General features: G+C 72.0%; 54 protein-coding genes (1 of these 54 cut by a window edge). 18 read left to right on the top strand and 36 right to left on the bottom strand.

Features of this window, described 5'->3' with window-relative positions; translation table 11 throughout:
* Positions 1–168 carry the beginning of a molybdopterin oxidoreductase family protein gene (locus Psi01_RS26270; protein ID WP_204066777.1) on the bottom strand. The gene continues 2,523 nt to the left of window position 1, outside the view, so the window shows 168 of its 2,691 coding nt (coding positions 1–168); its start codon is at positions 166–168; the stop codon falls past the left edge of the window.
* 112 nt (positions 169–280) lie between these two features.
* Between Psi01_RS26270 and Psi01_RS26265 the strand changes: the two genes are divergently transcribed.
* Positions 281–478: a DUF2795 domain-containing protein gene (locus tag Psi01_RS26265; protein ID WP_204066776.1), complete on the top strand. Its 198-nt coding sequence runs from the start codon at positions 281–283 to the stop codon at positions 476–478.
* Between the two features lie 191 nt (positions 479–669).
* Here Psi01_RS26265 and Psi01_RS26260 read toward each other — a convergent pair whose 3' ends face one another.
* Both Psi01_RS26260 and Psi01_RS26255 read right to left on the bottom strand, forming a co-directional pair.
* On the bottom strand, positions 670–1,776 hold the full coding sequence (locus Psi01_RS26260) for a winged helix DNA-binding domain-containing protein (RefSeq protein ID WP_204066775.1): 1,107 nt from the start codon (positions 1,774–1,776) through the stop codon (positions 670–672).
* Positions 1,777–1,874: 98 nt separating this feature from the next.
* Positions 1,875–2,489 carry a hypothetical protein gene (locus Psi01_RS26255; RefSeq protein WP_204066774.1) on the bottom strand — a complete coding sequence of 205 codons (615 nt, stop codon included), beginning with the start codon at positions 2,487–2,489 and terminating at the stop codon, positions 1,875–1,877.
* A 340-nt stretch (positions 2,490–2,829) separates the two neighbouring features.
* Between Psi01_RS26255 and Psi01_RS26250 the strand changes: the two genes are divergently transcribed.
* The 4 genes from Psi01_RS26250 to Psi01_RS26235 all read left to right on the top strand — a co-directional run bounded on the left by Psi01_RS26250 (position 2,830) and on the right by Psi01_RS26235 (position 5,326).
* Entirely contained in the window at positions 2,830–3,177 is a 348-nt protein-coding gene (locus Psi01_RS26250) for a DoxX family protein (RefSeq protein ID WP_204066773.1), read from the top strand.
* A 699-nt stretch (positions 3,178–3,876) separates the two neighbouring features.
* Positions 3,877–4,227: an ArsR/SmtB family transcription factor gene (locus Psi01_RS26245; protein WP_204066772.1), complete on the top strand. Its 351-nt coding sequence runs from the start codon at positions 3,877–3,879 to the stop codon at positions 4,225–4,227.
* On the top strand, positions 4,224–4,694 hold the full coding sequence (locus tag Psi01_RS26240; protein WP_204066771.1) for an SRPBCC family protein: 471 nt from the start codon (positions 4,224–4,226) through the stop codon (positions 4,692–4,694). The genes Psi01_RS26245 and Psi01_RS26240 overlap by 4 nt, the downstream gene beginning before the upstream one ends.
* A 2-nt stretch (positions 4,695–4,696) precedes the next feature.
* Entirely contained in the window at positions 4,697–5,326 is a 630-nt protein-coding gene (locus Psi01_RS26235; protein ID WP_204066770.1) for a TIGR03086 family metal-binding protein, read from the top strand.
* Between the two features lie 25 nt (positions 5,327–5,351).
* Here Psi01_RS26235 and Psi01_RS26230 read toward each other — a convergent pair whose 3' ends face one another.
* Complete coding sequence (locus Psi01_RS26230) at positions 5,352–7,934, bottom strand: ATP-binding protein (protein ID WP_204066769.1); 2,583 nt, start codon at positions 7,932–7,934, stop codon at positions 5,352–5,354.
* Positions 7,935–8,138: 204 nt separating this feature from the next.
* Between Psi01_RS26230 and Psi01_RS26225 the strand changes: the two genes are divergently transcribed.
* The 3 genes from Psi01_RS26225 to Psi01_RS26215 all read left to right on the top strand — a co-directional run bounded on the left by Psi01_RS26225 (position 8,139) and on the right by Psi01_RS26215 (position 11,290).
* Entirely contained in the window at positions 8,139–8,504 is a 366-nt protein-coding gene (locus tag Psi01_RS26225) for a DsrE family protein (protein WP_204066768.1), read from the top strand.
* Positions 8,505–8,620: 116 nt separating this feature from the next.
* The gene (locus Psi01_RS26220; RefSeq protein WP_204066767.1) at positions 8,621–10,591 is read left to right on the top strand and encodes an ATP-binding protein; all 1,971 of its coding nucleotides are present in this window, start codon (positions 8,621–8,623) and stop codon (positions 10,589–10,591) included.
* A gap of 168 nt (positions 10,592–10,759) precedes the next feature.
* On the top strand, positions 10,760–11,290 hold the full coding sequence (locus Psi01_RS26215; RefSeq protein ID WP_204066766.1) for a hypothetical protein: 531 nt from the start codon (positions 10,760–10,762) through the stop codon (positions 11,288–11,290).
* A gap of 69 nt (positions 11,291–11,359) precedes the next feature.
* Here Psi01_RS26215 and Psi01_RS26210 read toward each other — a convergent pair whose 3' ends face one another.
* Positions 11,360–12,190: a crotonase/enoyl-CoA hydratase family protein gene (locus Psi01_RS26210; RefSeq protein WP_239128030.1), complete on the bottom strand. Its 831-nt coding sequence runs from the start codon at positions 12,188–12,190 to the stop codon at positions 11,360–11,362.
* A 112-nt stretch (positions 12,191–12,302) separates the two neighbouring features.
* On the opposite strand from Psi01_RS26210, the gene Psi01_RS26205 reads away from it, so the two are divergent.
* Entirely contained in the window at positions 12,303–13,442 is a 1,140-nt protein-coding gene (locus tag Psi01_RS26205; protein ID WP_204066765.1) for an ADP-ribosylglycohydrolase family protein, read from the top strand.
* Between the two features lie 29 nt (positions 13,443–13,471).
* Here the strand turns inward: Psi01_RS26205 and Psi01_RS26200 are convergent, their stop codons facing one another.
* Complete coding sequence (locus Psi01_RS26200; protein WP_204066764.1) at positions 13,472–14,524, bottom strand: zinc-binding dehydrogenase; 1,053 nt, start codon at positions 14,522–14,524, stop codon at positions 13,472–13,474.
* Between the two features lie 253 nt (positions 14,525–14,777).
* On the opposite strand from Psi01_RS26200, the gene Psi01_RS26195 reads away from it, so the two are divergent.
* Complete coding sequence (locus Psi01_RS26195) at positions 14,778–15,029, top strand: hypothetical protein (protein WP_203874276.1); 252 nt, start codon at positions 14,778–14,780, stop codon at positions 15,027–15,029.
* 73 nt (positions 15,030–15,102) lie between these two features.
* Here the strand turns inward: Psi01_RS26195 and Psi01_RS26190 are convergent, their stop codons facing one another.
* Complete coding sequence (locus tag Psi01_RS26190) at positions 15,103–15,309, bottom strand: EF-hand domain-containing protein (protein WP_204066763.1); 207 nt, start codon at positions 15,307–15,309, stop codon at positions 15,103–15,105.
* Positions 15,310–15,498: 189 nt separating this feature from the next.
* Here Psi01_RS26190 and Psi01_RS26185 point away from each other — a divergent pair, with 189 nt between their 5' ends.
* Both Psi01_RS26185 and Psi01_RS26180 read left to right on the top strand, forming a co-directional pair.
* Positions 15,499–17,025, top strand: coding sequence for an N-acyl-D-amino-acid deacylase family protein (locus Psi01_RS26185; protein ID WP_204066762.1), 1,527 nt, complete (start codon positions 15,499–15,501; stop codon positions 17,023–17,025).
* Between the two features lie 110 nt (positions 17,026–17,135).
* On the top strand, positions 17,136–17,945 hold the full coding sequence (locus Psi01_RS26180; RefSeq protein ID WP_204066819.1) for an IclR family transcriptional regulator: 810 nt from the start codon (positions 17,136–17,138) through the stop codon (positions 17,943–17,945).
* A 107-nt stretch (positions 17,946–18,052) separates the two neighbouring features.
* Here the strand turns inward: Psi01_RS26180 and Psi01_RS26175 are convergent, their stop codons facing one another.
* The 5 genes from Psi01_RS26175 to gap all read right to left on the bottom strand — a co-directional run bounded on the left by Psi01_RS26175 (position 18,053) and on the right by gap (position 21,865).
* Positions 18,053–18,400 (bottom strand): RNA polymerase-binding protein RbpA, encoded by a 348-nt coding sequence (locus Psi01_RS26175; RefSeq protein WP_012892502.1) that lies wholly within the window; start codon positions 18,398–18,400, stop codon positions 18,053–18,055.
* Between the two features lie 80 nt (positions 18,401–18,480).
* On the bottom strand, positions 18,481–18,711 hold the full coding sequence (gene secG, locus Psi01_RS26170; RefSeq protein WP_068899030.1) for a preprotein translocase subunit SecG: 231 nt from the start codon (positions 18,709–18,711) through the stop codon (positions 18,481–18,483).
* 136 nt (positions 18,712–18,847) lie between these two features.
* Positions 18,848–19,633 carry a triose-phosphate isomerase gene (tpiA, locus tag Psi01_RS26165; RefSeq protein WP_204066761.1) on the bottom strand — a complete coding sequence of 262 codons (786 nt, stop codon included), beginning with the start codon at positions 19,631–19,633 and terminating at the stop codon, positions 18,848–18,850.
* A gap of 40 nt (positions 19,634–19,673) precedes the next feature.
* Positions 19,674–20,861 carry a phosphoglycerate kinase gene (locus Psi01_RS26160; RefSeq protein ID WP_204066760.1) on the bottom strand — a complete coding sequence of 396 codons (1,188 nt, stop codon included), beginning with the start codon at positions 20,859–20,861 and terminating at the stop codon, positions 19,674–19,676.
* The gene (gene gap, locus Psi01_RS26155; RefSeq protein WP_204066759.1) at positions 20,861–21,865 is read right to left on the bottom strand and encodes a type I glyceraldehyde-3-phosphate dehydrogenase; all 1,005 of its coding nucleotides are present in this window, start codon (positions 21,863–21,865) and stop codon (positions 20,861–20,863) included. The genes Psi01_RS26160 and gap overlap by 1 nt, the downstream gene beginning before the upstream one ends.
* 231 nt (positions 21,866–22,096) lie before the next feature.
* On the opposite strand from gap, the gene Psi01_RS26150 reads away from it, so the two are divergent.
* Positions 22,097–22,600, top strand: a complete 504-nt coding sequence (locus tag Psi01_RS26150) for a hypothetical protein (protein ID WP_204066758.1) — start codon at positions 22,097–22,099, stop codon at positions 22,598–22,600.
* 152 nt (positions 22,601–22,752) lie between these two features.
* Here the strand turns inward: Psi01_RS26150 and whiA are convergent, their stop codons facing one another.
* The 7 genes from whiA to uvrA form a co-directional block, all read right to left on the bottom strand.
* On the bottom strand, positions 22,753–23,733 hold the full coding sequence (gene whiA / locus Psi01_RS26145) for a DNA-binding protein WhiA (protein WP_203874268.1): 981 nt from the start codon (positions 23,731–23,733) through the stop codon (positions 22,753–22,755).
* A 93-nt stretch (positions 23,734–23,826) separates the two neighbouring features.
* Entirely contained in the window at positions 23,827–24,798 is a 972-nt protein-coding gene (locus Psi01_RS26140) for a gluconeogenesis factor YvcK family protein (RefSeq protein ID WP_204066818.1), read from the bottom strand.
* An 11-nt stretch (positions 24,799–24,809) separates the two neighbouring features.
* Positions 24,810–25,682: an RNase adapter RapZ gene (gene rapZ / locus Psi01_RS26135; protein ID WP_204066757.1), complete on the bottom strand. Its 873-nt coding sequence runs from the start codon at positions 25,680–25,682 to the stop codon at positions 24,810–24,812.
* Positions 25,683–25,807: 125 nt separating this feature from the next.
* Positions 25,808–27,871, bottom strand: a complete 2,064-nt coding sequence (gene uvrC / locus Psi01_RS26130) for an excinuclease ABC subunit UvrC (RefSeq protein ID WP_204066817.1) — start codon at positions 27,869–27,871, stop codon at positions 25,808–25,810.
* Positions 27,872–28,119: 248 nt separating this feature from the next.
* On the bottom strand, positions 28,120–28,593 hold the full coding sequence (locus Psi01_RS26125) for a Rieske (2Fe-2S) protein (protein ID WP_204066756.1): 474 nt from the start codon (positions 28,591–28,593) through the stop codon (positions 28,120–28,122).
* A gap of 148 nt (positions 28,594–28,741) precedes the next feature.
* Complete coding sequence (locus Psi01_RS26120) at positions 28,742–29,140, bottom strand: Rieske (2Fe-2S) protein (RefSeq protein WP_239128029.1); 399 nt, start codon at positions 29,138–29,140, stop codon at positions 28,742–28,744.
* A 106-nt stretch (positions 29,141–29,246) separates the two neighbouring features.
* Positions 29,247–32,087: an excinuclease ABC subunit UvrA gene (gene uvrA, locus Psi01_RS26115; RefSeq protein WP_204066754.1), complete on the bottom strand. Its 2,841-nt coding sequence runs from the start codon at positions 32,085–32,087 to the stop codon at positions 29,247–29,249.
* 290 nt (positions 32,088–32,377) lie between these two features.
* Between uvrA and Psi01_RS26110 the strand changes: the two genes are divergently transcribed.
* Together Psi01_RS26110 and Psi01_RS26105 are read left to right on the top strand one after the other, a co-directional pair.
* The gene (locus Psi01_RS26110; RefSeq protein WP_204066753.1) at positions 32,378–33,181 is read left to right on the top strand and encodes a maleylpyruvate isomerase family mycothiol-dependent enzyme; all 804 of its coding nucleotides are present in this window, start codon (positions 32,378–32,380) and stop codon (positions 33,179–33,181) included.
* Positions 33,178–33,819 carry an MBL fold metallo-hydrolase gene (locus tag Psi01_RS26105; protein WP_204066752.1) on the top strand — a complete coding sequence of 214 codons (642 nt, stop codon included), beginning with the start codon at positions 33,178–33,180 and terminating at the stop codon, positions 33,817–33,819. Before Psi01_RS26110 ends, Psi01_RS26105 begins: the two co-directional genes overlap by 4 nt.
* Before the next feature lie 113 nt (positions 33,820–33,932).
* Here the strand turns inward: Psi01_RS26105 and pssA are convergent, their stop codons facing one another.
* The 13 genes from pssA to Psi01_RS26040 all read right to left on the bottom strand — a co-directional run bounded on the left by pssA (position 33,933) and on the right by Psi01_RS26040 (position 48,549).
* Positions 33,933–34,760 carry a CDP-diacylglycerol--serine O-phosphatidyltransferase gene (gene pssA / locus Psi01_RS26100; RefSeq protein WP_204066751.1) on the bottom strand — a complete coding sequence of 276 codons (828 nt, stop codon included), beginning with the start codon at positions 34,758–34,760 and terminating at the stop codon, positions 33,933–33,935.
* Positions 34,747–35,394 carry a phosphatidylserine decarboxylase gene (locus tag Psi01_RS26095; RefSeq protein WP_204066750.1) on the bottom strand — a complete coding sequence of 216 codons (648 nt, stop codon included), beginning with the start codon at positions 35,392–35,394 and terminating at the stop codon, positions 34,747–34,749. The genes pssA and Psi01_RS26095 overlap by 14 nt, the downstream gene beginning before the upstream one ends.
* A gap of 128 nt (positions 35,395–35,522) precedes the next feature.
* Complete coding sequence (locus Psi01_RS26090; RefSeq protein ID WP_204066749.1) at positions 35,523–36,515, bottom strand: TerC family protein; 993 nt, start codon at positions 36,513–36,515, stop codon at positions 35,523–35,525.
* A 330-nt stretch (positions 36,516–36,845) separates the two neighbouring features.
* The gene (locus Psi01_RS26085) at positions 36,846–38,168 is read right to left on the bottom strand and encodes a glycosyltransferase family 4 protein (protein WP_444980723.1); all 1,323 of its coding nucleotides are present in this window, start codon (positions 38,166–38,168) and stop codon (positions 36,846–36,848) included.
* Positions 38,169–38,270: 102 nt separating this feature from the next.
* Entirely contained in the window at positions 38,271–40,013 is a 1,743-nt protein-coding gene (gene murJ, locus Psi01_RS26080) for a murein biosynthesis integral membrane protein MurJ (protein ID WP_204066748.1), read from the bottom strand.
* Entirely contained in the window at positions 40,013–40,876 is an 864-nt protein-coding gene (locus Psi01_RS26075) for a hypothetical protein (RefSeq protein WP_204066747.1), read from the bottom strand. The genes murJ and Psi01_RS26075 overlap by 1 nt, the downstream gene beginning before the upstream one ends.
* A gap of 5 nt (positions 40,877–40,881) precedes the next feature.
* A complete protein-coding gene (locus tag Psi01_RS26070; protein WP_204066746.1) occupies positions 40,882–41,895 on the bottom strand; it encodes a copper transporter in 1,014 nt (337 codons plus the stop codon).
* On the bottom strand, positions 41,892–43,094 hold the full coding sequence (gene steA, locus Psi01_RS26065) for a putative cytokinetic ring protein SteA (RefSeq protein WP_204066745.1): 1,203 nt from the start codon (positions 43,092–43,094) through the stop codon (positions 41,892–41,894). The genes Psi01_RS26070 and steA overlap by 4 nt, the downstream gene beginning before the upstream one ends.
* 115 nt (positions 43,095–43,209) lie before the next feature.
* On the bottom strand, positions 43,210–44,922 hold the full coding sequence (recN, locus tag Psi01_RS26060) for a DNA repair protein RecN (RefSeq protein WP_204066744.1): 1,713 nt from the start codon (positions 44,920–44,922) through the stop codon (positions 43,210–43,212).
* A gap of 88 nt (positions 44,923–45,010) precedes the next feature.
* Positions 45,011–45,916, bottom strand: a complete 906-nt coding sequence (locus Psi01_RS26055) for an NAD kinase (protein WP_204066743.1) — start codon at positions 45,914–45,916, stop codon at positions 45,011–45,013.
* Positions 45,917–45,941: 25 nt separating this feature from the next.
* A complete protein-coding gene (locus Psi01_RS26050) occupies positions 45,942–46,760 on the bottom strand; it encodes a TlyA family RNA methyltransferase (RefSeq protein ID WP_204066742.1) in 819 nt (272 codons plus the stop codon).
* Positions 46,757–46,930, bottom strand: coding sequence for a hypothetical protein (locus Psi01_RS26045; protein WP_204066741.1), 174 nt, complete (start codon positions 46,928–46,930; stop codon positions 46,757–46,759). The genes Psi01_RS26050 and Psi01_RS26045 overlap by 4 nt, the downstream gene beginning before the upstream one ends.
* On the bottom strand, positions 46,927–48,549 hold the full coding sequence (locus Psi01_RS26040) for a phasin family protein (protein ID WP_204066740.1): 1,623 nt from the start codon (positions 48,547–48,549) through the stop codon (positions 46,927–46,929). Before Psi01_RS26040 ends, Psi01_RS26045 begins: the two co-directional genes overlap by 4 nt.
* Before the next feature lie 131 nt (positions 48,550–48,680).
* On the opposite strand from Psi01_RS26040, the gene Psi01_RS26035 reads away from it, so the two are divergent.
* The gene (locus Psi01_RS26035) at positions 48,681–49,073 is read left to right on the top strand and encodes an SCP2 sterol-binding domain-containing protein (RefSeq protein ID WP_307819268.1); all 393 of its coding nucleotides are present in this window, start codon (positions 48,681–48,683) and stop codon (positions 49,071–49,073) included.
* A gap of 78 nt (positions 49,074–49,151) precedes the next feature.
* Here the strand turns inward: Psi01_RS26035 and Psi01_RS26030 are convergent, their stop codons facing one another.
* The gene (locus tag Psi01_RS26030; protein WP_204066739.1) at positions 49,152–50,171 is read right to left on the bottom strand and encodes an HAD-IIA family hydrolase; all 1,020 of its coding nucleotides are present in this window, start codon (positions 50,169–50,171) and stop codon (positions 49,152–49,154) included.
* Between the two features lie 269 nt (positions 50,172–50,440).
* On the bottom strand, positions 50,441–50,827 hold the full coding sequence (locus tag Psi01_RS26025; protein WP_239128028.1) for a tetratricopeptide repeat protein: 387 nt from the start codon (positions 50,825–50,827) through the stop codon (positions 50,441–50,443).
* A 201-nt stretch (positions 50,828–51,028) separates the two neighbouring features.
* On the opposite strand from Psi01_RS26025, the gene Psi01_RS26020 reads away from it, so the two are divergent.
* Positions 51,029–52,381, top strand: a complete 1,353-nt coding sequence (locus Psi01_RS26020) for a DUF1015 family protein (protein ID WP_204066737.1) — start codon at positions 51,029–51,031, stop codon at positions 52,379–52,381.
* On the opposite strand, the gene Psi01_RS26015 is transcribed toward Psi01_RS26020, so the two are convergent.
* Positions 52,359–53,387 (bottom strand): single-stranded DNA-binding protein, encoded by a 1,029-nt coding sequence (locus Psi01_RS26015; protein WP_204066736.1) that lies wholly within the window; start codon positions 53,385–53,387, stop codon positions 52,359–52,361. The two genes, Psi01_RS26020 and Psi01_RS26015, sit on opposite strands and share 23 nt — an antisense overlap.
* Before the next feature lie 111 nt (positions 53,388–53,498).
* Here Psi01_RS26015 and Psi01_RS26010 point away from each other — a divergent pair, with 111 nt between their 5' ends.
* Positions 53,499–54,425 carry an MBL fold metallo-hydrolase gene (locus Psi01_RS26010; protein ID WP_204066735.1) on the top strand — a complete coding sequence of 309 codons (927 nt, stop codon included), beginning with the start codon at positions 53,499–53,501 and terminating at the stop codon, positions 54,423–54,425.
* A gap of 42 nt (positions 54,426–54,467) precedes the next feature.
* Here the strand turns inward: Psi01_RS26010 and Psi01_RS26005 are convergent.
* Positions 54,468–55,741, bottom strand: a 1,274-nt coding sequence (locus tag Psi01_RS26005) for an FUSC family protein (protein WP_204066734.1), incomplete at its 5' end; no start/stop codon positions are given.

Here is a 55,741-nt window from a genome sequence, read left to right as displayed (position 1 = left end):
CTCCTCCAGGAACGTGTCCACCCGCACCGGCCATGGACTGCGGCGGCCGATGTCCCCCGGGAGCACGTCCTTCAGACGCCCCGGCAGGCTGGCGGCCAGGCGCTCCACGACGGCCGGCGGGCCGTACGGCGTGCGGCTCCCCCACGGGTAGGCGATGCGATCGGACATCCGGCTGCTCCCTCCCGGCGGGCACACGGCCTCGATGACCAGGCGGTCTACCCCGCCCGAAACCGGGTATGCGGTCCGGCGAAAGGGAAACGCACCACCAGGGGGAACAATCATGGCCAAGACACTCAACCCGATAGATCTGCAGAAGCACCTGTCCGGCGTCGACTACCCGGCCGGCCGCGACGACCTCGTGAACGCGGCCCGCGAACAGGGCGCCGACAACGAAATGATCAAGGCCCTCCAGAACATCCCCGACCGGGAGTACGACGGCCCCAACGCCGTCAGCAAAGCCGTCGCCGGCAACGGCTGACCCCACCCCCACCTGAGGCCGGGCCCACTGCCCGAGGGTGGCCTGCCGTCTGAGGCCGGTCCGTCATCCGAACCGGGCCCGCCGCTTGAGGCCGACCCGTCATCTGAACCGGGTCAGCCACCGCCGCGCGGAGTGTCAGGCCCGCGCGGCGCCGCCCCACAGGCCCTTGCGGAACTCCCGCCGGGGCGTGGTCAGGAGTCCTCCACGCGGACCTCGTAGGCGGTCGCGTCGGGTTCCAGGAAGCGCAGGAGTTCCTCGCCCTCGGTGGTCAGGGCGGCGATCGCGTCCTCGGGCAGCGGCTCGAACGCGGTCAGGATCAGGACGGCGGTCTTGCGTTTGGTCTCCGCCTGCCAGGTGCCGCGCACCAGGCCGTCCCACAGGAACGTGGCGCGCACCCGCAGGTTCTTGGTGGTGACGCGGGGGCGGTACTCCTCGGCCATCAGGCGGGTGCGGTCGGCGTGGGCCAGGACGAGGTTGTCGAAGTCGGGCAGGAAGCGCGCGGGGGCGGGCACGTCCTCCTCCGGCCGCGGGGCCTCGGGCAGGTCGAACAGCTCACGGCCCTTCTCGTCGCGGAAGGTGACCAGTTTCGGACGCAGGCCGTCCAGTACGGCGCGCAGCCCTTTGAGCCCCGACCAGGTCTGCGCGTCGGCGGCGGTGGCCGGGCCGAACGCCGCCAGATAGCGCAGCACCAGTTCCTCCGCCGGATCGCCCGATGCCCCCTTCCCGCCGTCCTTCTCCTCCAGCCAGGTCTCCGCCAAGGTGAAGTCCGCCGAGGGCGGGAAGGCCCAGCGGTCCTGCGTGGGGACCATGACCAGCGGCAGCCGGGTCCGTACGGCATAGCCCAGCGCGCGGTCGTTGGCCTCGGGGAACTCCTCCTGCAGCAGGGCGCGCAGCGCGGTGAAGTCTCGCGGCCCGTCGGCCAGGATCGTCCGGGCGACCGGCAGGAGCGCCTCCAGGTCCAGCCCGGCGGTCAGCTGCCCCCGCCCGTTCAGCGCCGCGGCGAGCACGGGATCCACCGCGGCGTGGAATCCGGCGTAGTCGGCCGCGCTCACCAAATGCAACGTGGCCCGCATCATCATGCCCCGCACGACGGACCGCTCATGCAACGCCCGGTGCAGGTCCTCCCGCCGGAACCCCTCGATCCGCGTCCACAACCCGGTGAACGGATGCCTCGCCTCCTGCGCCTGCATCCCGCCGAGCCGTTCCACCGCCGTCACGACGTCGGCCTTCTCCCGGGCGAGCAACATCTGCCGGGCCAGCGTCGCACGGTTGAGCCGCCGTGCCGTCAGAGTCTCCATGGGTCCAATCATGGTGGCCGTACCTGACAACCGCTGGCAGGTATGGCACACGGCATCAGCTTCTCACCCGCAAGGGCCGTCACAGGATTCCCAGGGGATCAACCGAGGTCGTGGATCGCCGGTTCTCCCCACGGCTCCCAGCGGAGGGAGACCCGTTCGGAACCGTAGTTCCGGGCCAGCCGGTGACGGAGCTCCTGATCGAAGCCGTTCGCGTCCAGGACGACCAGATTGCGCTCGGCGTCGATCCCGGCTCCGTGAATCCTGTCATCGCCGAACGGGCCCGGATCAGCGTCCATGACCGCCATGAGCCCGGCGTGGCTGTACCGTGCCGGCCGTACCTCCGGAACGATCGTGAACGGCGTCCGAAGTCCGTCGGGCCAGGCCACCCCGGTGAGCGGCGCGGCCGCCAGCTCATGCCCGCGCGGGCTGACGCAGGGGGCGACGACTCGCCACGGATGACGCAGCAGGTACGGCGGAGCGAGGTCCTCCGGATGCGCCTCGGCCCGCTCCGCGGCCCGGTCCAGCGCGTGGTTGAACGGTTCGATCCGCGAGTCGTAGGACTCGCCGGGAAGACGGCCCGGAAGTTCCATGAAGACCTCGACCGCCTCGGGGGTCGCGTGCTGCAGGATCACCCGGCCGGCCACGAGGAACACAGGAGCAGCCGTGATCACGTAGATGACGGACAACATGAGGACCACCCGGAGCACACGCACGGGGAGGGAGTCTAGGTTCCCCGGACGAATGTCCCGGCTGAATGTCTCCGACGTCCCGCAGTCGAACGGCCCCGCTCCGGGGATGTCCCTCAGTGCGCCTTCTGCGTGCTCTGGGCGGGACGGATGTTCTCCAGACAGTCAAGGACGACGTTCCCGGGCCGACCGGCGAGGACAGTGAGCTCATCCCGGAGCAGCCGGGCGTCGGATTCGGCGGCCCTTCGGCGTCGCCGTCCTCACCCTGGTGACCCGTTTCATACGAGGGCATGTCACGTTGCGGGCGGGCGGTCTCGTCCGTGAGGCGAAGCATCGGCCCATCACCCTCACGGACAGGGGAACCTCAGTGTTCACCACCTATCTCGTGGTCACCCTCCTGGCCTCAGCCGTCACCGGCCTTGCCGCCGTCGCCAACCTCATCGGCCATGAGTACCCCAAGAAACAGGCGGACAAGATTCGCGTGCCCCGATCCTGGACGCTTCCGCTCGGCGCGCTGCTGGCCGCGGGCTCGCTGGGCCTGCTGGCCGGGTTCGCCGTACCGGTGCTGGGCACACTCGCCGCCTCCGGCCTCGTGTTGTACTTCCTCGGCGCGTTCGCCGCCCACCTGCGCGCCCGCGCCTACGACTTCGGCGCCTGGGCCCTGTTCTTCTCCCTGGCGGTGGCCGCCCTGAGTGTGAACCTGGCGTACCACTGAGCTCACTCAGGCTCGGCTCTCGCCCTTCGGTGATTCTCACCTTCCAGCCGGGCGGCTCGAGAGGGCCGGCGTCCTGGTGTCACGGGCGGGCTCGTCAGCGATCCTCTCCGCCCGGCCCGCCGAACATGTCGTGCACGGTCCGGCCAGTCGCCACGGCGAGGGCCCAGGCTTCCAGCTGGGCGAGATCCGTACAGGCCGTGATCCTGGCTCTCACCTCGTCCGGCACCTCCCCGCGGGCTTCCAGCATCAGCAGGAGCAGCCGGACCGCCTCCTCGGCTCTGCCCTCCGCCTTCCCTTCCGCCTTTCCTTCAGTCTTCCCCTTCTCCAGGCCGCGGCCGTAGTGCGCACGGGCGAAAGGGCTGTAGACGGGCCAGTCCGTGGACGTCGTGATCTCCTCAGTTTGCGGTTGCGGTCGTGGACCATGCCGCCAGGGCCGACAGATCGGACTGGGCGGCGGTCCCAGGGCGAGGACCAGGGCGGCGGATCTCCACGGCCAGCGAAGGGTGGTCCCGGAAGAGTTGAATAAGACAGTCATGTTGGGGCGACGACACGTCACCGATTGTCACATCTCGAACACCAGTAGCGATCGGATTCCGATAAGTCGGTGCTCGACAAGGTCGCGTCCACAACGAAACCCCCGGCGGATGAAATTCAACCTTTTGGTTGCACTTCGAAGCGGCCAACCTTATCCTCAACCATATGGTTGAGGATAAGGAGGCGCTGGACGCGGTCTTCCATGCTCTGGCGCACGATGCGCGGCGCAGCATGTTGCGGCGGCTCGCCGGTGGGGAGCTCGCGGTCGGGGAACTGGCCGAGCCGCTGCGCATGTCCCTGGCTGCGGCGTCCAAACATGTGAAGGTCCTCGAACAGGCGGGGCTGGTGCAGCGCACCGTCACCGGGCGGCGGCACGTGTGCCGGCTGCGATCCGGTCCGCTGTCCGACGCGATGGCCTGGCTCCGCTTCTACGAGGGCTTCTGGGACTCCCGGCTCGACGCCCTGGAGCACGTCCTCGACTCACCGCATCCACCCGCCAGTGAGGAGACACCATGACGACCGACCTCGCCGCCTTTCCCGTCGTACGGCGTGAGCGTGTCCTGTCCGCGCCCGTGCACGCGGTCTACCGGGCCTGGCTGGACCCCGCGATCCTGCAGCGATGGCTGGCGCCGGGGGCCCCGGAGTGCGCACGCGTGGAGGTCGACGAGCGGGTGGGCGGCCGGTACCGTATCCGGCAGACCGACTCCGACCAGCCCGTCGGCGGTTTCGACGCCCGGCTGCTCGAACTCGTGCCGGACCGGCGCATCGTCTGGCGCTGGGGTTTCATCGGGCCCGACCGCGAGGCGGGTCCGGTCTTCGACTCCCTGCTGACCGTCACCCTCGACGGGACACCCGAGGGCGGGACCCGCCTGGTCCTCGTGCACGAACGGCTCGACGCCCTGGCCATCGCGCTGCCCCACGTCGCCGAGCAGGTCGGCGCGGGCTGGGACGGCGTCCTCAACCAGCTCACGGAGGCGATCTGACCATGACGACCGATCCGCGCCCCGCGACCGCCGTACTCGCCGATCTCATCGGGCGGGTCCGCGACGACCAGCTCACCGCGCCCACGCCCTGCGGCGGCATCAGCGTCGGCGAGCTGCTCGACCACATCGACAGCCTGTGCGGCGCGTTCACCGCGGCCGCCGCCAAGACGCCGATCGAGGGCGGCGGCACCGCCCCGGTGCCCGACGCGTCCCGGCTGGGCGAGGACTGGCGCCGGCGCATTCCGGCCCGCCTCGACGAACTCGCCCGGGCGTGGCGGGAGGCACCGGCGTGGGAGGGCACCACCGAGGTCGGCGGCCTCCGGCTCCCCGGCGCCGTCGCCGGAGCGGCCGCGCTCGACGAGGTCGTCGTGCACGGCTGGGACCTGGCCGTCGCGACCGGACAGTCCTATCCCGGCGCCGATCCGGCCCTGGCCGAGGTCCTCGGCACCGCCTACCGGTGGGTCGGCACCATCGCCGCCGAGCAGCCGGAGGGCAGCCCGGGGCTGTTCGGGCCGCCGGTGCCCGTGCCGGACGACGCGCCGCTGATGGACCGGCTGCTCGGGCTCACCGGCCGCGACCCCCACTGGTCCGCACCCGCGCGGGTCTCCCCCGGGCACTCGCCGGCGCCGTGACGTCCCCCGCACTCCGGCCGCGACTTCAGTCGTTCTGGAGGAGACCCGTTCCCAGGGGAGGGCCGGAGCCGTCCAGCTGCCGGGCCGGGGGCGTGCCGTATCCGGCGGCGAAGGCGGCCTCGAAGTCCGCCGGGCCGATCCGCTCGCGCAGTGCCGCGGGCAGCCGGGGGTCGGGGACGAGACCCTCCCAGGGCACGGGGTCGAGCCGTTCGGCGGCGCCGAGCAGGGCGGCGGCGCGCTCGAAGCGGCCGGTGGCGTGGTCGGCCCCGGCCAGCAGGCGCAGGCCGGTCGCGGTGATGCGCACGTCCCCGAGGCCGACGGCGATCCGGGTGCCCTCGGTGAAGTGCCGCCGGGCGGCTTCGTGCTCGCCGTCGAAGGCCGCGGTACGGCCCAGGCCGAGCAGGCAGCGGACCGCGCAGCGCAGGTCCCCGATCCGCCGGAACTCGGCGAGCAGACCGGCGAGGCGTGTCCTGGCGATCGCGTGGTCTCCCAGGTGCTGGTCGAGGGTGGCCCGGTAGAGCTCGGAGTGCAGCCGTTCGTGGTCGTTGCCCCCGGTCCGGGCCAGGCGTGCGGACTCGGCCAGCCAGGCGGGCACGTCGTCCAGCCGGATCCGGTTCTCGATCGCCCGGATGCCCATGTGGTTGAGGCAGTTGGCGCGCTTGACGTGGTCGCCGAGGCGGCCGAACAGCTCGGCCGCGTGGGCCAGCCGGGCCAGGGTGGCCTCGGGGTCGGAGGTGAGCGCGAGGGCGGAGTTCCCCAGGGCCAGGGCGTGGTGCCAGTCGTCGCCCAGCCGTTCGAAGATCTCGGCCGCCCTGTTCAGATGCTCCAGCGCCTCCGCGCGCTGCGGGCCGTACAGCATCGTCCAGCCGCGGACGAGCAGGGCCAGTGCCCTTCTGTGATCGGCTCGGTCGTCTGCCCGGCCGTAACCGGTTTCCCCCTCCACCATCCGGTACGCCCGCCCGGCGAACTCCCCGGCCCGGCCGGTGTCCTGGAAGGACAGCACGACGGCGCAGGTGATCGCGGCCCGGAAGCCCAGGTCGCTGTCCGGCAGGGGCCTCCGCAGCAGCCTGTCGAGCCAGTCGAATATCTCGCCGTTGCACCCGACGACCTCCCACGCCGTGCCGATGCCGGCGATGAACTCCCAGGCGGCCGTGGTGTCGTCCCGGTCGAGCACCCAGCGCAGCGCCGCCCGCAGGTCCGCCGAGCGGCGGTCGATCCACAGGAGCGCGGCGGCCTGGTTGCGGCCGCGCAGATCCGGCGCGCCGGCCGCGGCGTGGCGCAGATGGTGGCGGGCGTGCTGCTCGTGCGCCTCCTCGGCGGCGCTGCGGGCCTCTCCGGCGGCGCCGCGGGTGTCTTCGGCGGTGCCGCGGGCGAGCAGGCGGTGGTACGCGAACTGCCGGACGCTGTCCAGCAGCCGGTACTCGGTGGTCCCGTCCCGATGCCGGGAGGAGATCAGCGACCGGTCCAGCAGGCGCGAGAAGATCCGCAGCAACTCGGCCGGGTCCAGCGGGGGGTAGGCGAGCACGCCCGCCGCGGTGCCGTAGTCGAACGCGCCGGGGAACACCGAGCAGCGCTCCAGCAGCAGCCGCTCGTCCTCACCCAGCAGCTCGTAGCTCCAGGTGAGCGCCTCCTCCAGGGTACGGTGCCGGTTCGGTGAGCCCCGTGCCCCGTCGGTCAGCAGGGCGAAGCGGTCGTCCAGCCGGGCCAGCAGGTCGGCCGGGGCGAAGAACCGGACCCGGGCGGCGGCGAGTTCGATGGCCAGCGGCAGGCCGTCCAGCCGGCGGCAGATCAGCGCGACCTGCCGGGCGTTGTCCGCGGTGACCTCGAACCCGGGCGAGACGGCGGCGGCCCGGTCGGCGAACAGCCGGCCGGCGCCGGAGTCCAGTACGGCGGCCGGATCGTCGAGCGCGGGCAGCGGCAGCGGCGGGATCTCGTAGACGATCTCCCCCGTCAGGTGCAGCGCCTCGTGGCCGGTGGCCAGCACGTGCAGGTGGCCGGTGGTGGCCAGCAGGTCGGCGAGCAGGGCCGCCGCGGAGGCGGTCACGTGCTCGCAGTTGTCCACCACGAGCCAGTGCCGGCCCTCGGCGAGGGTCTCGCGGATCAGGGCGCGCAGCCGGTGCTCCTCCCCGGCGATGCTCAGAGCCTCGGCGAAGGTCCGCTCCACGGCGTCCCCGGGGGACAGCGGCGCGAGGTCGACCAGGACGGCCGGGGGCAGCGCGGTCGCCTCGTGGGCCAGGTGCAGCGCCAGGCGGGTCTTGCCGGTGCCGGCGGGTCCGGTCAGCGTCACCATCCGGTGCGCGCCGAGCAGCCGGCGCAGGTCGCCGATCTCCCTTTCCCGGCCCACGAACGACGACAGCGGCCTGGGCAGGACGCCGCGGGGCTCGCGACCGGCCCGCAGGCGGGTCGCGGCGTCGACCAGGGCCAGCCGGTTGCTCCCGCCGAGCTTGCGCAGCAGCGACGAGACGTGGCTCTCCACTGTCCGTTCCGACAGCCGCAGCCTGGCGGCGATCTCCTGGTTCTGCAGGCGTTCGCCCACGAGCCACAGGATCTCCCGCTCGCGCGGCGTCACTCCGGCCGCCCGCAGGTCGGGGAAGGCGTCCGAATCCATGAATCCGAGTATGTCGCCATCCGGGCGGGTGTCCATGTCCGGCGCGGAGCGGGTTCTCCGTGGCGGATTTCCGTACTGAGCACGGATGTCCGGCGCCCCGGGCGCGCGGTGCAATTGCCGCATCCGGCGATACCCCACGCCCCGGGACGCCCCGGGCGGGAGACGCGCTGGCACGTTCCATCACATCCGTCAAAGGAGAGCCGTATGGCAGGCAAGGCAGTAATCAGTTTGACCACCGGGCTGGAGGACCCCGAGCGGGTCACGGTGGCGTTCCTGGTCGCGGTCGGCGCGGCCGAGCAGGGCCGTCCGACGCTGATGTTCCTCACCAAGGAGGCCACCCGGCTGGCCCTGGAGGGCGTCGCCACCGGAGTCGCGTGCGAGGGGTGTCCGCCGCTGGCGGATCTGCTGGCGCGCTACGCCAAGGCGGGCGGGCGGTACATGGTCTGCCCCATCTGCTTCGACTCCCGCAGGCTCGACAAGAGCGGGCTGATCGAGGGAGCGGAGCTGGCCGGGACCGTCCCGATGTGGCAGTGGATCGGCGACGAGGGCGCCACGACCTTCAGTTACTGAGGCAGCTGCTGAGGCGCGTTAAGCGGCCGTCAAGTCACCGCCTACCGGGTCGTCGCATGGTTGGGCACCGCAGCCGGGTGAGAGATCGCCGAGCCGGCCCGGCCGGGGGGATGTCCATGAACGTCGTGTACCACCTGCGAGAAAGCTCACAGGCCCACGGTGACGTCGAGTCATCGCTCATGGCGGCCGAGCGCGCCCTGCACGCCGAGGGCGACCTGCAGACCGCCCGGTGGTGGTTCGACCTGGCCTACAGCGCGGCCGAGCGGCTGGGCGACGGCCCGGCGATGGCACGGGCCGCCGTCGGCCTGGGCGGGGTGTGGTTGCAGGAGCACCGCACCGCCGCCGAGGCGGCCACGACGCGGGCGCGCCAGCAGCGCGCCCTGGCGGCCGTCGACCCGCGGACCCCGCTGGGGATACGGCTGCGCGCCAGGCTGTGCGGCGAGGAGGACTACCGCCGCGGCGCGCACGACTCCATCCTGCGGGTGCTGGCCGAGGCCAGGGACAGCGGTGACGCGGTGGCGGAGGCGGAGACGCTGAGCATGGCCCACCTGTGCCTGATGGATCCCCGGTACCGGGAGCTCCGGCTGGAGCTGGCCCAGGAGCTGATCGCCGTGGCGGCCAGGACCGGCCGCCGCGGCGACGCGCTCATGGGGCTGATGTGGCGCAGCGTCGATCTGCTGCTGACCGCCGACGCGCACGCCGAACGGTCCCTGCAGGAGCTGCGCGACCTGCTGGCGGTGGAGGACCATCTGGCGGTCGGATTCGTGGTGGACACGATCGAGGTCATGCTCGCCATCCGCGCCGGACGCCTCACCCGGGCCGAGACGCTGGCTGCCTCCTGCGCCGAGCGGGGTCACGCCGCCGGTGACGACGACGCCGTCGGATGGCACGGCGCGCAGATCGCGGCGATCCGCTGGTACCAGGGCCGCATCGGCGAGCTCGTCCCGGTCCTGGAGAAGCTGGTGCGCAATCCCGCTCTGGGCTCGGCCGACTACGCCTACTTCGCGGTCCTGGCGGTGGCCGCCGCCGCTGCCGGAGACGAGAGCCTGGCCCGCGGCATGCTGGCCCGGCTGCGCGGAGCCGGGCTGACGGAGCTGCCCCAGAGCAGGAGCTGGCTGGCGGCGATGCACGGCGTGGTGGAGGCCGCCCATCTGCTCGACGACGGCGACACCGCCGCCCGGGCCTACGACCTGCTCGCGCCGTTCGCCCGGCTCCCGATGATCGCCAGCCTCGGCGTGGTGTGCTTCGGCTCCACCCATCTGGCCCTGGGTACGGCCTCGCTCACCGCCGGGCGGCTGGACCGGGCCGTGGAGCACTTCGGGCAGGCCGTCGAGGACAACCTGGCGCTCGGTCACCGGCCGGCCGTGGCCCTGTCCCGCTGGCGGCTGGGCCACGCGCTGCGGATGCGGCACGGGGTGCGGGACGAGGCGGCCCGGAGGGCGCTGACCCTGGCGGAGCAGGAGGCCGACCGGCTGGGCATGGTGCTGTCCGGCTGGGCGACACCGCACGCGGTACGACCGGGCGGCGCACCGGCCCCGGCGGTGTGCCGGCGCCGGGGCCGCAGGTGGCTGCTCGAACTGGCGGGCCGCAGCGTCCTGGCCGACGACAGCGTGGGCATGCGGCACCTGGCGATCCTGATCGCCAATCCGGGCCGGGAGATCCGGGCCGTCGACCTCGTCACGGGCCCGTGCCCGCCCGGCGAGGGCCCGGCCGTCCCCGACGGGGAGGCGCCCGGCGACGAGGCCGCATCGGCCCAGCCGCTCCTGGACGAGCAGGCCAGGCTCGCCTACCGGGAACGGCTGTCCCACCTCGAGGCGGAGATCGAGGAGTCGGAGTCGCTCGACGACGCCGGGCGCGCCGAGGCCCTGCGCGCCGAGCGTGACTGGCTGCTGGCCGAGCTGACCGCCGCCACCGGCCTGGGCGGGCGCGCGCGCCGGTTCACCGACGACCAGGAACGGGCCAGGATCGCCGTGGGCAAGGCCATCCGGCGCGCCCTGGCCCGCATCACCGCGTCCGACCCGATGATCGGCGAGGAGCTGCGGGCCACCGTCCACACCGGTCTGCGCTGCTCCTACCACCCCCGCTGACCGGCGGTCCGCACGGATGGAACGGGATGTCACGCCCTTCGGTCGAGGCGCCGTGATCAAAGGACACGGTGCCCGGACCACGGCGGACCCGGTGACCCGGGCCCGCTTTCCCGTTCCCGCCCGGCGGTCCCGTCCGCCGGGCCGGCCTTCCGCTTCAGGAGGAGCTCGATGCACCGCTCGATCCGTACCCTGCTCGCCGCGGCCGTGATCGCCGGCGCCGGCGGCGCCACCGTCCTCACCGTCGCCGCCGCCGTCACGCTCCCGGCCGCCAGTGCCTCCACGGGCACGGTCACCCTTGCGCCCACGCCCGACCCCACCGTCACCCACGACTACGACGACTATCCGTGGGGGCCGTACTTCGCCAGGCACCAGCTGGCCAAGGCCCGGGGCACCATCCGCATCGAGGGGAGCCTCGCAGGCGAGTCGAACAAGGTCACTGTGAAGGGGGAACTGCGGGACCTGGACCACCGTCCCCACAAGTGCGCCTATGTCGAGTTCAAGGTCCAGCGCCTCGGCGCCCCCCACGGGAAGTGGTATGAGGCCCCTTCCTACAAGTGGTGCCACTACGGTGAGCACGCCAAGGAGTTCGTCTTCCGCAAGCACGACGTGAGCGCCGTCAAGGTCCGCGTGAGCCAGATCGGCAAGCATGACCACCGCGTGTCCAACAAGGGCGAGTGGTACTCCATCCCCGAGGCCTGACGAATCCCCGAGGCCTGACGACCACCAGGTCCCCCGCCGGCCCCACCCGGCGGGAGACCTCCCCGGCTGTCAGGCGTCGTCGAAGGAGCCGTGCCGGCCGGCCCCGGCGGCGAAACGCGCCGCGCCGGCGGCCGTGTCCGCGCCCAGCGAGACCTGGCCGTGGCGGAACTCGGACGCCAGCGCCTGCCGCTCGTCAAGGCCGTGCTGGTCCAGGACCGAGGCCCGGTCGCGGCGCATGCAGGTCTGCGGGAAGGCGGCCAGCCGCGCCGCCAGCTCGCGCGCGGCCTCCAGCGCCCGCCCGGCCGGGACGACCCGGTTGGCCAGGCCCATCCGCAACGCCTCGGCCGCGTCCACCGGACGCCCGGTGAGGATCATGTCCATCGCGTGGCTCTCGCCGATCAGGCGCGGGAGCCGTACGGTGCCGCCGTCGATCAGCGGGACGCCCCAGCGGCGGCAGAAGACCCCGAAGACGGCAGTCTCGTCGGCCACCCGCAGGTCCGCCCAGATCGCGAGTTCGAGCCCGCCCGCCACGGCGTGCCCGCTGACGGCGGCGATTACCGGTTTGGACAGCCGCATCCGGGTCGGCCCCATCGGGCCGTCGCCGTCCGGCTCGGCGCGGTTGGCCGCCGCGGTGCCCAGCGACTTCAGGTCGGCGCCCGCGCAGAACGTCCCGCCCTCGCCGTACAGGATCGCGACGGCGGCCCCGGGATCGGCGTCGAAGGCGCGGAACGCCTCGGCCAGCGCCCGCGCGGTCGGCCCGTCCACGGCGTTGCGGCGCTCCGGCCGGTTGATCCCGACCAGCGTCACCGGCCCGTCCCTGCGCACCACGACCGTCCCGCCCGCGGTCATCGGCGTCCCTCCCGCCCGGGTGATCCGGATGTTGCGACCGCCCAGCAGCATACTCACGCAGGACGGCCGTGATCACGGGCCGGTCCTCCCCCGCGACCCCGTTCCCGGGCCATACTTTCTCCCTCCGGGACGTCCCGGCCGACCCCCTCCGGAAGGACCGATCATGAACGACTCGCCCGAGACGGTTCCGTACGGCTCCCGCGTGCGGGGGTGCCTGCTCGGCGGTGCCGTCGGCGACGCGCTCGGCAATCCCGTCGAGTTCATGTCGATGGGCCAGATCCGCTCGCGCTTCGGTCCCGCCGGTCTCACGGAGATGGTCGAGACCGAGATCACCGACGACACCCAGATGACGTTGTTCACCGCCGAAGGGCTGATCCGCGCCCGGTTGCACGGCGGCGACGCCGTCATCGGGATCCGCGAGGCCTACCTGCGCTGGCTCGACACCCAGGCGCACAGGGGGCCGTACTCCGGGAGCGCCGGATTCCGCACCGGCTGGCTGCGCACGCAGAAGTGGCTGTACGCCCGCCGTGCGCCCGGCAACGCCTGCCTGTCCGGCCTGGGCTCCGGCATCGTCCCGCCCCCGCCCGGGTCGCCCCTGGACCACGGGCCCGTCAACTCCCATTCCAAGGGCTGCGGCACGGTGATGCGCTCGGCGCCGTTCGGTCTCCTGCCGGAGGCGTGGGAGCCCGGCTCGGCCGCGGGGAACGGTGACGGCACGGCCCCGGCGGCCGGATCGCTCGACGACCCCGTCACCCTGGCCGTCACCGCCTCCCGCATCACCCACGGCCATCCCACCGCCGCCATCTCCTCCGGCGCCCTGGCCTGCCTCATCGGCAGGCTCGTCCAGGGAGACCCCCTGCCGCGGGCCGTCGCGATGGCCGAGGGATGGCTGTCCGCCTTCGACGGTCAGAGCGCCGAGCACCGGGAGACCGGCCTGGCCCTGCGCGCCGCCCGGCGGCTGGCCGGGAAGGGCGATCCCACCCCGGAGAGGGTGGAGAGCCTGGGCGGCGCCTGGGTCGCCGAGGAGGCCCTGGCCATCGCCGTCTACTGCGCCCTGGTCGAGCCCGACCCGCGCCGGGCCCTGCTGCTGGCGGTCAACCACTCCGGCGACGCCGACTCCACCGGCGCGATCTGCGGCAACATCATCGGCGCGGCGTACGGCGAGGACGCCGTGCCCGCCGACTGGGCGCGCGCGGTCGAGGGACGCGAGACCATCCTGCAGGTCGCCGACGACTTCACCGCCGCCTTCACCGGAGCCTCCGCTCCGGCCGGCGACCTCGACTCCCGTTATCCGTCGAGCTGACAGGCCCGCCGGGCTGCCGGGCCAGGGCGTCAGGGCGTCAGGATCAGGCGGACCGGGTTGCCCTCCTTGCGTTCCAGGCGCTGTACGGCGGCGGCCGCGTCCGCCAGGGGGACGGTGCCGCTGATGGAGCGGGCCAGGTCCAGGCGGTGGTGGCGGGTGAGGTCGACCAGCTGGTCGACGTGCCCGGGCCCGGAGCCGTAGTGCCCCAGGATCCGCTGGCCGAAGTAGGAGAACGGGATGCTGTGGGTGACGGTGAGCGGCGCGGGCGTCAGGCCGACCAGCACGAGCCGGCCGCCGGGCGCCAGGCAGGAGACGGCCTGCTCCCGTACGGCGGGCACCCCGGCCATGTCGAGGGCCAGGTCCAGGCCCCGTCCTCCGGTGGCGGCCAGCAGCCGGTCGCGCAGGTCGGCAGCGGCGGGATCCAGGGCGAGGTCGGCGCCGAAGTCCAGGGCTCGCTCACGGGCGGCCTCGATCGGGTCGACGGCGATGATCGGGGCGGCGCCGACCAGGCGCAGGAGCTGGACGGCGTGCGCCCCGAGCCCGCCCACGCCCCACACCCCGGCCGGTACGGCGGGCCGGGCCTCGCCCGTGGCGACGATCGCGGCCCAGGGGGTGGAGACGGCGTCGGGGATGATGGCCGCCTGCTCGAACGGCAGGCCGTCCGGGATCGCGACGAGGGTGTGGTGGGTGGCCAGGGCGTACTCCGCCCAGCCCCCGTCGTAGTCGACCCCGCGGGTGCGGACCTGCTGGCACGGCTCGACGAAGCGCACGCAGTTGGCGCACTGCCCGCAGCGCTCCCCCGCCTGCAGCAGGACGCGCTGCCCGGCCGTCCAGGCGCCGGGGACGTCCGGCCCCAGGGCGTCGATCACGCCGGAGACCTCGTGGCCGAGGGTGACCTTGTCGGAGGCCAGGAAGAGCGGGTTCAGGCTGCCGTCGATCAGGTGCACGTCCGACAGGCACACGCCGGCCGCCTTCACCTTGATCCTCACCTCGCCCGGTCCGGGTTCGGGGACGGGAACTTCCTCGACGGCGAAGGTCTTGTTCCGGACGTCGAGGCGCCCGGCGAGCATGGTGTCGGTCATGAGGTCTTTCCCGGTGCGTGGGCGTGAGGTGTCGCGGTGCGCGGGCGCGCGCCGCGGCGGCGCGCCGCCGATGTGCCCGTACCCGGCGACGCTCCGGAACTGCGTTGACGCGAGTAATGATCTCTCCAGCCGCCGGCGGTCCCCGCGGCGGGTCCCATCCGCGGTTCCCCCGTCGATATCGGGGCAGGAAGCGGGAGACCCGCGGAAAACGCCACAGAGGCAGAAAGCGGACTACCAGGTAAGGAGGCGCCCCATGGCGCTCATCGACCGCGAATGCGTCCGGCGGCTGCTGGAGTCACCGGATCCCGACGCCACCCTGGTCTTCGTACGGGGGGACTGCATCGTCCTGCCGGAGAAGGAGATCGACGACGCCCACCGCGGGCTGGTCATCGCGAGCAAGCGGGACCTGACCAGGCTGATGCCGGGCGGCGACACGCTCACCGAACAGCAGATCGACACCCTGGCCGACCGGCTCGACAACATCGTGCGGGATCTGGGCGCCTGACGGACGCCGGGGATCCGGGTGCGCCGCCGGGCGGCGCACCCGGATCCCCGTACCGGCCGGTCACCCGTGCCGGTCAGTCCTGCGACATCACCCTGACGAACTCCTCGAAGGAGAACCGCCCGTCGCCGTCGGCGTCGCCGACGCGGTTCAGCGAGCCGATCGCCTCGGCCGGCAGGTCCGGGAAGTGCCGGACGAGCTCCTTCTCCGTGATGAACCCGTCACCGTCGCCATCGATGGCGGTGAACGCCTCTCGCAGCTCCGCCAACCGCTCCGCCGACATCTGGCCCGCCTTTCGCTGTCCGAATCAGCAGACAACCTACGAGATTTCACAACAAGGAGGAAATCCCGCCCTGCTGTGTGCCGCCGTATGACGCCCACGGCACGCACCGCACAGCACATCTGTTGTGCAGTGCACAATGATGTACCGCGAACGTGACAGCATGCCCTGGTTTCTCCTACTTTGACCAGCGTGTTCGATGTGCTCATTCACGGCGGTCTGGTGGTCGACGGCACCGGCGCCCCGCCGTACCCCGCCGACGTCGGCGTCCGCGACGGCCGGATCGAGGCGGTCGGCGGGCCCGAGGCCGGGGACGCCCCCGCCGCCGTCCGCATCGACGCCACCGGCCGGCTGGTGGTCCCGGGGTTCGTCGACGCCCACGTGCACGGCGACGCCACCGTGCTGGACCCCGGCGTCCAGCTCGCCGCGCTGCGCCAGGGCGTGACCACCTTCGTGCTCGGGCAGGACGGGTTGTCCTTCGCGCCGTCGCCGCCCGCGACGCTGCGCTTCGTCACCCGGTACTTCGCCGCGATCAACGGCGCCCATCCGCTGCTGGGCGACGGGCCGGTGAGCGTGGCGGAGCTGTTGGCCTCCTACGACGGGGCCACCGCGCTCAACACCGTCTACCTGGTCCCGCACGGCACGGTCCGGCACGCCGCCGGCGCCGATCCCGCCGCGATGCTGCGCATGGTGGAGCGGGGCCTGGAGGAGGGCGCGGCGGGGCTGTCCAGCGGCCTGGAGTACATCCCCGGCCGGTACGGCGACGCCGCCGAGCTCGCCGCGCTGTGCGCGCCCGTCGCCCGGGCCGGCCTGCCGTACGTCACCCACATGCGCGGCTACGAGCAGGCGGCGGCCGCCGGCATGGCCGAGGCCCGCGCGATCGCCGAGAGGTCCGGGGTGGCGCTGCACGTGTCGCACTATCACGGCCCGGGCCCGGAGCTGGCGGGCATGGTCGACGACGCCCTCGCCACGGGTCTGGACGTCACCTTCGACAGCTACCCCTACCTCAGCGGGTTCAGCATCCTGGCGATGGTCGCCCTCCCCCGCGACCTGGACGACCCCGACCTCGACCGCATCGTGGCGCGTCTGCACGAGCCGGAGGTACGGCGCCGCCTGGCCCGCGAGACCGACCCCACGCTCTGGCACCGCGCCGTGCTGGCGCACGTGCCCGCCGCGGACCTGGCCTGGGCCGAGGGCCGCAGCGTCGCCGAGGCCGCGGCCGAGGCCGGGCGGGAGCCCGCCGCCTTCTGCGCCGAGCTGCTGATCGCGACCCGGCTGGCCGCCAGTTGCGTGTTCGCCCAGCCGCCGGGCAACGACGACGCCTCCATGCGCCTGCTGCTGCGCCACCCGGCCCACCTGGGCGGCTCCGACGGCATCCACATCGGCGGGCACCCGCACCCCCGGGCCTACGGCGCCTTCGCCCGCTTCCTCGGCCGTCACGTCCGCGAGCTGGGCGACTGGAGCTGGCAGGAGGCGGTCGCGCACCTGGCCGCCGGCCCGGCCCGCCGCTTCCGCCTGCACGACCGCGGGGAGATCCGTCCCGGCCTGGCGGCGGACCTGGTGGTGATCGACCCGGAGCGGGTGGGCGACACCGCCGACTACTCCCGGCCGCGCGTCCTGGCCGAGGGCGTCGACGACGTGCTGGTCGGCGGCGTCCCGGTGCTGGCCGGCGGCGCCCTGACCGGCGCGCGTCCCGGACGCCCGCTGAGGCCGCGATGAACGCCCCGGACGCCTCCGTCTCCGGGCACTCCGGGCAGGGCCCCGGCGCCGCGATGAACGCCCCGGACGCCTCCTTCTCCGGGCACTCCGGGCAGGGCCCCGGCGCCGCGATGAACGGCCCGGGACGTGACCGGGCCCGGCCTCCCGGCCAGGAGCGCAACCAGTCGGCCTCGCTCCGCCGGGCGCTGGCCGTACTGGAACACGTCCGCGACCACGCGGGCGCCGGACAGGGGCTCTCGCTGTCCCGGCTGGCCGAGGCGCTGGGCCTGTCCAAGAGCACCGTGCTGCGGCTGACCGTCCCGCTGGTGGAGGCCCGGCTGCTGGAACGCGACCGCAGGAGCGGCGCCTACCGGCTCGGGCACGGCACGCTCCGGCTCGGCCAGGCCTACCTGTCCACCCTCGACCTGCGCACGGTGGCCGCGGAGGAGACGCGCGAGCTGATGCGCGAGGTCCGCGAGACCGTCCACCTGGTCGTCTACGACGCGCCGTACGTCGTCTACATCGACAAGGTCGAGAACGAGACCACGGTGCGCATGGCCTCGCGGATCGGCAGCCGGGCGCCGCTGTACTGCACCGCCGTCGGCAAGGCGATCCTCGCCTGGCAGCCGGAGGAGGTCGTGGAGGAGACCGTGGCCGCCGGGATGCCCGCCCTCACCCGGTACACGATCACCGATCCGGTGCGGCTGCGCGCCGAGCTGACCCGGATCCGCCAGCGCGGCTACGCCGTCGACGACCGCGAGAACGAGCCCGAGGTCCGGTGCGTGGCCGCGGGCATCTTCCGCCACGACGACAGCGTGACCGCCGCCGTCTCGGTCTCGGGCCTGACCTCGCGGATCACCGCCGCCCGGGTGCGGGAGCTGGGGCCGCTGGTGGCCGGCACCGCCCTGCGCATCTCCCGGAAGCTGGGATCGCAGCGCTGAACCGGCGGGCCGCGCGAAGAACGACGAAGAACGACGGAGCCCCCGTGGTGGTTCACCACGGGGGCCCGCTCGCGCCGTGTCCTGCCGGTGAATGAAACCGCCGGTGACTAGTAGATCGGGCGCGAGGAAGAACGCAGGCGCTCCAGAGCCTCGGCGAGGATCTGCGCGCCGTCCTTGTCGCTGCGACGCTCCTTCACGTAGGCCAGGTGCGTCTTGTAAGGCTCGTTACGCGGAGGCGCGGGAGGGTTGGCCTCGTCCTGACCCGCCGGGAGCCCGCAGCGCGGGCAGTCCCAGAACTCGGGGACGGCCGCGTCGCTGGCGAAGCTGGGGCGCGTCTCGTGCATGTTGGCGCACCAGAAGGGAACCCTCACACGGGGCGCCGCCTCTCCGCGCTCCGCCTCCCCCATCGGGCCGGCACCGACACGACTGCCACGGATCGCGTTGCCACTACCCACGGATGAACTCCTCGCTCGATGGCCCCGCCACTCGGGAAAACGGGGGGCTGTACCACTGTCACGCTTTACGGCAAGCCGAATCAGGGCTTCAGGAGCAGGCCCAGCGCGATGATGCACACGAACCAGACCACCCCGGTGATGATGGTGAGCCGGTCGAGGTTGCGCTCCACCACGGAAGAGCCTCCGAACGACGACGAGAAACCGCCACCGAACAGATCCGACAGTCCGCCGCCCTTGCCCTTGTGGAGCAGGACGAGCAGGATCATCAGCATGCTCGACAGGATGAGGGCGATGGAGATTCCGATTGTCACCGTTGACCTGTTTCCTTATTGCTCGCACCCGCGTCCGGATGCGACTCCTTTGTAGGTACGCCCTGAGGCGTGACGATTCAAACTTGCTCTAAGAGGGTACGACCTGCTGTCAAGTCGTACCCTCCGAACGGCTCAGTCAGCCCGACATCTCATCGAACCGGCAGAGCTTGACGAACTCCCCCGGGTCGAGGCTGGCGCCGCCGACCAGGGCTCCGTCGACATCGGACTGGGCCATGATGCCGGCGACGTTGTCAGATTTGACCGAGCCACCGTAGAGGATACGGACGCCCGCGGCCAGCTCCGCGTCGTACAGCTCGGCGAGCCGGCCGCGCAGGGCCCCGCAGACCTCCTGGGCGTCGGCCGGGGTGGCGACCTCCCCGGTGCCGATCGCCCAGACGGGCTCGTAGGCCACCACGACCGAGGCGGCCTGCTCGGCCGGGACGCCCTTCAGCGCCCCGTCGAGCTGCGCGAGGCTGTGGGCCACGTGGCCGCCGGCCCTGCGGACCTCCAGCCCCTCGCCGACGCACAGGATCGGCGTGAGCGAGTGCCGGTAGGCGGCCCGCACCTTGGCGTTGACGAGTTCGTCGTCCTCACGGTGGTACTGCCGCCGCTCGGAGTGCCCGACTGCGACGAAGGTGCAGCCGAGCTTGGCGAGCATCGCACCGGAGATCTCCCCGGTGTAGGCCCCGCCGTCGAACGCCGACAGGTCCTGCGCGCCGTACGCGATCCGCAGCCGGTCACCGTGCACCAGCGTCTGCACGCTGCGCAGGTCGGTGTACGGCGGCAGCACGGCCACCTCGACCTTGTCGAAGTCCTTGTCGTTCAGCGCGAACGCCAGCTTCTGGACGGTGGCGATGGCCTCGAGATGGTTGAGGTTCATCTTCCAGTTGCCGGCGATGAGAGGTTTGCGCCCGGCACTCATCTGTCGCTCATCGCTCCTCGCTGCTGCGTCGGTTCACTTGCTAGTCCTCCAGAGCGGCGAGTCCCGGCAGGGTCTTGCCCTCGAGGTATTCGAGGCTGGCCCCGCCGCCGGTGGAGATGTGCGAGAACCCGTCCTCGGGCAGGCCGAGCCGGCGCACGGCCGCGGCCGAGTCACCGCCGCCGACGACGGTGAACGCCTCCGACCGGACCAACGCCTCGGCCACCGCGCGGGTTCCCCCGGAGAACGCGTCGAACTCGAAGACGCCCATCGGGCCGTTCCAGAACACGGTCTCGGCGTCGGCCAGCTTGCCCGCGAACAGCTCGCGGGTGCGCGGGCCGATGTCGAGCCCCTGCCGGTCGGCCGGGATCGCGGTGGCGTCGACCACCTCGTACTCGGCGTCCTCGGCGAACTCGACGGCCGCCAGGATGTCGACCGGCAGGACCAGGTCCACGCCGCGCTCGCCGGCCTCACGCAGGAAGCCGCGCACCTTGTCGAGCTGGTCCTCCTGCAGCAGCGACTGGCCGACCTCGAAGCCCTGGGCCTTGAGGAAGGTGTAGGCCATGCCGCCGCCGATGATCAACCGGTCGACCTTGGTGAGCAGGTTGGCGATGACGCCGAGCTTGTCGGAGACCTTGGCCCCGCCCAGCACCACGGCGTACGGCCTGGCCGGCTCCTCGGTCAGGCGCCTGAGCACCTCGACCTCGGCGACGATCAGACCGCCCGCCGCGTGCGGCAGGAGCTTCGGCACGTCGTAGACGCTGGCGTGCTTGCGGTGCACCGCGCCGAAGCCGTCGCTGACGTAGAGCTCGGCCAGACCGGCCAGCCTCCCGGCGAACTCGCCGCGCTCGGCGTCGTCCTTGGAGGTCTCTCCGGCCTCGAAGCGCAGGTTCTCCAGCAGGGCCACCTGGCCCTCGGCCAGACCCTCCACGACGGCCCGGGCCGACTCGCCGACCGTGTCGGAGGCGAAGGCCACCTCGGTCTCCAGGAGCTCGCCGAGCCGGCGCGCCACCGGGGCCAGGGAGTACTTGGGATCGGGCGCGCCCTTGGGGCGGCCCAGGTGGGCGCAGACGATCACCTTCGCGCCGCGCCCGGCCAGGTCCCTGATGGTCGGCAGCGAGGCGCGGATGCGCCCGTCGTCGGTGATGACGTCCCCGTCCAGGGGGACGTTGAGGTCGGCGCGGACGAGAACGCGCCGACCCTTCACGTCGAGCTGGGACAGGTCCTTCATCAGAGGTCGGCGCCCACGAGCTCGATGAGGTCGGCCAGGCGGTTGGAGTAACCCCACTCGTTGTCGTACCAGCCGACGACCTTGACCTGGTTGCCGATGACCTTGGTCAGCGGCGCGTCGAAGATGCAGGAGGCCGGGTCGGTGACGATGTCGGCCGAGACGATCGGGTCCTCGTTGTAGCTGAGGATGCCCTTGAGCGGGCCGTCGGCGGCGGCCTTGAGCGCGGCGTTGACCTCCTCGACGGTGGTCTCGCGGCCGACCTCGACGGTCAGGTCGGTGGCCGAGCCGGTGGGGATCGGCACACGCAGCGCGTAACCGTCGAGCTTGCCCTTCAGCTCGGGCAGGACCAGGCCGATGGCCTTGGCGGCGCCGGTGGAGGTCGGGACGATGTTCAGCGCGGCGGCGCGGGCGCGGCGCAGGTCCTTGTGCGGGGCGTCCTGCAGGTTCTGGTCCTGCGTGTAGGCGTGGATGGTGGTCATCAGGCCCTTGACGATGCCGAAGGAGTCGTTGATGACCTTGGCCATCGGGGCCAGGCAGTTGGTGGTGCAGGAGGCGTTGGAGATCACGGTGTGGCTGGCCGGGTCGTACTCGTCGTGGTTGACGCCCATGACGACGGTGACGTCCTCGTTCTTGGCCGGAGCCGAGATGATGACCTTCTTCGCGCCGTTCTCGGCGTGCACCCGGGCCTTGTTCGCGTCGGTGAAGAAGCCGGTGGACTCCACGACGACGTCCACGCCCAGGTCGCCCCAGGGCAGCTTGGCGGGGTCGCGCTCGGCGAAGGCCTTGATCGCCTTGCCGTCCACGATGATCTCATCGGCGGTGCTCTTCACCTCGTACGGCAGGCGGCCCAGGATGCTGTCGTACTTGAGCAGGTGGGCGAGCGTCGCGTTGTCGGTCAGGTCGTTGACCGCAACGATCTCGATGTCCTTGCCGCTGGCGGCGACCGCGCGCCAGAAGTTGCGGCCGATGCGGCCGAATCCGTTGACGCCTACGCGGATGCTCACGGTGCCGATCTCCTCGTACGTCGGTGCGCCGGCCGAGTGGGCCGGCGACGTGGCGGGCTGATACCTCAGCACGAACCCTATCGGACCCCGATTGGTTTAGACCATTGGCGGTCCCCCCTTTGCCCGGCCCTGCATTTCCCGAAAATTTGGGGCTTCCGCCGGACTTTTCCAGTAAAGTCCCGCACTCGTCACAGTAAGCACCTCAACCGCACAGAAGGCGTGAAGACAAACATGACCCCCCAACCACGTAGCGGCCTGGTGCCCGGCATCGTCGTCGGGCTCCTCGCCGCCGTCCTAGGCGCCGCCGCCTACGGCGCGATCATCACCGTCACCGAGCTCGAGATCGGCTACGCCGCCGTCGGCGTCGGCGTCCTCGTCGGCCTGGGCATGATGGCCGTCAAGCCGACCAGCCCGGTGCTGCCGGTCCTGGCCGCCCTGTTCTCCATCGCCGGCGCCGCCCTGGGCACCTTCCTCGGCGGTGTCGGCCTGGCGGTGAAGGCCAGCGGTGGCACGCTGTCCTACGGCGACGCCGTGAGCCTCGTTGCCGAGGTCTTCCCCGACGCCGTCAAGGGGGAACCCAAGACCCTGCTGTTCTGGGTGATCGCCGGTGTCGCCGGCTTCTTCTTCGTGAACAAGCGCGTCAAGGCCGCCCGCGAGGCCCTCGCCGCGCCCTCCCACCCGCAGCAGGAGGGCGCGCAGCCGGTTGACAACTTCAGGCCCCACAACCAGGCGTAGGCCGCTCCAGGCAGTCCCCACACGGCGAGAGCCGGGATCCTCATTGAGGTCCCGGCTCTCGCCGTGTATGCGCTCTGATGCGCTTTGACGCGCCCCTGGGCACTCTGCCAGTGCGGCGTCCGCGGGCACCCGTGGAGCCCGTACGGCCTCGCCTACGACGTGAGCATGTCCACCGTCAGGTTGGCCTCGGTGTTGGGGACACCCATGTCCTGGGCGCGCTTGTCGGCCATGGCCAGCAGGCGGCGGATGCGGCCGGCGATGGCGTCCTTGGTCAGCGGCGGGTCGGCGAGCTGGCCGAGCTCCTCCAGGGAGGCCTGCTTGTGCTCCACCCGGAGCCGACCGGCGATCACGAGGTGATCGGGGGCGTCGTCGCCGAGGATCTCCAGGGCGCGCTGGACCCGGGCGCCGGCGGCGACCGCGGCGCGGGCCGAGCGGCGGAGGTTGGCGTCGTCGAAGTTGGCCAGGCGGTTGGCCGTGGCGCGCACCTCGCGGCGCATGCGGCGCTCCTCCCAGGCCAGCACGCTGTCGTGGGCGCCCAGCCGGGTCAGCAGCGCGCTGATCGCGTCGCCGTCGCGCACCACGACGCGGTCGATGCCGCGCACCTCGCGGGCCTTGGCGTGGATCTTCAGCCGCCTCGCGGAGCCGACCAGCGCGAGCGCCGCCTCCGGGCCCGGGCAGGTGATCTCCAGCGACATCGAGCGGCCGGGCTCGGTCAGGGAGCCGTGCGCCAGGAAGGCTCCGCGCCAGGCCGCCTCGGCGTCGCAGGTCGCCCCGGCGACCACCTGGCGCGGCAGGCCGCGGACCGGGCGGCCGTGGTTGTCGATCAGGCCGGTCTGGCGCGCCAGGGCCTCACCGTCGCGGTAGACCCGCACGACGTAACGGGAGCCCTTGCGCAGCCCGGCGGGGGCCAGCACGAGGACCTCCGCCTTGTGCCCGAAGACCTCTCCGATGTCCTTGATCAGCCTCCGTGCCGTGACGTTGGTGTCGAGCTCCGCCTCGATCACGATCCGCCCGCCCACCAGGTGCAGGCCACTGGCGAACCGGAGAAGCGTCGACACCTCCGCCTTGCGGCAGCAAGGCTTGAGGACCGGCAGCCTGCTCAGCTCGTCCTTCACCACGCCTGTCATCGCCATGCGCGTTCGTCCTCCCCCTTGTGAACTTCCTGCGACCCGGCTTGGACCAGGTTCCCAGAAGTTTCTCGCACTCCGGAGCCGCACCGGCCAGGATCAACGCTTCTTGTGGAAAATCTCGTCCAGGACGGAGGCAAGACGTCGTGTGTCGTGCCGCGGCGAGCCGTCCGAGGCCGCGACGTCGGCCAGCACGAGCTCCCCGCCCAGCTCCGCGACGGCCTTGTGCAGCTCCTCGCGGTCGTCGACCACGCCGGTGTCGGCCAGCACCACGTCGATCGGCAGGGACGGCGCGTGCCCGCGCAGCACCTCCAGGTGCTGCTGCGGGGAGAAGTCGTCGGTCTCCCCCGGCTGGGGCGCCAGGTTCAGCGCGACCAGGCGGCGGGCGCGGGTGGCGTGCAGGGCCTCGGCCAGCCGGGGCACCTTCAGGTGGGGCAGGACGCTGGTGAACCACGACCCGGGCCCGAGGATCACCCAGTCGGCGTCCAGCACCGCCTGGACCGCCTCGGGGCAGGCGGGCGGGTCCTCGGGAAGCAGGGAGATGGCCCGGACCCGGCCGGGGGTCAGCGCGCAGGCCACCTGGCCGTGCACGGTGCTCACCTCCCCGTCCAGCTCGACCTCGGCGGCGATGTCGAGCGGGACCGACGACATCGGCAGCACCCTGCCGTGCGCGCCCAGCAGCCTGCCCAGCCAGTCGAGCCCGGCGACGGTGTCGCCGAGCTTCTCCCACAGCGCCACGATGAGCAGGTTGCCCACCGCGTGACCGTGCAGCTCGCCCTCGCTGCGGAAGCGGTGCTGGACGACCTCGCTCCAGGTCCGTCCCCACTCGTCGTCGCCGCACAGGGCGGCCAGGGCCATCCGCAGGTCGCCCGGGGGCACCACGCCGAGCTCGCGGCGCAGCCGCCCGCTCGATCCCCCGTCGTCGGCCACGGTGACCACCGCCGTCAGCTCGGAGGTGACCCTGCGCAACGCCGACAGCGAGGCGTACAGCCCGTGCCCCCCGCCCAGCGCGACGACCCTCGGCCCCTCACCCGGCTGTCCCGGACCGCCGTCCCCGGTCGTTCTCCCGATCTCCGGTCCGCTCACTCCCGGCCCACATCCCGGTGGCTCACCTGGACGTCCATGCCGCCCCGGTCGCGCAGGCGCCCGGCGATCTGCTCGGCCATGGCCACGCTGCGGTGCTTGCCCCCGGTGCAGCCCACCGCGATGGTGGCGTAGCTCTTGCCCTCGCGGACGTATCCGGCGGAGATGATGCCGATCACCTCCTCGTAGGCGTCGAGGAGCTCCTTGGCGCCGGGCTGGCTGAGGACGTACTCGCGCACTGGGGTGTCGAGGCCGTTCATGGGGCGCAGCTCCGGCACCCAGTGGGGGTTGGGCAGGAAGCGGCAGTCGACGACCAGGTCGGCGTCGACGGGCAGGCCGTACTTGAACCCGAAGGAGAGCACGTTGACCCGCAGCCCGGGACGGTCCTCCCCGCCGAAGAAGGCGACGATCTTGCCCCGGAGCTCGTGGACGTTGAGGTTGGAGGTGTCGATGACCAGGTCGGCGTTGGCGCGCACCTCGCGCAGGATGCCGCGCTCGCGGGCGATGCCGTCGACCAGGCGGCCGTCGCCCTGCAGCGGGTGGGGCCGGCGGACGTTCTCGAACCTGCGGACCAGCTCCTCGTCGCTGGCCTCCAGGAACACCACCCGCACCGCGACGCCCCGGCCGTCGAGCTCCTCGATGGCGGCGTTGAGGTCGGTGGTGAAGGCCAGGCTGCGCACGTCGACCACCGCGGCGACCTTGTCGGCGGCCAGCTTGACCCGCCCGGCCTCCTCGGCCATGGCGAACAGCAGCCCGGGCGGCAGGTTGTCGATGACGAACCAGCCCAGGTCCTCCAGGGCCTTGGCCGCCGTGCTCCGCCCCGCCCCGGACATGCCGGTGACGATGACGAACGCGGGCTCTCTCCCACTCACGGGGTCTCCTTCGTCGGCTGCGTCCGCGACGTCGCTGCGTTGATGGGCCCGCTCACTCACGGGGTCTCCTTCGTCGACCACGCTCGCGCCACTGCCTGTGTCCATGGCTCGCTCGCTCCGCTCGCTCACGGCGGGTTCTCCCCCTTCAGGGCCGACACGATCGTCTCGGCCGTGGCGGGGCCGATCCCGGGAACCTGGCATATCTCGGCGGCGGTCGCCTCACGCAGCCGTTTCACCGATCCGAAATGCTTGATCAGAGCCTGCCTCCGGGCCGGACCGAGGCCGGGGACATCGTCCAGGGCACTCTCCCGCACGCTCTTGGAGCGTTTGGAACGATGGTATGTGATGGCGAAGCGGTGCGCCTCGTCCCTGACGCGTTGCAGAAGGTAAAGAGCCTCGCTCGACCGGGGCAGGATGACCGGCAGCTCCTCACCGGGCAGCCACACCTCCTCCAGTCGCTTGGCCAGGCCGCAGACCGCGACGTCGTCGACGCCGAGCTCGTCCAGGGCCCGCCGGGCCGCGGCCGCCTGCGCCGGGCCGCCGTCGACCACGACCAGGTGGGGCGGGTAGGCGAACTTGCGCGGCCGGCCCGTCTCGGGATCGATGCCCGGCGCGGCGCCCTCACCCGCCTCCGGCTCACCGTCCGTCTCCAGCTCACCGTCCGTCTCCGGCCCGGCGCCCGCACCCGGCCCGGCGCCGTCATGCGCGCCAGGCCCGGCCTCGCCGCCGAGCGGTGTCCCGGCCGCCTCGTCCCCGGCCTCCGTGCCCGGCTCGACGTCGAGCTCGCCGGTGGCCGAGCGCTCCTCCAGGTAGCGCTTGAACCGCCGGGAGATCACCTCGTGGATCGAGGCGACGTCGCCCTCGGTGGAGCGGACGGAGAACCTGCGGTATTCGCTCTTGCGCGCCAGGCCGTCCTCGAACACCACCATCGAGGCCACCACGTTGGTGCCCTGCAGGTGGGAGACGTCGTAGCACTCGATGCGCAGCGGCACCTGGTCGAGGTCGAGCGCGTCGGCGAGCTCCTGCAGCGCCTTGCTGCGCGCGGTCAGGTCGCTGGAACGCTTGATCTTGTGCTGGGCCAGGGACTCCTTGGCGTTGCGCTCGACGGTCTCCATCAGCGAGCGCTTGTCGCCCCGCTGCGGTACGCGGATCTCCACCCGGCTCCCGCGCCGCTCGCCCAGCAGCTCGGTGACGGCCTCCGCGTCGGGCGGCAGGGCGGGCACCAGCACCTCCTTGGGGAGGGTCTCGGGGGCCGCCTCGCCGTACATCTGCAGCAGGAACCGCTCGACCAGCTCACCGGGCGAGGTCTCCTCGACCTTGTCGACCACCCATCCCTGCTGGCCCCTGATCCGCCCGCCGCGGACGTAGAACACCTGGACGGCCGCCTCCAGGGCGTCCTCCGCCAGTGCGACCACGTCGCAGTCGGTGCTGTCGGCCAGCACCACGGCCTGCTTCTCCAGCGCCCGGCGCAGCGCCTCGATGTCGTCGCGCAGCCGGGCCGCCCGTTCGTACTCCTGCTCGGCGGCGGCCTGGCGCATCTCGCCCTCCAGGCGCTTGATGAACCGGCCGGTGTTGCCCGCCATGAAGTCGCAGAAGTCCTCGGCGAGCGCGCGGTGCTCGGCCTCGGTGACGCGGGAGACGCACGGCGCCGAGCACTTGTCGATGTAGCCCAGCAGGCACGGGCGGCCGATCTGCGCGGCCCGGCGGAACACCCCCGACGAGCAGCTCCTGATCGGGAAGACCCGCAGCAGCAGGTCGACCGTCTCCCTGATCGCCCAGGCGTGGGAGTAGGGACCGAAGTAGCGGGTGCCCTTGCGCTTGGCCCCGCGCAGCACCTGGACCCGGGGGAACTCCTCCCCCATCGTGACCGCGAGGTAGGGATAGGACTTGTCGTCGCGGTATTTGACGTTGAACCGCGGGTCGTACTCCTTGATCCAGGAGTATTCGAGCTGGAGCGCCTCGACCTCGGTGCCGACGACCGTCCAGTCGACGCCGGCGGCGGTCGTGAGCATGGTCTGGGTGCGCGGGTGGAGCCCCGCGAAGTCGGCGAAGTAGGAGTTGAGCCGCTGGCGCAGGCTCTTGGCCTTGCCGACGTAGATCACTCGGCCTTCTGGATCCCTGAACCGGTAGACGCCGGGGGACTCGGGGATCGACCCCGGACTCGGCCGGAAACTCGCCGGACCACCCACAGATCTCGCCACATATGAAGCCTATCGGCCCCCGCCGACAGGATCCCCGCCATCACCGCGGGCGGGCGGACTGCCATCGCCGCGGGCGGGCGGACTGCCCGGCGCACCGGACCGGACCCCGCGTCCCGGACCGTGCGCCGGGCATCGGGTGAATCCCCCACCCCGGAGGGGATCCACCACGCACGCCCCTGAGTCAGGTCTGACAAACCTGGATCCGCGCTGCAACGGGCAGCATTTGCCAGACATCCCTACGCCAGCGAGATCGAGTCGCCGTCGACCTTGATGGTCTTCTCCTCAAGGGGCTGGTTGGCGGGCCCGTTGGCGACGGAGCCGTCGGTGATGTTGAACTTGCTGCCGTGGCACGGACAGTTGATCGTGCCGCCCTCGACTCCCTCGACGTCGCATCCCTGGTGGGTGCAGACCGAGCTGAAGCACTTGAACTCGCCGGCCTTGGGCTGGGTCACCACGACCTTCTCGGCCTTGAAGACCTTGCCGCCGCCCTCGGGGATGTCGGCGGTCGTGGTGAAGCCCTTGGGCGCGGAGTCCCCGCCGGAGCCCGCCCCGGTCTCCTCCGGCGCGGCGGAGGGGGCGGCGGACTCGCTCGCCTCGGTGGTCGCCTGGTCGGCGGTCGGCTGGCCGTATCCGGAGCATGCGGTGAGCACGGCCGTCAGGCCGACGCCTCCAGCGCCCAGCATCACCGCACGACGTGTCGTCTCTGTCATGGTCACCCTCCCAGGTATCTCTTCTGTCGGTACGGCTGGCGTCCCGATGACGGTTCAGCATGCCGTACCGAATGTCAGAAGACTGTGAAGATTTACGCCTTCACCGCGCCCGGGAGGAACATCATGACCGGGAAAGTGTTCTTTCTGGTCAGACCATTACGATGCCGTCACCCTGCACTTTCAGTGCGAACTCCGCCAGAGGGGCCTCCGCCGGGCCCTTGAGGCACTTTCCGGAGGTGGCGTCGAACTCGCTGCCGTGGCAGGGGCAGCGGATGACCCCGTCGGCCGGGCGGGCGACCGCGCAGCCCTGGTGCGGGCAGCTGGCGCTGAACGCCTTGAACACCCCCGAGGTCGGCTGGGCGATGACGATCTTCCACTCGTGGATCACCTTGCCGCCGCCCACCGGGATGTCCGAGGTCTTCGCGATGACCTTGCCCTTGATGCCCGGCGGCACCACGGCCGGGCCCTGCTCTCCGGCGCACCCCGCCAGCGCCGCGCCGCACACGACGGCCCCCGCGGCGCCGATCACGTGCCTGCGTGTGGGCATGGCGAAACCATCACTCCTGCTCATTGCGGCCCTTCTCGCAACGTCCCCCGTGAAACCGGGCTCCCGCCAAGGGTATTGACGCGGGAGCCCGGTCCCGAATCCGGGCTCAGGAACCCAGGATCTTGCGCAGGAAGCGGCCGGTGTGGCTGGCCTCGACCAGCGCGACCTCCTCGGGTGTGCCGGTGGCCACCACGGTGCCGCCCTTGGAGCCGCCCTCGGGGCCCATGTCGATGATCCAGTCGGCGGTCTTGATGACGTCGAGGTTGTGCTCGATGACGATGACCGTGTTGCCGCCGTCCACGAGCTTGCCGAGCACGCCCAGCAGGCGCCGGATGTCCTCGAAGTGCAGGCCGGTGGTCGGCTCGTCCAGCACGTAGACCGTCCGGCCGGTGGAGCGGCGCTGCAGCTCCGAGGCGAGCTTGACGCGCTGGGCCTCGCCGCCGGACAGGGTCGTGGCGGGCTGGCCGAGCCGGACGTAGCCCAGGCCGACGTCGTTGAGCGTCTTGAGGTAGCGCTTGATCGAGGGGATGGCGTCGAAGAAGTCGAGCGCCTCCTCGATCGGCATGTCGAGCACCTCGGAGATCGTCTTGCCCTTGTAGTGGACCTCCAGGGTCTCCCGGTTGTAGCGGGCGCCGTGGCAGACCTCGCACGGCACGTACACGTCGGGCAGGAAGTTCATCTCGATCTTGATGGTGCCGTCGCCGGAGCACGCCTCGCAGCGGCCGCCCTTGACGTTGAAGCTGAAGCGGCCCTTGGCGTAACCGCGGACCTTGGCCTCGGTGGTCTGGGCGAACAGGTCGCGCACCTTGTCGAAGACGCCGGTGTAGGTCGCCGGGTTCGAGCGGGGCGTGCGGCCGATCGGCGACTGGTCGACGTGCACGACCTTGTCGACCAGGTCCATGCCGTTGACCCGCGAGTGGCGGCCGGGGACGGTGCGGGCGCCGTTGAGCTCCTTGGCCAGCGCGTTGTAGAGGATGTCGTTGACCAGGGTGGACTTGCCGGACCCCGACACGCCGGTGACCGCGGTGAACACCCCGAGCGGGAACTCCACGTCCACGCCCTTGAGGTTGTGCTCGCGGGCGCCCTTGACCGTGAGCTGCCGCTTGCGGTCGCGCCTGCGGCGCTCGGCCGGGATGGCGATGGTCTTGCGGCCGGACAGGTAGGCGCCGGTCATCGACTCCTCGCACGCCAGCAGCTCGGGGACCGGGCCGGAGACGACGACCTGGCCGCCGTGCTCGCCCGCGCCCGGGCCGATGTCGACCACCCAGTCGGCGGCGGCGATGGTGTCCTCGTCGTGCTCGACCACGATGAGCGTGTTGCCCATGTCGCGCAGCCGGATCAGGGTCTCCAGCAGCCGCTGGTTGTCGCGCTGGTGCAGGCCGATGGAGGGCTCGTCCAGCACGTAGAGCACGCCGACCAGGCCGGAGCCGATCTGGGTGGCCAGCCGGATGCGCTGGGCCTCGCCGCCGGCGAGCGTGCCGGCCGCGCGGTCCATGGTGAGGTAGTCGAGGCCCACGTCGAGCAGGAAGCCCATCCGGGCGTTGATCTCCTTGACCACCCGCTCGGCGATCTGCATGTCGCGGTCGGACAGCTTCAGCCCGGCCAGGAACGTCGCGCACTCGCCGATCGACATCGACGAGACCTCGGCGATGGAGCGCCCGTCCACCGTGACGGCCAGCGAGACCGGCTTGAGCCTGGCCCCCTTGCAGGCCGGGCACGGGATCTCGCGCATGTAGCCTTCGAACTTCTCGCGCATGCCGTCGCTCTCGGACTCGGCATGGCGGCGCTGCACCCAGGGGATCACGCCCTCGAAGGTGGTGTAGTAGGAGCGCTGGCGGCCGTAGCGGTTGCTGTAGCGGACGTGCACCTGCTCGTCGTGGCCGTGCAGCAGCGCCTTCTGCGCCTGCCTGGACAGGCGCTCCCAGGGGGTGTCGAGGTTGAACCCCATGGCCTTGCCCAGCGCCTCGACCAGGCGCTCGAAGTAGTCGCTGGTGTGGCCGCCCGCCCAGGGGGTCAGCGCGCCGTCGCCCAGGGTCGCCTCCGGGTCGGGCACGACCAGCTCGGGGTCGACCTCCATCCGCGTGCCCAGGCCCGTGCACTCCGGGCAGGCGCCGAAGGGCGAGTTGAAGGAGAACGAGCGCGGCTCCATCTCCTCGAACGACAGGTCGTCGTAGGGGCAGTAGAGGTGCTCGGAGTAGAAGCGCTCGCGGTTCGGGTCGTCCTCGGGGAGGTCGACGAACTCCAGCGTGATCGTGCCGCCCGACAGCTGCAGGGCGGTCTCCACCGAGCCGGTCAGGCGGCTGCGCGCGCTCTCCTTGACCGCCAGCCGGTCGACGATGACCTCGATGTCGTGCTTCTCGTACTTCTTCAGCTGCGGCGGCTCGTCCAGCCGGACCACCACGCCGTCGACCCGGGCCCGGGCGTAGCCCTTGGCCTGCAGCTGGCCGAACAGCTCGGTGTATTCGCCCTTGCGCCCGCGGACGACGGGGGCGAGCACCTGGAAGCGGGTGCCCTCCTCCAGCTCCATGACCCGGTCGACGATCTGCTCGGGGCTCTGCCGGGCGATGGCGCGCCCGCACTGCGGGCAGTGCGGCTTGCCGATGCGCGCCCACAGCAGACGCAGGTAGTCGTAGACCTCGGTGATCGTGCCGACGGTGGAGCGGGGGTTGCGGCTGGTCGACTTCTGGTCGATGGACACCGCGGGGGACAGTCCCTCGATGAAGTCGACGTCGGGCTTGTCCATCTGCCCGAGGAACTGGCGGGCGTACGCCGACAGGGACTCGACGTAGCGCCGCTGGCCCTCGGCGAAGATGGTGTCGAAGGCCAGGCTGGACTTTCCGGACCCCGACAGGCCGGTGAAGACGATCAGCGAGTCTCGCGGCAGATCCAGCGAGACGTCCTTGAGATTGTGTTCACGTGCTCCACGCACGATGAGGCGGTCAGCCACGGCAGTCCCGACGTCTTTGTAGAGGGTTGAGAGCGGTCGCGGGAAGACTAGCGAGGGGGTCCGACAATTTCCGTTCCGGCGATCCGGCTGGAACGGCGCCCGGGGACGGCGCCCGCCACCCCGCGCGGGACGGGGTCTCCCGGCCACCCCAGATTACGACCTTCTCCGGAGTGCGGCGGGTCTCTCCCGTATCAACAGGTTGAAATATCCCTTTATGCCCCGTTACCACGCACCCGCTGGTATGACGCACGCCCTGGTACGGCTCCAGCGGAAAATGGTGAAGTGTGAGGATGGATGTCCTACGAACCCTCCAGTCCGAACTCGCCGCCTCGACCGACAGGCTCCTGTCCACCGTGGCCCGGCTGTCCGACGCCGCCGTGGCCGAGCCCTCCCGGCTGCCCGGCTGGACCCGGGGCCATGTGATCACGCACATCGCCCGCAACGCCGACAGCCTCGTGAACCTCGTGGAGTGGGCCAGGACGGGCATCGAGACCCCCCAGTACCCCAGCGTCGAGGTCCGGGACGCCGAGATCGCCGCCGGAGCCGCCCGGCCCGCCAAGGAGCAGCTCGCCGACCTGGAGGAGAGCGCGGCGCGGCTGGCCGTGGCCTTCCGCTCCCTGCCCCCCGAAGCGTGGTCGGCGACGGTCAGCGGGGTACGGCCGCCGCCGCACCCCGCCTGGTACCTGCCGGTCCGCCGGCTGCGCGAGACCGAGATCCACCACGTGGACCTCGACGCGGGTTACGGGTGCTCCGACTGGCCCGAGCAGTTCGTCCGGCGGGAGCTGCACGACGCGCTGGTGTGCTGGCCCCGCGAGCTCAGCACGGTCAGCGAGATCGTGGTCGAGGAGGTCAAGGACGGCGACAAGCACCGCCAGATCTGGCGCGACCTCGGCAGCGGGCCGGTGATCCAGGGCGACGCCCGCACGCTGCTGGGCTGGGTGACGGGCCGTACGGCAGGGGGCGGCCTTAGGGTGATGCGGGAGGGGGCCACGGGCAACCAGCCCACAGCCGGGCCGCTTCCCGCGGCGCCGCCGTGGCTGACCGCGTCCGCCGTCCCCGGCCTTCCCGCGACACCTCCGGAGGAGTACCCATGACGTATACCGGCGACGTGCAGGTCGGCGGCCCCGCCGACGTGCGCGAGCTGCCCGCCATCACGATCTCGAAGCTGGCGGTCGGGCCGTTCGACAACAACGCCTATCTGGTCCGGTGCAACGACACCGGCGACGGGCTGCTGATCGACGCCGCCGCCGAGGCCGACCGGCTGCTGGAGCTCATCGGCGACATGCCGATCGGCCGGATCGTCACCACCCACCAGCACGGCGACCACTGGCAGGCCCTGGAGGAGGTCGCCCGGGCCACCGGCGCCCTGGTGATCGCCCACCCGCTGGACGCCCCGGCCCTGCCCGTCCCGGTCTCGCTGGAGGTCGAGCACGGCGACAAGGTCACCGTCGGCGTGGTGGACCTCGAGGTCATCCACCTGCGCGGGCACACGCCGGGCTCGATCGCCCTGCACTACAACGGCCACCTGTTCACCGGCGACTCGCTGTTCCCCGGCGGCGTCGGCAACACCGAGAAGGACCCGGCCCGCTTCACCCAGCTGTTCACCGACGTGTCCGAGCGGATCTTCGACCGCTTCCCCGACGAGACCTGGGTCTATCCGGGCCACGGCAAGGACACCACGCTCGGCGCCGAGCGCCCGTCCCTGCCGGCCTGGCGCGAGCGGGGCTGGTAACTCCCCCGCACGGACCGGCGTCCCCCGCACGGACCGGCGTCCCCGAACGATCGGCGCCACCGCGCGACCGGCGCCACGCGGCCCCGGGGTCCTCTTCACCCCGGGGCCCGGGGTCAGACGCGCTCGGCCTCTTTGCGCTCCTTGCGCTTCTCACGCTTGAACATCAGCACGCGCAGCGGGATGGTCGCCACGATCGCCACCTGCATGACGGCGCCGACCTTGATGAGGTTGTCACCACCGGCCAGCCCCGCGGCCCAGATGGTCAGGCAGGCCACGTTGATCATCATCCACGCCAGTACGGCGGCGGCCAGGTTGCCCTTGGGCTTGGGATATTCGATCCGGCTCACCATGAGGTAGGCGACGCCGAAGATGGGCAGCACCGCCCAGACCGAGGGCGGGAACAGCAGCACGATCGAGACCACGGTCATGGCGCCCATCGGGATGGGCAGGCCCATGAAGTCACCGCTCTTGGTCTTGACGCAGGCGAAGCGCGCCAGGCGGATGACGCCGGCCAGCAGCACCGACGCCGCGGCGATCATCACCATGACGAACGGCACCCGCGGGTTGAAGCCCGCCCAGATGACCACCATGAAGGCGGGTGCGAAGCCGAAGCTGATCACGTCGGCGAGGTTGTCGAGCTCGGCGCCCATGGCCGAGGCGCGGAAGCGGCGGGCCACCAGGCCGTCGAACAGGTCGCAGGTCGCGCCGAGCAGCAGCAGGACCACCGCGGTGCCGAAGAAGCGCGGGTCGGCGGAGAACTTGCCGGTCTGCTGGAGCGACGTGATGGCCGACCAGGCCAGGACGCACACGGCCAGGAAGCCGCACAGCGCGTTTCCCAGCGACAGGGAGTCGGCGGCCGAGAGCCGGAAGGCCTTGCCGACGGGCCCCCGTGGCTCGTCGTCCGCCTCGTCCATCGACCAGCTCGCGTCAGCCGTGGTCAAGGCCGGTCACCCCCGCGACGGTCTTCTGCCCCACCGACACCGCCGGAGCGATGCCCTCGGGCAGATAGACGTCCACTCGCGAGCCGAACCTGATCAGCCCGACGCGCTCGGCCCTGGCGACCTTGGCTCCGGCCTGGAGATAGGGCACGATGCGGCGGGCGACCGCGCCGGCGATCTGGACGAACTCGAGGTCGCCGAGCGCGGTGTCCAGATGCCACACGACCCGCTCGTTCTGGTCGCTGTCCTTGTTGAAGGCGGGCACGAACCCGCCGGGCACGTGCTCCACCGAGGTGACGGTGCCAGCCATCGGCGCGCGGTTGACGTGCACGTTGAGCGGGCTCATGAAGATGGCCACCCGGGTGCGGCCGTCGGGCCACGGGTCGATGCTCTGCACCACCCCGTCGGCGGGCGACAGGATCCGGGCGGCGCCGGGAGTGCGCTCGGGGTCGCGGAAGAACCAGAGCATGCCGCCGGTGAGGGCGGTCAGCGGGGCCGCCGCCAGCGCCCAGCGGCGGTCACGGCGGGTGAGCAGAGAGGTCGCGGCGGCCGCCACCACTGTCGGGAGCAACCACGGAGAGACGCCACGCGCCAGCCGTACGCGGCCTGGCTGCTGGCTTGCTGAATCGTGGGACACAGGGAACCTTTTGTGATGTCTTGCGGCGTTAGACCGGTATGTCTACCCGCTCTGGGGGAGGATGCTACCGATCTCTCAGCCCTTTTAGGTCGCGACGAGACAAGCAAACCGTCTCCCCCGCCATTCCGCTAGCCCTGCTTGGCCTTCGGGGAGGTGGGGATTTCGTTGCCTTTGCGGACGTCACGCCGGGACTTGGCGAGGCTCGCCACGGTGGTGACCACCATGGTGACGCCGATGACCGACAGCGACAGCGAGATCGGCACCTCGGGTGCCCACGAGACGCCGCTGGAGTGGAGCGCCTCAAGGATCAGCTTAACCCCGATGAAACCGAGGATGAACGCGAGTCCGTAGCTGAGGTAGACCAGGCGCTGCAGCAGCCCGCCCAGCAGGAAGTACAGCTGGCGCAGGCCCATCAGGGCGAACGCGTTGGCGGTGAAGACGATGAACGCGTCGGTGGTGAGACCGAAGATCGCCGGAATCGAGTCGAGCGCGAACAGCAGGTCGGTGGTGCCGATGGCGACCATGACGATCAGCATCGGGGTGACCAGGCGCTTGCCGTCGATCTTGACGAAGATCTTGGAACCCACGTAGTCGTCGGTGTGCGGCAGCGCCCTGCGGGCCCAGCGCAGCACCGCGTTCTCGGTGAACTCCTCCTCGTCGTGGCCGTGCTGGCGGACCAGCTGCACCGCGGTGTAGAGCAGGAAAGCGCCGAAGATGTAGAACAGCCAGCCGAAGTTCGCCAGGGCCGCGGCTCCGGCCGCGATGAAGATGCCACGCATGACCAGCGCCATCAGGATGCCGATCAGCAGCACCTTGTGCTGATGGATCTTGGGCACCGCGAAGCGGGTCATGATGATGTAGAAGACGAAGAGGTTGTCGACGCTGAGGCTGTACTCGGTGATGTAGCCGGCGAAGAACTCACCCGCCGGCGTCGGTCCCGCGGTCGCCCAGAGCACGACGCCGAAGATGATGGCGAGGGTGACGTAGAAACCGACCCAGAAACCCGCCTGCCGCAGGGAGAACTCCCTGGGCTCGCCTCGGTCGACGATCCACAGGTCTAAGGCGAGAATCACGAGAAGACCGCCGATGACGGCGATCCAGGCCCACACGGGTACAGTCATAGTGGTATAAACCCTCCGGCGCGCATGGCTGATTGCCGGAGGTCTCTCCCGCCCAGCGAAAATCATGCGCGGACCGACAGCCCCGGGGGCCTCGTGGATTGAGGCGACACCGTGATGACGAGACTGCCGCGAAGGGATACTCCCCCCCTAACCAAGCCAGTATAGGGACCTGACTCGGCGGCACCTAATTCAACCGCCCCCGCCGCCGGATTCTTCCCCCCAGCTCGGACCGCCCCTGCCCCTCGGGAACGCCGGCCCCCGGCGCAGACGGGCGGCACGGTCCTCCTCAGAGAAGCCCACGCCCGGCACGGGCGGGTGGCGCAGGTCTTCTCAGGAGGACCGGAGTCCGGTGTAGACGGCCAGCACGGCCTCCAGGGCCTCCGGCTCGCCGGGCAGCTCGCGGCCCCGGCGCGCGGCCTCCTCCGACAGGCGCCGGGCGAACCCGTCGTCGGCGAGCACCTGGCGGACCGCTTCGCTCATGGCGGCGGCGTCGCCGTACGGCACCAGCGTCCCGGCGCGGCCCACCATCGGCGGGATCCCCCCGACGGCGGTGGCGATCACCGGGATCCCCGCGCGCAGCGCCTCCTGGACGCTCAGCGGCTGTCCCTCCCAACGGCTCGGCACCACCAGCGCCCGCGCCGCCCCGAGCAGGTCCCCGACGTCGTCCCGGTTGCCCAGCAGCCGGACCGGCAGCCCCTGGGCGTCGATCCGCCGCTGCAGCTCGTCCCGCAGCGGCCCCTCCCCCGCCACGAGGAACAGCGCCCCCGTCCCGGGACCGTCCTTTCCGTCCCCCGGGCTCCGCAGGTCCGGTTCCGCAGAGGTCCCGGAGACGAGGTCTCCCGGTTCCCTGTGCACGGGCGTCCCGGAGGCGGCGTCCTGCGCATGCGGGTGCGCGGGTGTCCCGGAGGCGGCGTCCTCCGCAATCAGACGCCCGGGCGCCGGGCCGGAGGCGACGGCGGCCGCCACGTCGAGGAGCGTCTCCAGTCCCTTCTGCTGGGCGAGCCTGGCCACGGTCAGCAGGATCGGCCGGTCACCGGCGCCGAGCTCCGCCCGGACCTCCCACGGCTCCCGCCCCGAGGGGGGCAGCGGGGGCGCGGGTACGACGGCGGGCTCGACGTGCCGGGCCCCCAGGGCGGTCATGCGCTCACCCAGGTCGGGGGAGACCACCAGGACCCGGTCGGCGCGGCGGGCGACGATCCGCTCCAGGACGCCGTAGATCGCGCCCACGGCCCCGCCCGCCGTGGCGGCGTTGTGCAGCGTCACCACCAGGCCGGTCCCGGTCCCGGCCAGGGCCAGCGCGGCCAGCGCTCCGGCCCGCAGCCCGTGGGCGTGTACGGCGTCCGCAGAGCGCAGTCCCCGCAGAGCGCGCACCGCCCGCAGGTCACCGCCGGGACGCGGCCGGTCTGAGATGGACACCGGCAGGAACCGGGCGCCGAGCCGGGTGAACCCGAAGCTCTCCTCGGTGCTCTGCGGCCCGGCCACCACCACCCGGTGCCCTCGCCGGACCAGCCCGCCGGCCAGCATCGCCACATGCCGCCCGACCCCGCCCGCGCTGGTCCCCAGCACGAACGCCACGCGCATCACCGGCTCCGTCATCCCCGGCTCCGTCATCCCCGGTGCCTCCTCATCCGTCAGCGGTTCCGCCTCCGTCATGCCCGGCTCCTCCCCGCCGTCCGGGTGCCGGTCCTCTCCGTACGGCCCGCCGCTCCCGGTCCCGTCACCCTCGGCCCACTCCCGGCCACCCGCGTCCCCGGCTCAGCCACCGGAGTCCCCGACCGCGACCCCGTCTCCGCCGCCCGGCCGCTCACCGCCGTCCCCGGGGCCGCCGTCCCGGGTACCGTCACCCTCGGCTCGGCGGTTCCGGCGCAGCGGCAGCCGGGCCAGCAGAGCGTGGGCGTCCGGGCGGTCGAGCACCGCCGCCACCGCAGCGAACGCCACCGTCCCCGCCACCGCCGCGCCCACCCCGACCGGCACGCACACCCACGTGGGAACCTCACCGCAGGCCGTCACGACGGCCAGTCCGGCCGCGTACGCGGCGGCCCCCCCGGCCGCGGCGGCCGCCAGCGCCCGCCAGATCCCCGCCAGGGCCGCGCCTCCCCGGGCCCGCAGCACCGCCAGGGCCAGCAGGATCCCGCCCACGGTCATCCCGATCGTGCTGCCCAGCGCCAGCCGACCCACCACGTCCTCCTGGCCCTCCGCGGCGAGCGCGAGCACGATCTGCGCCCCCAGCGCCACGCCCCACCCCGCCACGGAGGCCAGGGCCGCAGAACGTCCCCGGCCGCAGGCGTACAGCGTCCGGGCCAGGTGCAGCATCAGCGCGTACCCGACCAGCCCCGGCGCGAACCAGATCACGCCCGCGGCCATCTCCTGCGGGTCGCCGCCCGGCGTGCCCTCCAGGAACACCCGCGCCACCGGCACGGCCACCGCCGCCATCACCCCGGCCGACAGGCCCATCACCAGCACGATCACCCGCGTGGTCGAGGCGGCCAGAGTGTCGAAGCCCTCCCGGTCCCCCTCGGCCGCGCGGGTGGACAGGGTCGGGAAGGAACTGGTCGCCACCGGGACCGCCAGCACCGCGAACGGCAGCTGGTACAGCGCCCAGGCGTAGGTGTAGACGCCGACCGCCCCGTCTCCCCCCAGGTCGTTGGTCAACCCGACCACCACGGTCAGAGCGATCTGCTGGGCGACGAGCACGGCCAGACCGGCCGTCGCCAGCCGCCGGGCCTGCGCGCCCGCCCCCGAGGGGAAGGAGAGCGACGGCCGCAGCCGCAACCGCAGGCGGCTCACCGGGACGATCACGGTCACCACCATCGCGGCGGCGGCGACGGTCGCACCGAGGGACAGGGTCAGCTCCCCCGAGTCGGTCAGCGCGCCCAGGTCGTCGGCGGCCTCGGCGTCGATCGAGGTGAAGACCAGATGGGAGACGACGATCAGCAGGCTGGAGACCAGCGGCGCCAGGGCCGGGCCCATGAACTTCCGGTGCGCCTGGAGCACCCCGTACAGGACGACGGCCAGGCCGAAGAAGATCATGCGGGGGGCGAACACCACCAGCATGTCGGCGCCCACCGCGATCGCCTGGGAGACGTCGCACGGGCGGGCGCCCGGTTCGCCGCCGACGTCGCCGACCAGCAGGGAGACGACCGGCCCGGCGAACACCGCGATCAGCACGGTCAGCGGGACCAGGACCAGCAGCGTCCAGGTGAGCAGCGCCGAGGTCGTCCGTCCCGCCTCGGCCCTGGCCTGCGGGTCGTCGGCGGACCGCGAGGCCGCCGAGGCCAGCACCGGCACCACCATCCCCGCCAGCGCGCCCCCGGCGACCAGCTCGAAGACGATGTTCGGCACGTAGTTGGCGGTGTTGTATGCGGTGCTCAGGCAGGAGTTGCCGACGGTGTGCGACTGGACGTAGTACCTGCCGAACCCGACGATCCGGGCCACCACGGTCACGGCTCCGATGAGGATCGCCGCTCCCGCGATCCCCTGACCGATCTTCCTGGTCATCAGTGGACGGGTGCCTGCTCCACGGGGCGGCGGCCGAGCATGTCGATCCGGTTGAGCACGCGGTTACCGGCGATGACCCGGGTGAAGCTGATCTTCTCAGAGGCGGCGGTCAGCGCGACCACGGTGCCGAGCACCGCCAGGCGGCCGGGCCGGCCCAGGGTGAGGGTGGCGGCCAGGCCCAGCAGCGCGCCCAGCGCGTTGGCCCCGGCGTCGCCCAGCATCGCCCGCTCGCCCAGGTCCTCGGGCAGGAGCGCCGCGGCGGCGCCGACCGGCAGCGAGGCGACGGCCGCGGCGGCCGGGGCGTCCCCGAGCACGGAGGCGGCCAGCAGCGGCGCGCCGCAGATCAGGCCGACCTTGATCGCACGGCCGGGACGCAGGTCGAACAGGTTGGCCAGGTTCGCGCTCCCGGCGACCAGCGCGCCGTTGACCGCGATGTCGGCCGGGCAGCGCGAGGTCAGGGCCGCCGCGGCCAGACCGGTCACGCCGATGCCGATGATCTTCACGGCGCCGCTGGTGACCTCGCCCTTGGCCAGCGCGCCCAGGTGTCCCCTGAACCCCTTGGAGGAGGTCACGCCGTACAGGTCGTCGTAGGCTCCGAGCCCGCCGGCCCCGGCGGCGGCCAGCAGCGCCGCCGCGCGGACCCGCGCGGGCAGGCCGGGGACGACCGCGGCGGCCGCGCCCGCGCCCGCGACGAAGGCCGGTCCTTCCAGCAGGGTGATCGGCTCGCCCCGGTGGTTGGTCCGGTTCCAGGTCTCGGCGTCGCCGATCGGCGGCCTGCGCCTGAAGGCGGCGTAGGCCGCGCGGGCGGCCACCGCGCCGAGCGCGACACCGGCCAGGGCGCCGACGAGAGCGCGACGAGCCATCGGGATCATCCTCCGGAAGGGGCCGTGGGCGGCGTGGACGGAGAGGCGGTGGGCGCCGGCGCGCTGGGCTCGAAGGCGGAGGCGTCGGGGCCGATGCCGTACTGGCCGGTGACCCCGGACAGCTGCTCCCGAAGAGCGTAGACCACCACGACTCGACCCGCGGGAATATCGGCGGTGTCCACGCTGGAGACCTTCTCCGCAGCCACGGCGGCGTCGCGCAGCGCGGCCAAGACGCCGCCCGCCGCGGTCGCGCTCAGGGGACCGGTCAGCACGCTGCCCCGCGAGCCCTCGTCCAGCCCGAGTGCCAGCGACACGATCGCGCCCGACTGGGTGGCGGCGGTCTCTCCGGTGTACGCATCCGTGGGGGCGACCACCACCGCCAGGCCCGCTCTGGCGATCTGCTCCGCCCCGCTCGCCTGGGCGGCGGGGCCGACGGTGACGGTGAGCAGTTCCGCCCTCTGGAAGGCGTCGAGGACTCCGCTGCCGGGCGGGTCGTCCTTGGCGGCGGGATCCGGGACCGTGCTCACGAGCGCGCCGGCCAGCACCGCGGCGGCCTTGTCGTAGGCGGTGTCCTCGGCGGGGAAGACCATGTCGACGGGCTTGACGCCGGTCGCCAGCCTGTCGATGAAGACCGACTGCGTGGGATCGACGTATTTGTCGGTGAGGGTGACCTGGCCGGTCACCGTCGCCCCCGCCAGCTCGAGCATCTGCTGGACGGCCTCGCTCATGCCCTGCGTGGCGTCGGGGGCTTCCACGATCACGACGCTCTCCCCGGCCAGGGCGCCCTCGACGAGCTCGGAGGCGTGCGAGGTGACGAAGGCGTCGTTGCCCGTCTTCATGTCGGTCAGCACCTCGTTCGAGGCGCGCAGCTCGCTGTTGCCCTTCTGGAGCGTATCGGCGACGGCCTCGGCGGCCTGGATGGTGGGCTCTTCGAGCAGGGTCGTACCCAGCACGATGCCGACCGACAGCGCGACGAAGATCGCGATGATGGAGACGAGGTGATAGCGGAAATCGATCACGAGAAGAGTCCGACCAACCAGAAGACGAAGGCGTTCCAGGCGTCGTCCAGCCAGATCCTGCCCACCGGGGTGGAGAAGACCGCGACCCCCATGGTGATCAGTGCGACGACGGCCAGGATGAGCAGGGACGGAGTGGAGATCCGGCTGCGGTAGAGCCGGCTGACGCCCTTGGCGTCGATGAGCTTGCTGCCCACCCGCAGGCGGGTGAGGAGAGTGCTGGCCATGCCCGAGCGCCCCTTGTCGAGGAATTCCTCAAGGGTCCAATGGGTGCCGACCGCGACGATCAGCTCGGCGCCCTTGTCGTCGGCGATCAGCATCGCGATGTCCTCGCTGGTGCCGATCGACGGGAAGACCTCTGCGGTGAGGCCGAGCTGCTCCACCCGCTCCAGGCCCGGCGCGCGGCCGTCCCGGTAGGCGTGCACGACCAGTTCGGCGCCGCAGGTAAGCGCCTTGGTGGAGACCGAGTCGAAGTCTCCCACGATCACGTCGGGGACGTAGCCCGCCTCCAGCAGCGCGTCGGCGCCGCCGTCCACCCCGATCATGACCGGGCGGTACTCCCTGATGTAGGGGCGCAGGGCGGCGATGTCCTCCTTGTAGTGGTATCCACGCACCACGATGAGAACGTGCCGGCCGTCCATGGGGGTCTTGATGTCGGGCACGCCTGCCCCGTCGATGAGCAGGTCGCTCTCGCGGCGGACGTATTCCATCGTGTTGACGGCGAACGCCTCGATCTGGACGGCCAGACCGGCCCGCGCCTCGGCCATGGCGGCCTCGATGGACTCGGCCGTCTGCACGTCGCCCTTGCCTACCATCTCCTCGTCGAGGTAGACGGCTCCCTCGTGCAGGCGGACCAGGTCGCCGTCCCTGACGCGCTCGAACAGCTCGGGTGTCGCGTTGTCGACGAAGGGCACCCCGGACTCGACGATGATCTGCGGCCCCAGGTTCGGGTAACGCCCGCTGATCCCGGCCGCGACGTTGACCACGCCCGCCGCACCGCACGCGACAAGCGCCTCCGCGCTCACCCGGTCGACGTCGACATGGTCGATGATCGCGATCTCCCCGGCCTTGAGACGCTTGGTCAGTCTCTTGGTCCGACGGTCGATCCTCGCCACTGCCGTCACCCCGGGAAGGTCGCTGACCTTCCTGCGGCGGAGGTAACCCGTGAGCTTGCGCTGAAGCTCGTCAGTCGGCACCTTCATCATGACCATCCTGCCAGAGGGAACAGGCAGGTGAGCCATGTCCCGGGCCGCGTGTCAGCCTTGTCACAGCGGATCGGCGGCCGATCGCGCCTCCCGGAACCCGCGTTCCGGCCGCTCATCCCTTGTCGGTGGCCGCTATCGCCAGGAGCTCCTCGGCGTGCGCCCGGCCGAGCTCGGAGTCCTCCAGACCGGCCAGCATGCGGGACAGCTCGCGGGTCCGGCCGTCCCTGTCGAGGGCGACCACGCCGCTGCGCACCACGGTGCCGTCGCTGTCCTTCTCCACGACCAGGTGCTGGTCGGCGAAGGCCGCCACCTGGGGCAGGTGGGTGACCACGATCACCTGGGCGGTACGGGCCAGGCGGGCCAGGCGCCGCCCGATCTCGACCGCCGCCTTGCCGCCCACGCCCGCGTCGACCTCGTCGAAGACGAACGTCGGCACCGGGTCGGCGCCGGCGAAGACCACCTCGATGGCGAGCATGACCCGGCTCAGCTCGCCTCCGGAGGCTCCCTTGTTCAGCGGCAGCGGCGGCGAGGCGGGGTGCGGGGACATGCGCAGCTCGACCTCGTCCACACCGTACGGGCCGAAGTCGTCGGCCGCGGTGATGTCGACGACGACGCGCGCGTGCGGCATCGCCAGCGCGGTGAGCTCCTCGGTCACGGCCCGCCCGAACCGCTCGGCGGCGGCCGTACGGACCCGGGTCAGCTCGGCGGCCAGGTCGGTGAGGCGGGCGGTGATCTCCTCCTGCTCGCGGGTGAGCTCGCCGATCCGGTCGTCGTCGCCCTCCAGCTCGGTCAGGCGCAGCGCGGCCTGCTCGGCCCAGTCGAGCACCGCCGTGGTGTCCTCGCCGTACTTGCGCACGAGGTGGGTGAGCACGGCCCGGCGCTCCTGCACGGCCGCCAGCCGGGCCGGGTCGGCCTCGACCGACTCGGCGTATGCGGCCAGCTCGGTGGCCACGTCGGAGATCAGGTAGCCGGCCTCGGCGAGGCGGTCGGCGATCCCGGCCAGCGCCGGGTCGACGTCGCGGACCGCCTCCACGGCGGCGCGGGCCTGCCCCACCAGCGAGACGGCGTCCTGCAGGCCCTGCTCACCCGACATCGGGTCGCCGAGCAGCGCCGTGTGGGCCGTCTCCGCGGCGCTCCTGAGGGAGTCGGCGTGGGAGAGGCGGTCCTCCTCCTCGCGGAGCGCGACGTCCTCACCCGCCTTGGGGTCGGCCTTCTCGACCTCCTCCAGCCCGAACCTGAGCAGGTCGGCCTCCTGGGCGCGCTCCTTGGCCCTGGCGGTCAGTTCGGTGAGCTGCTCGGAGATCTGCTTGTGGCGCCGGTAGGCCTGCTCGTAGGCGCGCAACGGCTTGACCAGGTCGTCACCGGCGTAGCGGTCGAGGGCGGCGCGCTGACGGCCGGGCTGCAGCAGCCGCTGCTGGTCCATCTGGCCGTGCACGGCCACCAGGTCGTCGGCCAGGTAGGTGAGCGTGCCCACCGGGACGCTGCGCCCGCCCAGCCAGGCCCGGCTGCGGCCCTCGGCCGAGACGGTGCGCGAGATGATCAGCTGGCCGTCCTCGATCTCGCCGCCGACGTCCTCGACCTGCTGGGCCACCCGGCTCGCCGGGTCGACCAGGAGCGTGCCGTCGACGACGGCCTTGTCCGAGCCCGGACGGACCCTGGCGGGGTCGGCGCGCCCGCCGAACAGCAGCCCGAGGCCGGTCACCACCATGGTCTTCCCCGCGCCGGTCTCGCCCGTGACCACGGTGAATCCCGGTGATAGCTCCAGGACGGCCTCGTCGATCACACCGAGTCCCTGGATGCGGACCTCCTCGACCCTGGGTCGCACTGGTCCCTCCCGTCACATCGAATTCACCGAACACCAGTGCGGTGCGCGGCACGATCCTACGCGTTCGGAGCCGGCATCGCCCGACACACTATGACCGCACCCTGCCACGCCAACCCTGAACGGGGAGGTCGAATTTGGCGACCAGCCGATCGGTGAACGGCGCCCCGGTGTTCTCCACGCCGTGCAGCCGCGCGAGCCGTACCGGCACCTCGCCCCGGCGCACCTCGACACGCGCGCCGGCGGGCAGATCGTAGCGCCGGCGGCCGTCGCACCACAGCACCGCGCCGGCCGTCTGCGGCTGGATCTCCAGCGCCAGGGCGGAGCGGGGCGAGACGACCAGCGGCCGGGCGAACAGGGCGTGGGCGCTGATCGGGACCAGCAGCAGCGCCTCCACCTCCGGCCAGACCACGGGCCCGCCCGCGGAGAACGCGTAGGCGGTGGAGCCGGTCGGGGTGGCGCAGATGACACCGTCGCAGCCCCAGCGCGACAGCGGCCGGCCGTCGATCTCGGCGACCACCTCGAGCATGCGCTCGCGCTTCTCCACGGTGGCCTCGTTGAGCGCCCACGTGTCGGCCAGCAGCTGGCCGTTGAGCCGGGCCACGACCTCGATGGTCATCCGCTCCTCGACGTCGTAGCGACCCTGCACCACGCAGTCGACGGTGACCGACAGGTCCTCGGCCTCGGCCTCGGCCAGGAACCCGACGTGCCCGAGGTTGACGCCCAGCAGCGGCACCCCGGCGGGGCGGGCCAGCTCGGCGGCCCGCAGCAGGCTGCCGTCGCCGCCCAGCACGATCATCATCTCGGCGTCCTGGACCGCGGCGAGGCTCGCGGACACCATCTCGGCGCCCGCGCAGCCGATCTCCTCGGCCTCCGACTGGAGCACGCGCACGGTGAAGCCCGCGTCCACGAGCCGGCTGATCACCATCCGGGCGCTGTCGACGGCCGCCTTGCGCCCGGTGTGGGCGGTGACGAGCACGATGCGCTTGGCTGTCATGGGCTGCTCTCCGGGGGGGTCGTCACTATCGGGGGCCTTCTGCCACCGCGCGTGCGATCTCGGCGGCGACGTCCTCGACCGGGGGCGCTCCCTCTCCCTTGCCCAGCCAGATGACGTACTCGACGTTGCCCGACGGGCCCGGCAGCGGGCTCGCGGTGACGCCCCGCACGGTGAGGCCGAGCGACTGCGCGGCCTCGGCCACATCCTGCACCGCCTCGGCGCGCAGTGCGGGGTCTCTGACGACCCCGCCCGCTCCGACCCGTTCCTTTCCGACCTCGAACTGCGGTTTGACCAGCATCGCGAAGTCGGCCACGGGGGCCGCGCAGGCGGCCAGGGCGGGCAGCACCAGCCGCAGCGAGATGAACGACAGGTCCCCGACGACGAGCGTGGGAGGCTCACCGACCATCTCCGGGGTCAGATCCCTGACGTTGACCCGCTCCATCACGGTGACCCGCTCATCGGTCCGCAGCGACCAGGCGAGCTGGCCGTAGCCGACGTCGACGGCCAGCACGTGCGCCGCGCCGTTGCGCAGCAGCACGTCGGTGAAGCCTCCGGTGGAGGCTCCGGCGTCCAGGCAGCGGCGGCCCTCGACGACCAGCCCCTTCGGGCCGAAGGCCGCCAGGGCTCCCAGGAGCTTGTGCGCCCCCCTGGAGACGTAGTCGGGCCCCTCCGCCGCCTCGGCGACCACGATCGCCGAGGCGGTGTCCACCTGCGTGGCGGGCTTGCTCGCCGACCGGCCGCCGACGGTGACCCGGCCCGCCTCGATGAGCTGGGCCGCGTGCTCGCGTGAACGCGCCAGCTTCCGGCGGACGAGCTCGCTGTCCAGACGCGCGCGGCGGCTCACCGGGGCTGGTCCGCGATGTCGTCCGCCGCGGCGAGCGCCCGCTCCAGCCCGGAGAACACCTCCTCGAACACGCTCACGTGCGCCGCCACGGGCAGGCCGTCGAGCGCGGCGAGGGCGCCCAGCGCGGCGTCCACCCGCTCGTCGCCGGTCTGGTCAAGCGCGTCCGTCATGCGCTCCCTCCGGAGGTGCTTTTCGCCGTCTTCGCGGCCTTGGGGGTTTTCGTGGTCTTGCTACTGGCCTTGGGGGCTTTGGCGGTCTTTGTAGTCTTTGTGGTCCCCCGGGCCCGCGGCGTGCGAGCCGTCCCGCCCGTGGACCCCTCGACCGTATCGGAACCGGCGCCTCCCGTCGTACCAACGGCCGTATCGGAACCGGCGCCCTCCCTCGCGCCGACGGCCTCGTCCGGATCGGCGGCGGAGGCCTTACCCGTCGCCCCCGCGGCCCTGCCCGGCTTGCCGCCCGTCCTCCTCGTCCGGGCGCCCGAGGATCTCACGGCGGCTTCGACGGCGGCGGAGTCCACGCCCACAGGGCTCCCGGCACCGGAACCGGCGGCTCCCGCCGTACCGACGGCCTCGTCCGGATCAGCGGCGGAAGCCTTACCCGTCGCCCCCGCGGCCCTGCCCAGCTTGCCACCCGTCCTCCTCGTCCGGGCGCCCGGGGGCTTCGCGGCGGCCTCGGCGTCCGCCTGCCCCGCCACGGCCGCTGAGGCCGTCTCCACGGCCCCCTTGGCCGCGGCCGCTGTACGGGTACCCCGGCCGCGCGACACGGTCTCCTTGTTCGCGGAAGCGGCCTTGCGGGCCGTGGCCCGCCCACTCGGAGCCGTCTCAGCGGTGCCCGCAGCGGGAGCGGTCTTCCGGGCCGCGGTCCGCCTGCCCGGAGCAGCCGTGCTCCGTCCATCCGGAGCCGTCTCCTCCATCGTGGCGGCCGCCTCCGGAGCGGAAGCGGTCTTCCGCGCCCTGCTCCGCCCGCCCGGAGCAACCGTGCTCTGCCCGCCTGGAGCCGTCTCCTCCATCGTGGCGGCGGTCTCCGGAGCGGAGGCGGTCTTCCGTGCCCTGCTCCGCCCGCCCGGAGCAGTCTCCTCCGTCGTGGTGGTCTTCCGGGCGGTACGGCTCCGCGGGGCGGCCGGACCGGTTGCCGCGGTCTGCTTCGTGCCCTTCGCCGTGGTGGTCTTCCTCCGGGTGGTCTCCGCAGCGGCCGCCGTACCGCTCTCCTCGCCGGTGGCCTCCATGGTGGACAGCGTCGCCCCGGCGCCCAGGAGGTCGTCGATGAGCTCCTTCGCCGGGCTGGTCACCAGTGAGCCCTCCGCGCCGCCCGTCGCCACGCGGACCACCGACTCGGTCCCGGCGGTGCCCGTCTCGACGACCCGGGGAACATTGGAGCCCGTCCCGCCGATCTTCGCCGGCTCGGCCTGCTTGGCCACGGGCCCGTCCCCGTCGATGATCGATTTGATCGCCGACATCGTCTCCGCGACTCCCGCGGCGGCTCTGGAGGTGACGGTCCCCGGCGAGGCCGCCGTGGACATGATCGCCTCCCCGGCCCCGGAAAGTACGGCCTCCAACTGCGCGATCCGGCTCCTGAGCCGGTCGATCTCCTCGGAACGGGGCAGGTCGAGCCTGTCGAGCAGGCGTCCCACCTCGGACTTGATCACTTCGTTGAGCTGGTCACGGTTGGCCTTGCCCGTCGCGACGAGTTCCTTGGCCATCTTGTCGACTTGGCCGGACATCTGGGACAGACCGGTTTCCCCCGAGGCGAGCAGGTCGCGAACTATCGTGCGGGCCTTGCTCGTTGTCATCTCTGTGAGACCGGTAGCTCCCTGCACGTATCCCCGCAGTGCTTCGAACACCATGGCAGAAGCCTCCCTTCCAGCGCACCCCCACGCGCTGGATAGCACAGTGTGTCTATATGGAACGCTACCGTCCGTAGATGAGAGGGATTCTGACCGGCCCGGAAAGAAAGGAGCGCCACTCGATGGCGACCGTCGACGAGTGCCGGGTGGCACTGCGGAAACTCGGCGAGCAGTTCGACGAGGTTGACCAGGAAAGCCGCGCCAAGCACGTGGTGGAACGCAGCATCAGCTGCCATGTCAGCGATCTGGGGGTCACCTTCTACGGCCGCATCCACCACGGCGGCCTCGGCCCCTTCGACGACCGTCCACCGGCCGACGGCACTCCGGCCGACGTGAAGCTCACCATCGCCAGCGACGACCTGGTCGCCCTGGTCAACGGCGAGCTCGACATGGGACGCGCCGTGTTCAGCGGCCGGGTCAAAATCGACGCCAGCTTCGGCGACCTCCTGCGCCTCCGCAAACTCCTGTGACGACCGCCCCGGCCCCGCCAGGCCGGGGCCGGCAGCCGCCCATGCGGGAAAAGCCGGTCCTCCCCCGCGGGAAAACGGTCAGCGGGAGGAGAGACCTCCGAAAGGTGAGGAGGCGAGGACGGGCTTGACGGCGTCCTCGTCGGCCCTCCCGTCTCCGACGCCCTCCCAGGCGGCGGCGCAGGCCGCCCGCAGCCCTTCGACGGGATCGCCCCGTCCCTCCAGGGACAGACCCCCCTCCGCCGTCCAGGCCGCGATCCATTCTCCGCAGCGCCATCCCTCCGCGCTCCGGCGAGGGAAGACGTACGGCTCGTGCAGGGCGGCCAGATCCGCACCGATGTAGGTGGGGCGGTGCCGTGGATCGGCGGTCAGCAGATCGAGCGGGCCCGCCACCCCGGTCAGCACCAGCAGGCTGTCCACCCCGGCGTTGACCGCTCCCTCGACGTCGGTGTCGAGCCGGTCACCGACGACCAGGGGCCGTCGCGCGGCGGTCCGCAGCATCGACTCGCGGTGCAGCGGCGGCTGGGGCTTGCCCGCCACGATCGGCTCCACCCCGGTCGCGGTGGCGATCACCCGGGTCATGGCCCCGTTGCCGGGCAGTTCTCCCCGGCCCGTCGGCATGGTCGAGTCCGCGTTCGCGGCGACGAACAGCGCGCCCCGCCGTACGGCCAGCGTGCCCTCCGACAGCAGCCCGTAGGAGAGGTCGGGAGCGATGCCCTGGACCACCGCCACCGGCTCCTCGAGCGCGGTGCTGACCGGCCGCAGCCCGTGGGCGCGGAGCGCGCCGCGCAGTCCCATCCCGCCGACGACCAGTACGGCCGCGCCCGGCTCGACGCGCTCGGCGACCAGACGCGCGGCCGCCTGGGCCGAGGTGACCACGTCGTCGGGGGTCGCGGGGGCGCCGAGCGCGCTGAGGTGCTGGGCGATGGCCCCGGGAGTGCGGGAGGCGTTGTTGGTGACGTACGCGAGCCGTACGCCGTGTTCCTGCGCCCGCCGCAACGCCTCCGGGGCTCCCGGTACGGCGTCGCGACCGAGGTACACCACTCCGTCCAGGTCCAGCAGCAGGGTGTCGTAGGCATCGATCAGCGTCTGTGAGTGCACCCGTTCATTCCATCAGTCCGTCCGACACGGCCGTTGACCATCCCATCCGCACACCGCTCCCACCCGGCGCGGCCGTTGACCATCCCATCCGCACGCCGCTCCCACCCGGCGCGGCCGTTGCCCGCCTCACCTCCGCGCCGGCCTCCGGTCTGCCGCTTCCGCTCAGTCCCTCTGGCACGGCCGTTCCCTGTCTCCACGCACCGCCCCGTCCGGCCGCGGCTGTCTCTTCCCCGGACCGGTCCCGCCTGCCGTACGGTGCGAAGGCCGCGTCACCGCTCGGGGCGATGCACCCGTTCGGTCCATCGGCCTTCCGGGTCGTTCTCGCGGGCGCGCAGCGTGGCGCGCACGCTCTTGAGCGCCGACACGTAGTCCTTCTGGTCGGGCCTCATCGCGACGGCGATGGCCAGCGGCTCCTGGGCTCCCTCCATGTCACCGGTCCTCCACAGGGACAGGCCCAGGCCGAAGTAGGCGTAGTCCTCCGCAGGATTGCTGTCGACGATCCAGCGGAAACTGTCAGCCGCGTCGGCGTACTGCCGGGAGTTGAACTGGGCGCGGGCGAGCGCCTCGCGAATGCTCCGGGACTCGGGCTCGGCGTCGGCGGCGCGTTCCAGCAACGCGGCGGCTGCCGCGGGGCTGCCCTCGGACAAAAGCTTCATCCCCCGCTGGAACCAGTCGTAGACCTCCCCCGCCGGCGCGCCCGCCTCCGATTCGGGGGAATCAGACGGACCACCATGTCCTTGGACCATTGTGTGAGGCCTCCTTCATCAGCGGACGACCGACCTGACCGACTCCTCGACGGACCAGGAGCCACTGCTTCCTCGGAGCGGCAACTGGACGCTTCGGGCCTTTATGGCAGCATGCCCCCTATGGCGCATCCTGAACTGCCGGTGCCCGACGGACTGGTGCTACGTCCGTTCCGCGGTGTGCGGTTCGCGGTCGATGATCTGGCCGCGGTGACGTCGCCTCCCTATGACCTCATCGGAGAGACCGGTGTCCGGGAACTACTCGATGCCCACCCCAACAACGTCGTACGGCTGATCCTTCCCGGAATCGATCATCACAGGTATGCCGAGGCCCGGCAGACTCTGCACTCCTGGCTCTCCTCCGGGATCCTCACCACCGACGAGGTCCCGGCGGTGTACGTCTACGAGCAGAGCGGTCCGGGGATCCTGCAGCGCGGGCTCATCGGAGAGGTGGCCCTGGCCGCCCCCGAACAGCGGACGATCCTGCCGCACGAGGACGTAATGCCCGGTCCTGTGGCCGACCGCCTGGCACTCATGCGCACGACCGAGGCGAACCTCGAACCCATCTTCCTGCTCTACGAGGGCCGGAACGGCGCCGCCACCCGTCTCGTCGACCTGGTCGCCGCCTCCCGCACGCCGCTGGTCGAGACCGAGACCGGTGACGGGATCGTCCACCGCCTGTGGGCCGTCACAGACCCGGACGAACTCGCCGCCGTCGAGGCCGACCTGCGCCCCCGCCAAGCGCTCATCGCCGACGGACACCACCGCTACGCCACCTACCGCGCCCTCCAGGCCGACCACCACCTCACCACAGCCTCCGGGGCCGGCGCAGCCGTACGGGGGAGGACCGGAGACGGCGCGGGTCCGGACGGCCGGTCCCACGGCGGAGCCCAGCCCTGGGACTTCGGCCTGGCCCTCCTGGTGGACTTTGACGCCTATCCGCCGGATCTGAAGGCCATCCACCGGGTCGTCCCGGGACTGCCTCTGGAGGAGGCCGTGAACCGGGCCAAGACAGCGTGGCAGGTGCACGAGCATCCAGACCTGGCCACCGGACTCGCAGCGCTGCGGGAGGCCCGGGAACCCGCGTTCCTGCTGACCGCCGGAGGGCCCGCCCATCTGATCACCGATCCCGACCGGCGACAGGTCCAGCGCGCCATGCCCGCCGACAGGTCGGCCCGCTGGCAGGCCCTGAACACCTCCGTCCTCGCGGAGTTCCTGCTCCCCCGAGTCTGGGGGACGCGGGACGAGGAGCACTCGGTCCGCATCGTGCACCACGATCCCGAGGCCGCGGCGCACCTCGCCCGGGACTGCGGAGGCACCGCCGTACTGATGAACCCCCTCGCGGTCGACGACGTGCTCGCCGTCGCGGCGCAGGGAGAGCGGGTGCCCCGCAAGTCCACCTCCTTCGGCCCCAAACCGCGCACCGGCCTGGTCATGCGCCTGCTCACTCCCAACCCGCAGCGTTGAGCATCGCCCGGCCGGGCCCGACGTCAGGAGAGACCTTCTCGGCTGTGGTGGGAGAGGCGGCAGCCCGGACGGCCTCGCCCTCGTGGAGCACCAGTGCGGGCCCAGCCTGGGAAGGCGGGAGGACCGGATCGGCCGGTGGCGGGCAACCGAACGGACGGGGCGGTGTGGGAGCCGGGAGCGAGACTTCGCCGACGGCTTCCCGGCCCTCGTCATCGGGAAGACCGGGAACAGCTCCGGCATCGGGGCACATCGCTGCGGGACCGGCGAGGGAAAACGCGGGAGCGCGCTCGGTGCCGCGAGGCATCGCCGCAGCCTCAGCACCGCGAGGCACGGCCGCAGGCTCAGCATCGTGGGACACGGTCCCGGACTCAGCGCCACCGGGCATGGCCACGGGATTCACGTCGTGGGGCAGGGCCACGGGCTCGGTGTCGTGGGAGGCACTCGTGGGCTCGACCTCGTGGAGCGTGAGCGCGGGCTTGGCGTCACGGGGCACACCCGCGGACTCGGACTCTGGCTCACGAGGCGTGGGCACAAGGGCGGCGCCGGCGGGTATGGCTGCAGGGTCGGGGTCGAGGGGCACGGTTGTGGGAGCGGTGTTCAGCAGGGCGCTGAGGGAGCGGGGCCCGGACGGGGTCAGGGGTGAGATCTCCTCGATGGGAGACGGGATCCCGTCACCGGTGAGGACGGTCGCGACCTGGCGTTCGAGGAGTTTCACCGAACGGACCTCCACCTCGTAGCCGGACGCCTTGGTCTTGTCGCTCCCCCACCATCTGCGGCGCAGGGAACCCGTCACCTCGACCATGTCGTCGGGAAGCCAGCAGGTCACGGCGTCGACGACCCCGGGGTCGAACGACACGCACGGGATCGTGTCGACCCTGGCTCCCCTCCCTCGATGCCGCCGCCGGACGATCAGCCGCCAGGTGCCGAACCTGGTGCCGCTCTGGAGCGTCTTGACCTGCACCAGCTCCGGCAACCGGCCGGTCAGGACGACCTCGTTGCGATCCATCGGATCCTCCTTCGATCTCTGCCGATGAAGGACGACTCTTTACGATGTGAGCTGTGCCGGAATGGACCGAAAGCCATTCTGGGGACGCCGGTTCCAGTTGTGAGGTGGCCTGTGGACAACATCACCGCTCTCGGCGGAGACGTCTATGAGATCGACACACGGATGGCCGGGTACTCCGGTATCACCGCCGGATATCTGATCCTGGGGGATCGCCCCTGCCTGGTGGAGACGGGAACGTCCACCTCCGCACCGGTGGTCCGGGACGCCCTGACCTCCCTGGGAGTGGGGCCCGGTGACCTCGCCACGGTCGTCGTCACCCACATCCACCTCGACCACGCCGGAGGAGTCGGGGACATCGCCGGGTTCTACTCGAACGCGGAGATCGTGGTGCACGAGAAGGGCGCCCGCCACATCGCCGACCCGTCACGGCTCATGGCCAGCGCCCGGATGGTCTGGGGCGACCGGCTGGACACCCTGTTCGGCGAGCTCTCCCCCACGGACGCCTCGCGCATCCGCGCGCTCGGCGACACCGGGGCCGTGGACCTGGGCAACGGACGGACGCTGAGCAGCCACTACTCCCCCGGTCACGCCAAGCACCACGTGGGACTGATCGACTCGGCCACCGGCGATCTCTACGTCGGGGACGCCGCGGGCGTCTACCTCCCGCAGACGGGCGACCTGCGCCCCGCCACGCCGCCGCCGGACTTCGACCTGGCCACCGCCCTGGACTCGATCGCCCTGTTCCGGGCCCTGGGTCCGCAGCGCCTGCTGTTCAGCCACTATGGGCCGGTCACGGAGGTACAGGACACTCTGGAGCGCTCGGCTGAGGAACTGCGCGTCTGGGTCGACCTGACCCGGCAGGCCCACGCGGAGGGCATGGACCTGGACCACGCGGTCGCCATGGTCCGGGAGCGCACCCGTGAGCGCTATGCGGCCCTGAAAGCCGACGAGGCGACCGCCGAGAAGTTCGAACTGCTCAGCGGCGCCCCGTCGAACGTGGCCGGGATCATGCACTGGCTCGATCGCGCCCAGCCCTGAGATCCCGTGATCCGTGCCGGGCGGCCCGGCACGGATCACCGGTTACTTCCCGTCTTCCTCGGCGTCCTTGTCGCGGGTGTCGCCGAGCTCGGCGGTGCCATCGGCGTCGTCGACGTCGTCGTCGAGGATGTCGCCGAAGTCGGGCTCGATGAAGGCGGGTCCGACACCGGTCCCGGCCTTCCCCGCCGCCTTCTGCCCGGCGGAGGCTTCCTCTCCGGCCGTGTCCTCGTCCTTCACCGCCGTGGACGATTCGCCCTCTCCGGCGTCGCCCGCGGCCGACTCGTCGTCCTCAAGGTCGGTGTCCGGCTCGTCATCCTCTTCGAGGTCGGCGTCGAGCTCGTGAGCGAGCTCTTCGAGCTCCTGCTCGCCCTCCTCGATGGCGGGTCCGTCGACGTCGTCCGCCTCGTCCTCGTCCTCGTCCTCGATCTCGTCCTCGATCTCGTCCTCGGCCTCGCCTTCAAAGGCGTCGTAGTCGTCCGCCTCGCCGTCCGGCTCGTCGTCGGCGTCCTCTTCGAGGTCCTCGATGACGGCTCCGGTCAGCTCCGCGTAGCGCTCGGCCGCGTCGGTCTCGCCGTCCTCGTCGAAGGCCATCGCACGCCCGAACCACTCGGTGGCCGCCTCCGCGTGACCCGCGTCGGCCAACGCGTCGGCGTAGGCGAAGGCCAGACGGGCCGACCAGGGCTGCGGACGGGGGTCGCGCAGCTCGCTGAGACGCTGGAGAGTCACAACCGCGGCGTCCTTCTGACCGAGGTCCCGGCGGGCGCCGGACTCCACGATGGCGAGTTCGATCTTGCCCATCTGGTCCAGACGCTCGGCCTCCTTGGAGCGGGTCAGGTCGAGAGCGCGCTCCGGCCGCCCCAGACCACGCTCGCAGTCGGCCATGACCGGCAGGAACGCGTCCGATCCCGTCATACGGCGCGCGGCACGCAGGTCGCTGAGCGCCTCGGCGAAGTGCCCGGCGTGGTAGGCGGCGATGCCGACGGCCTCGCGCACCACACCGATCCTCGCGGCGAAACGACGAGCGACCTTGGTGTGCTCGTACGCCCGCTCGGCGTCGTCCTCCCCGAGCGCCCTCTCGGCCGCGACCAGGTGGCAGGAGATCAGGTCGGCGAGGTCGAGCGGCAGGGAACGCAGCTCGTCGCGCACGTCCTTGTCGAGCTCGTCCGGGGTGATGTCAGGCTCGAGCGGGGGCAGCTTCTCACGCTCTCGCGCCGGGGCCTCCTGGCCGGCCTCCCCCTCACGGCCGTAACGGGTGCGGGAGCCCTGGCCCCCGTCACGCTCGCCGTACGGCCGGCCGCCCGGGCGGTCGTCGCGGC

Origin of the sequence: Paraplanobispora siamensis, assembly GCF_016863175.1 — a bacterium.
Lineage (GTDB): Bacteria > Actinomycetota > Actinomycetes > Streptosporangiales > Streptosporangiaceae > Planobispora > Planobispora siamensis.
Note: the sequence above shows the minus strand (reverse complement) of the source record. Positions and strands in the feature narration are given on the sequence as shown.

What these genes read in the sequence shown, in the direction of transcription:
- Psi01_RS26215 (WP_204066766.1), top strand. Translation starts at nt 10,760, where the DNA reads ATGCACCGCTCGATCCGTACCCTGCTCGCCGCGGCCGTGATCGCCGGC.
- Psi01_RS26160 (WP_204066760.1), bottom strand. Translation starts at nt 20,861, where the DNA reads ATGAAGGACCTGTCCCAGCTCGACGTGAAGGGTCGGCGCGTTCTCGTC.
- Psi01_RS26090 (WP_204066749.1), bottom strand. Translation starts at nt 36,515, where the DNA reads ATGACTGTACCCGTGTGGGCCTGGATCGCCGTCATCGGCGGTCTTCTC.
- Psi01_RS26110 (WP_204066753.1), top strand. Translation starts at nt 32,378, where the DNA reads ATGGATGTCCTACGAACCCTCCAGTCCGAACTCGCCGCCTCGACCGAC.
- Psi01_RS26230 (WP_204066769.1), bottom strand. Translation starts at nt 7,934, where the DNA reads ATGGATTCGGACGCCTTCCCCGACCTGCGGGCGGCCGGAGTGACGCCG.
- Psi01_RS26180 (WP_204066819.1), top strand. Translation starts at nt 17,136, where the DNA reads ATGAACGGCCCGGGACGTGACCGGGCCCGGCCTCCCGGCCAGGAGCGC.
- Psi01_RS26075 (WP_204066747.1), bottom strand. Translation starts at nt 40,876, where the DNA reads ATGGCTCGTCGCGCTCTCGTCGGCGCCCTGGCCGGTGTCGCGCTCGGC.
- Psi01_RS26265 (WP_204066776.1), top strand. Translation starts at nt 281, where the DNA reads ATGGCCAAGACACTCAACCCGATAGATCTGCAGAAGCACCTGTCCGGC.
- Psi01_RS26035 (WP_307819268.1), top strand. Translation starts at nt 48,681, where the DNA reads ATGAGAGGGATTCTGACCGGCCCGGAAAGAAAGGAGCGCCACTCGATG.
- Psi01_RS26225 (WP_204066768.1), top strand. Translation starts at nt 8,139, where the DNA reads ATGGCAGGCAAGGCAGTAATCAGTTTGACCACCGGGCTGGAGGACCCC.
- Psi01_RS26245 (WP_204066772.1), top strand. Translation starts at nt 3,877, where the DNA reads ATGGTTGAGGATAAGGAGGCGCTGGACGCGGTCTTCCATGCTCTGGCG.
- Psi01_RS26190 (WP_204066763.1), bottom strand. Translation starts at nt 15,309, where the DNA reads ATGTCGGCGGAGCGGTTGGCGGAGCTGCGAGAGGCGTTCACCGCCATC.
- Psi01_RS26195 (WP_203874276.1), top strand. Translation starts at nt 14,778, where the DNA reads ATGGCGCTCATCGACCGCGAATGCGTCCGGCGGCTGCTGGAGTCACCG.
- Psi01_RS26260 (WP_204066775.1), bottom strand. Translation starts at nt 1,776, where the DNA reads ATGGAGACTCTGACGGCACGGCGGCTCAACCGTGCGACGCTGGCCCGG.
- Psi01_RS26200 (WP_204066764.1), bottom strand. Translation starts at nt 14,524, where the DNA reads ATGACCGACACCATGCTCGCCGGGCGCCTCGACGTCCGGAACAAGACC.
- Psi01_RS26015 (WP_204066736.1), bottom strand. Translation starts at nt 53,387, where the DNA reads ATGGATCGCAACGAGGTCGTCCTGACCGGCCGGTTGCCGGAGCTGGTG.
- Psi01_RS26125 (WP_204066756.1), bottom strand. Translation starts at nt 28,593, where the DNA reads ATGACAGAGACGACACGTCGTGCGGTGATGCTGGGCGCTGGAGGCGTC.
- Psi01_RS26210 (WP_239128030.1), bottom strand. Translation starts at nt 12,190, where the DNA reads ATGCTGCTGGGCGGTCGCAACATCCGGATCACCCGGGCGGGAGGGACG.
- Psi01_RS26055 (WP_204066743.1), bottom strand. Translation starts at nt 45,916, where the DNA reads ATGACAGCCAAGCGCATCGTGCTCGTCACCGCCCACACCGGGCGCAAG.
- Psi01_RS26120 (WP_239128029.1), bottom strand. Translation starts at nt 29,140, where the DNA reads ATGCCCACACGCAGGCACGTGATCGGCGCCGCGGGGGCCGTCGTGTGC.
- Psi01_RS26220 (WP_204066767.1), top strand. Translation starts at nt 8,621, where the DNA reads ATGAACGTCGTGTACCACCTGCGAGAAAGCTCACAGGCCCACGGTGAC.
- whiA (WP_203874268.1), bottom strand. Translation starts at nt 23,733, where the DNA reads ATGGCGATGACAGGCGTGGTGAAGGACGAGCTGAGCAGGCTGCCGGTC.
- tpiA (WP_204066761.1), bottom strand. Translation starts at nt 19,633, where the DNA reads ATGAGTGCCGGGCGCAAACCTCTCATCGCCGGCAACTGGAAGATGAAC.
- Psi01_RS26205 (WP_204066765.1), top strand. Translation starts at nt 12,303, where the DNA reads ATGAACGACTCGCCCGAGACGGTTCCGTACGGCTCCCGCGTGCGGGGG.
- Psi01_RS26240 (WP_204066771.1), top strand. Translation starts at nt 4,224, where the DNA reads ATGACGACCGACCTCGCCGCCTTTCCCGTCGTACGGCGTGAGCGTGTC.
- Psi01_RS26025 (WP_239128028.1), bottom strand. Translation starts at nt 50,827, where the DNA reads ATGAAGCTTTTGTCCGAGGGCAGCCCCGCGGCAGCCGCCGCGTTGCTG.
- Psi01_RS26085 (WP_444980723.1), bottom strand. Translation starts at nt 38,168, where the DNA reads ATGACGGAGGCGGAACCGCTGACGGATGAGGAGGCACCGGGGATGACG.
- murJ (WP_204066748.1), bottom strand. Translation starts at nt 40,013, where the DNA reads ATGACCAGGAAGATCGGTCAGGGGATCGCGGGAGCGGCGATCCTCATC.
- steA (WP_204066745.1), bottom strand. Translation starts at nt 43,094, where the DNA reads ATGAAGGTGCCGACTGACGAGCTTCAGCGCAAGCTCACGGGTTACCTC.
- Psi01_RS26020 (WP_204066737.1), top strand. Translation starts at nt 51,029, where the DNA reads ATGCCCCCTATGGCGCATCCTGAACTGCCGGTGCCCGACGGACTGGTG.
- Psi01_RS26105 (WP_204066752.1), top strand. Translation starts at nt 33,178, where the DNA reads ATGACGTATACCGGCGACGTGCAGGTCGGCGGCCCCGCCGACGTGCGC.
- Psi01_RS26040 (WP_204066740.1), bottom strand. Translation starts at nt 48,549, where the DNA reads ATGACAACGAGCAAGGCCCGCACGATAGTTCGCGACCTGCTCGCCTCG.
- Psi01_RS26150 (WP_204066758.1), top strand. Translation starts at nt 22,097, where the DNA reads ATGACCCCCCAACCACGTAGCGGCCTGGTGCCCGGCATCGTCGTCGGG.
- Psi01_RS26045 (WP_204066741.1), bottom strand. Translation starts at nt 46,930, where the DNA reads ATGACGGACGCGCTTGACCAGACCGGCGACGAGCGGGTGGACGCCGCG.
- Psi01_RS26235 (WP_204066770.1), top strand. Translation starts at nt 4,697, where the DNA reads ATGACGACCGATCCGCGCCCCGCGACCGCCGTACTCGCCGATCTCATC.